The 57,671-nt window shown below is 71.9% G+C and carries 52 protein-coding genes and 1 rRNA gene (1 of these 53 running past the window's edge); 15 read left to right on the top strand and 38 right to left on the bottom strand.

The window, feature by feature from the left end; translation table 11 throughout:
• From tal to pgl, 5 genes are all read left to right on the top strand, one after another.
• Positions 1-24 carry the 3' end of a transaldolase gene (gene tal, locus AB0O28_RS17140; RefSeq protein WP_363641074.1) on the top strand. 1,080 nt of this gene lie to the left of the window's left edge, so 24 of the gene's 1,104 nt are visible here — the last part of the coding sequence; the start codon falls outside the window, past its left edge; the stop codon is at positions 22-24.
• Between the two features lie 7 nt (positions 25-31).
• Entirely contained in the window at positions 32-1,657 is a 1,626-nt protein-coding gene (locus tag AB0O28_RS17135; protein WP_363641072.1) for a glucose-6-phosphate isomerase, read from the top strand.
• 280 nt (positions 1,658-1,937) lie between these two features.
• Positions 1,938-3,458: a glucose-6-phosphate dehydrogenase gene (gene zwf, locus AB0O28_RS17130; protein ID WP_363641424.1), complete on the top strand. Its 1,521-nt coding sequence runs from the start codon at positions 1,938-1,940 to the stop codon at positions 3,456-3,458.
• A 37-nt stretch (positions 3,459-3,495) separates the two neighbouring features.
• Positions 3,496-4,419: a glucose-6-phosphate dehydrogenase assembly protein OpcA gene (locus AB0O28_RS17125; RefSeq protein WP_363641070.1), complete on the top strand. Its 924-nt coding sequence runs from the start codon at positions 3,496-3,498 to the stop codon at positions 4,417-4,419.
• The gene (pgl, locus tag AB0O28_RS17120; protein ID WP_363641068.1) at positions 4,416-5,195 is read left to right on the top strand and encodes a 6-phosphogluconolactonase; all 780 of its coding nucleotides are present in this window, start codon (positions 4,416-4,418) and stop codon (positions 5,193-5,195) included. The genes AB0O28_RS17125 and pgl overlap by 4 nt, the downstream gene beginning before the upstream one ends.
• A gap of 238 nt (positions 5,196-5,433) precedes the next feature.
• Here the strand turns inward: pgl and AB0O28_RS17115 are convergent, their stop codons facing one another.
• The 7 genes from AB0O28_RS17115 to AB0O28_RS17085 form a co-directional block, all read right to left on the bottom strand.
• Complete coding sequence (locus AB0O28_RS17115) at positions 5,434-6,372, bottom strand: hypothetical protein (protein ID WP_363641066.1); 939 nt, start codon at positions 6,370-6,372, stop codon at positions 5,434-5,436.
• 146 nt (positions 6,373-6,518) lie between these two features.
• The gene (locus tag AB0O28_RS17110) at positions 6,519-7,274 is read right to left on the bottom strand and encodes a hypothetical protein (protein ID WP_363641064.1); all 756 of its coding nucleotides are present in this window, start codon (positions 7,272-7,274) and stop codon (positions 6,519-6,521) included.
• Entirely contained in the window at positions 7,271-8,014 is a 744-nt protein-coding gene (locus tag AB0O28_RS17105) for an ABC transporter permease (protein WP_363641062.1), read from the bottom strand. Before AB0O28_RS17105 ends, AB0O28_RS17110 begins: the two co-directional genes overlap by 4 nt.
• Before the next feature lie 53 nt (positions 8,015-8,067).
• Positions 8,068-8,784, bottom strand: coding sequence for an ATP-binding cassette domain-containing protein (locus tag AB0O28_RS17100; RefSeq protein WP_363641060.1), 717 nt, complete (start codon positions 8,782-8,784; stop codon positions 8,068-8,070).
• Between the two features lie 107 nt (positions 8,785-8,891).
• Positions 8,892-9,563, bottom strand: coding sequence for a response regulator transcription factor (locus tag AB0O28_RS17095; protein ID WP_363641058.1), 672 nt, complete (start codon positions 9,561-9,563; stop codon positions 8,892-8,894).
• Positions 9,564-9,607: 44 nt separating this feature from the next.
• Positions 9,608-10,780: a histidine kinase gene (locus tag AB0O28_RS17090; RefSeq protein WP_363641056.1), complete on the bottom strand. Its 1,173-nt coding sequence runs from the start codon at positions 10,778-10,780 to the stop codon at positions 9,608-9,610.
• Between the two features lie 56 nt (positions 10,781-10,836).
• Positions 10,837-11,913, bottom strand: a complete 1,077-nt coding sequence (locus tag AB0O28_RS17085) for a GNAT family N-acetyltransferase (RefSeq protein ID WP_363641054.1) — start codon at positions 11,911-11,913, stop codon at positions 10,837-10,839.
• 197 nt (positions 11,914-12,110) lie between these two features.
• On the opposite strand from AB0O28_RS17085, the gene AB0O28_RS17080 reads away from it, so the two are divergent.
• Together AB0O28_RS17080 and AB0O28_RS17075 are read left to right on the top strand one after the other, a co-directional pair.
• Positions 12,111-13,526 (top strand): FAD-binding oxidoreductase, encoded by a 1,416-nt coding sequence (locus AB0O28_RS17080; protein ID WP_363641052.1) that lies wholly within the window; start codon positions 12,111-12,113, stop codon positions 13,524-13,526.
• A gap of 175 nt (positions 13,527-13,701) precedes the next feature.
• Positions 13,702-15,306: an amidohydrolase gene (locus AB0O28_RS17075; RefSeq protein ID WP_363641050.1), complete on the top strand. Its 1,605-nt coding sequence runs from the start codon at positions 13,702-13,704 to the stop codon at positions 15,304-15,306.
• 13 nt (positions 15,307-15,319) lie between these two features.
• Here the strand turns inward: AB0O28_RS17075 and AB0O28_RS17070 are convergent, their stop codons facing one another.
• Complete coding sequence (locus tag AB0O28_RS17070) at positions 15,320-15,511, bottom strand: hypothetical protein (protein ID WP_363641048.1); 192 nt, start codon at positions 15,509-15,511, stop codon at positions 15,320-15,322.
• Between the two features lie 58 nt (positions 15,512-15,569).
• On the bottom strand, positions 15,570-16,463 hold the full coding sequence (locus AB0O28_RS17065; RefSeq protein ID WP_363641046.1) for an MBL fold metallo-hydrolase: 894 nt from the start codon (positions 16,461-16,463) through the stop codon (positions 15,570-15,572).
• 117 nt (positions 16,464-16,580) lie between these two features.
• Between AB0O28_RS17065 and AB0O28_RS17060 the strand changes: the two genes are divergently transcribed.
• Positions 16,581-17,468, top strand: coding sequence for a LysR substrate-binding domain-containing protein (locus AB0O28_RS17060; RefSeq protein ID WP_363641044.1), 888 nt, complete (start codon positions 16,581-16,583; stop codon positions 17,466-17,468).
• A gap of 46 nt (positions 17,469-17,514) precedes the next feature.
• Here the strand turns inward: AB0O28_RS17060 and AB0O28_RS17055 are convergent, their stop codons facing one another.
• The 11 genes from AB0O28_RS17055 to uvrA form a co-directional block, all read right to left on the bottom strand.
• Positions 17,515-17,862, bottom strand: coding sequence for an RNA polymerase-binding protein RbpA (locus AB0O28_RS17055; RefSeq protein ID WP_363641042.1), 348 nt, complete (start codon positions 17,860-17,862; stop codon positions 17,515-17,517).
• A 75-nt stretch (positions 17,863-17,937) separates the two neighbouring features.
• Positions 17,938-18,168: a preprotein translocase subunit SecG gene (gene secG, locus AB0O28_RS17050; protein ID WP_363641040.1), complete on the bottom strand. Its 231-nt coding sequence runs from the start codon at positions 18,166-18,168 to the stop codon at positions 17,938-17,940.
• Between the two features lie 145 nt (positions 18,169-18,313).
• Positions 18,314-19,093 (bottom strand): triose-phosphate isomerase, encoded by a 780-nt coding sequence (tpiA, locus tag AB0O28_RS17045; protein WP_363641038.1) that lies wholly within the window; start codon positions 19,091-19,093, stop codon positions 18,314-18,316.
• Positions 19,094-20,281 (bottom strand): phosphoglycerate kinase, encoded by a 1,188-nt coding sequence (locus AB0O28_RS17040; protein ID WP_363641036.1) that lies wholly within the window; start codon positions 20,279-20,281, stop codon positions 19,094-19,096.
• Positions 20,281-21,285, bottom strand: coding sequence for a type I glyceraldehyde-3-phosphate dehydrogenase (gene gap, locus AB0O28_RS17035; RefSeq protein ID WP_363641034.1), 1,005 nt, complete (start codon positions 21,283-21,285; stop codon positions 20,281-20,283). Before gap ends, AB0O28_RS17040 begins: the two co-directional genes overlap by 1 nt.
• A gap of 215 nt (positions 21,286-21,500) precedes the next feature.
• Positions 21,501-22,481 carry a DNA-binding protein WhiA gene (whiA, locus tag AB0O28_RS17030; RefSeq protein WP_079319876.1) on the bottom strand — a complete coding sequence of 327 codons (981 nt, stop codon included), beginning with the start codon at positions 22,479-22,481 and terminating at the stop codon, positions 21,501-21,503.
• A gap of 63 nt (positions 22,482-22,544) precedes the next feature.
• A complete protein-coding gene (gene yvcK, locus AB0O28_RS17025; protein WP_363641422.1) occupies positions 22,545-23,507 on the bottom strand; it encodes a uridine diphosphate-N-acetylglucosamine-binding protein YvcK in 963 nt (320 codons plus the stop codon).
• Positions 23,508-23,936: 429 nt separating this feature from the next.
• Positions 23,937-24,806 carry an RNase adapter RapZ gene (gene rapZ / locus AB0O28_RS17020; protein ID WP_346228915.1) on the bottom strand — a complete coding sequence of 290 codons (870 nt, stop codon included), beginning with the start codon at positions 24,804-24,806 and terminating at the stop codon, positions 23,937-23,939.
• A 249-nt stretch (positions 24,807-25,055) separates the two neighbouring features.
• Complete coding sequence (uvrC, locus tag AB0O28_RS17015) at positions 25,056-27,047, bottom strand: excinuclease ABC subunit UvrC (RefSeq protein WP_363641031.1); 1,992 nt, start codon at positions 27,045-27,047, stop codon at positions 25,056-25,058.
• Positions 27,048-27,147: 100 nt separating this feature from the next.
• Positions 27,148-27,588, bottom strand: coding sequence for a Rieske (2Fe-2S) protein (locus AB0O28_RS17010; RefSeq protein WP_363641029.1), 441 nt, complete (start codon positions 27,586-27,588; stop codon positions 27,148-27,150).
• A gap of 165 nt (positions 27,589-27,753) precedes the next feature.
• Entirely contained in the window at positions 27,754-30,594 is a 2,841-nt protein-coding gene (uvrA, locus tag AB0O28_RS17005) for an excinuclease ABC subunit UvrA (RefSeq protein ID WP_363641027.1), read from the bottom strand.
• Between the two features lie 271 nt (positions 30,595-30,865).
• On the opposite strand from uvrA, the gene AB0O28_RS17000 reads away from it, so the two are divergent.
• The 4 genes from AB0O28_RS17000 (at position 30,866) to menC (ending at position 35,013) form a co-directional block, all read left to right on the top strand.
• Positions 30,866-31,675 carry a maleylpyruvate isomerase family mycothiol-dependent enzyme gene (locus AB0O28_RS17000; protein ID WP_363641025.1) on the top strand — a complete coding sequence of 270 codons (810 nt, stop codon included), beginning with the start codon at positions 30,866-30,868 and terminating at the stop codon, positions 31,673-31,675.
• A 37-nt stretch (positions 31,676-31,712) separates the two neighbouring features.
• Positions 31,713-32,357, top strand: coding sequence for an MBL fold metallo-hydrolase (locus AB0O28_RS16995; protein WP_363641023.1), 645 nt, complete (start codon positions 31,713-31,715; stop codon positions 32,355-32,357).
• A 94-nt stretch (positions 32,358-32,451) separates the two neighbouring features.
• Positions 32,452-33,858 (top strand): gluconate:H+ symporter, encoded by a 1,407-nt coding sequence (locus tag AB0O28_RS16990; RefSeq protein ID WP_363641021.1) that lies wholly within the window; start codon positions 32,452-32,454, stop codon positions 33,856-33,858.
• 54 nt (positions 33,859-33,912) lie between these two features.
• A complete protein-coding gene (gene menC / locus AB0O28_RS16985; protein ID WP_363641019.1) occupies positions 33,913-35,013 on the top strand; it encodes an o-succinylbenzoate synthase in 1,101 nt (366 codons plus the stop codon).
• A 130-nt stretch (positions 35,014-35,143) separates the two neighbouring features.
• On the opposite strand, the gene AB0O28_RS16980 is transcribed toward menC, so the two are convergent.
• From AB0O28_RS16980 to AB0O28_RS16920, 13 genes are all read right to left on the bottom strand, one after another.
• Positions 35,144-35,440: a hypothetical protein gene (locus tag AB0O28_RS16980; protein ID WP_030507339.1), complete on the bottom strand. Its 297-nt coding sequence runs from the start codon at positions 35,438-35,440 to the stop codon at positions 35,144-35,146.
• A gap of 101 nt (positions 35,441-35,541) precedes the next feature.
• Positions 35,542-36,393: a CDP-diacylglycerol--serine O-phosphatidyltransferase gene (gene pssA / locus AB0O28_RS16975; protein ID WP_363641017.1), complete on the bottom strand. Its 852-nt coding sequence runs from the start codon at positions 36,391-36,393 to the stop codon at positions 35,542-35,544.
• Positions 36,380-37,039: a phosphatidylserine decarboxylase gene (locus tag AB0O28_RS16970; RefSeq protein ID WP_363641420.1), complete on the bottom strand. Its 660-nt coding sequence runs from the start codon at positions 37,037-37,039 to the stop codon at positions 36,380-36,382. Before AB0O28_RS16970 ends, pssA begins: the two co-directional genes overlap by 14 nt.
• A gap of 139 nt (positions 37,040-37,178) precedes the next feature.
• Positions 37,179-38,195, bottom strand: a complete 1,017-nt coding sequence (locus tag AB0O28_RS16965) for a TerC family protein (protein ID WP_363641015.1) — start codon at positions 38,193-38,195, stop codon at positions 37,179-37,181.
• Positions 38,196-38,467: 272 nt separating this feature from the next.
• Positions 38,468-39,580, bottom strand: coding sequence for a glycosyltransferase family 4 protein (locus AB0O28_RS16960; protein ID WP_363641013.1), 1,113 nt, complete (start codon positions 39,578-39,580; stop codon positions 38,468-38,470).
• Positions 39,581-39,825: 245 nt separating this feature from the next.
• On the bottom strand, positions 39,826-41,496 hold the full coding sequence (locus AB0O28_RS16955; protein ID WP_363641011.1) for a lipid II flippase MurJ: 1,671 nt from the start codon (positions 41,494-41,496) through the stop codon (positions 39,826-39,828).
• A 55-nt stretch (positions 41,497-41,551) separates the two neighbouring features.
• Positions 41,552-42,517 (bottom strand): hypothetical protein, encoded by a 966-nt coding sequence (locus AB0O28_RS16950; RefSeq protein ID WP_363641009.1) that lies wholly within the window; start codon positions 42,515-42,517, stop codon positions 41,552-41,554.
• A 40-nt stretch (positions 42,518-42,557) separates the two neighbouring features.
• Positions 42,558-43,535: a copper transporter gene (locus tag AB0O28_RS16945; protein WP_363641007.1), complete on the bottom strand. Its 978-nt coding sequence runs from the start codon at positions 43,533-43,535 to the stop codon at positions 42,558-42,560.
• Positions 43,532-44,728 (bottom strand): putative cytokinetic ring protein SteA, encoded by a 1,197-nt coding sequence (gene steA, locus AB0O28_RS16940; protein WP_363641005.1) that lies wholly within the window; start codon positions 44,726-44,728, stop codon positions 43,532-43,534. Before steA ends, AB0O28_RS16945 begins: the two co-directional genes overlap by 4 nt.
• Before the next feature lie 259 nt (positions 44,729-44,987).
• Positions 44,988-46,757 carry a DNA repair protein RecN gene (gene recN, locus AB0O28_RS16935; RefSeq protein WP_363641003.1) on the bottom strand — a complete coding sequence of 590 codons (1,770 nt, stop codon included), beginning with the start codon at positions 46,755-46,757 and terminating at the stop codon, positions 44,988-44,990.
• Positions 46,758-46,939: 182 nt separating this feature from the next.
• Entirely contained in the window at positions 46,940-47,878 is a 939-nt protein-coding gene (locus AB0O28_RS16930) for an NAD kinase (protein ID WP_363641001.1), read from the bottom strand.
• 34 nt (positions 47,879-47,912) lie between these two features.
• On the bottom strand, positions 47,913-48,722 hold the full coding sequence (locus AB0O28_RS16925) for a TlyA family RNA methyltransferase (protein WP_363640999.1): 810 nt from the start codon (positions 48,720-48,722) through the stop codon (positions 47,913-47,915).
• An 85-nt stretch (positions 48,723-48,807) separates the two neighbouring features.
• Entirely contained in the window at positions 48,808-49,029 is a 222-nt protein-coding gene (locus AB0O28_RS16920; RefSeq protein WP_363640997.1) for a hypothetical protein, read from the bottom strand.
• Positions 49,030-49,526: 497 nt separating this feature from the next.
• On the opposite strand from AB0O28_RS16920, the gene AB0O28_RS16915 reads away from it, so the two are divergent.
• Complete coding sequence (locus tag AB0O28_RS16915; RefSeq protein WP_363640995.1) at positions 49,527-49,874, top strand: SCP2 sterol-binding domain-containing protein; 348 nt, start codon at positions 49,527-49,529, stop codon at positions 49,872-49,874.
• A gap of 198 nt (positions 49,875-50,072) precedes the next feature.
• On the opposite strand, the gene AB0O28_RS16910 is transcribed toward AB0O28_RS16915, so the two are convergent.
• Positions 50,073-51,077 (bottom strand): HAD-IIA family hydrolase, encoded by a 1,005-nt coding sequence (locus AB0O28_RS16910; RefSeq protein WP_363640993.1) that lies wholly within the window; start codon positions 51,075-51,077, stop codon positions 50,073-50,075.
• Between the two features lie 20 nt (positions 51,078-51,097).
• On the bottom strand, positions 51,098-51,529 hold the full coding sequence (locus tag AB0O28_RS16905) for a tetratricopeptide repeat protein (RefSeq protein ID WP_363640991.1): 432 nt from the start codon (positions 51,527-51,529) through the stop codon (positions 51,098-51,100).
• Between the two features lie 87 nt (positions 51,530-51,616).
• On the opposite strand from AB0O28_RS16905, the gene AB0O28_RS16900 reads away from it, so the two are divergent.
• Positions 51,617-52,843 carry a DUF1015 domain-containing protein gene (locus tag AB0O28_RS16900; RefSeq protein ID WP_363640989.1) on the top strand — a complete coding sequence of 409 codons (1,227 nt, stop codon included), beginning with the start codon at positions 51,617-51,619 and terminating at the stop codon, positions 52,841-52,843.
• Here the strand turns inward: AB0O28_RS16900 and AB0O28_RS16895 are convergent.
• Entirely contained in the window at positions 52,818-53,480 is a 663-nt protein-coding gene (locus AB0O28_RS16895; RefSeq protein WP_363640987.1) for a single-stranded DNA-binding protein, read from the bottom strand. The two genes, AB0O28_RS16900 and AB0O28_RS16895, sit on opposite strands and share 26 nt — an antisense overlap.
• A gap of 105 nt (positions 53,481-53,585) precedes the next feature.
• Here AB0O28_RS16895 and AB0O28_RS16890 point away from each other — a divergent pair, with 105 nt between their 5' ends.
• Positions 53,586-54,512, top strand: coding sequence for an MBL fold metallo-hydrolase (locus AB0O28_RS16890; RefSeq protein WP_363640985.1), 927 nt, complete (start codon positions 53,586-53,588; stop codon positions 54,510-54,512).
• A 95-nt stretch (positions 54,513-54,607) separates the two neighbouring features.
• Here the strand turns inward: AB0O28_RS16890 and AB0O28_RS16885 are convergent, their stop codons facing one another.
• Both AB0O28_RS16885 and rrf read right to left on the bottom strand, forming a co-directional pair.
• On the bottom strand, positions 54,608-55,699 hold the full coding sequence (locus AB0O28_RS16885) for a hypothetical protein (RefSeq protein ID WP_363640983.1): 1,092 nt from the start codon (positions 55,697-55,699) through the stop codon (positions 54,608-54,610).
• A 1,886-nt stretch (positions 55,700-57,585) separates the two neighbouring features.
• Positions 57,586-57,671 (bottom strand): 5S ribosomal RNA (gene rrf, locus AB0O28_RS16880); the annotation flags it as partial.

Here is a 57,671-nt window from a genome sequence, read left to right as displayed (position 1 = left end):
GACGGCGAACTGCGGAAGGCCTGATCTTCATATGACAATCGAGGTGACCCTCGGCGACGAGGCTGACGCCGTCACCGCGGTCAAGGACAAGCTCGTGGCCGAGGGGGTGCCCGCGGCTCTCGCCGCGGGCGACCCCGCCCTCTGGGGCCCGCAGGCGCAGCCCGAGGCCTCCATCCGGCTGGGCTGGCTCAACCTGCCGCAGACGAGCCGTGAGCTGCTGCCGCAGATCGGCACGCTGGTGGAGCGGGCCCGGGCCGCGGGCCTGGACCACGTCGTGCTCGCCGGCATGGGCGGCTCCTCCCTCGCCCCCGAGGTGATCTGCGCCACCGAGGACGCGCCGCTGACCGTCCTCGACACCACCGACCCGCACCAGGTGCGGCGGGCGCTCGCCGACCGGCTCGACCGCACGATCGTCGTGGTGGCGAGCAAGAGCGGCGGCACGGTCGAGACCGACAGCCACCGGCGCGTCTACGAGCAGGCGTTCCGCGACGCCGGCATCGACCCGGCCGAGCGGATCGTGGTCGTCACCGACCCCGGCTCCCCGCTGGAGCGCACGGCCAACGAGGCCGGATACACGGTCGTGCTCGCCGACCCGAACGTGGGCGGCCGCTACAGCGCGCTCACCGCGTTCGGCCTGGTGCCGAGCGCCCTGGCGGGCGCCGACGTGGCCAGGCTGCTCGACGACGCCGCCGCGGTGGCTCCGCTGCTGGCGCAGGACGAGGGCAATCCGGGCCTGGAGCTCGGCGCGCTGCTCGGCGCGCGGGCGCTGCAGGGGCGCGACAAGCTCATCCTGCGCGACGCGCCCTCCGACATCGTCGGCCTGCCCGACTGGATCGAGCAGCTCATCGCCGAGTCGACCGGCAAGGAGGGCAAGGGCATCCTGCCCGTCGTCGGCGCGGAGGCGGCCGAGGCCGGCGACCAGTTCCTCGTGACCATCGGCCCCGACAGCGGCACGACCGTCGACGGACCGCTCGGCGCGCAGTTCCTCGTCTGGGAGTACGCGACGGCGGTCGCGGGCCGGGTGCTCGGCATCAACCCGTTCGACCAGCCGAACGTCGCCGAGTCGAAGGAGAACACCACCCGGATCCTGCAGGAGGCCGGGGACGGCCCGCTGCCGACCGGCACTCCGATGCTCACCGACGGCCCGGTCGAGGTGTACGGCGACGTGCCCGGCGACCTCAAGAACCTGGCCGACGTCCTCACCTGGCTGCTGCGCGCGATCCCCGAGCGCGGCTACCTGGCCGTCATGGCGTACCTCGACCGCGAGGCCGCGTTCGACGCGGCGGTCGTCGGCGAGGCGTCCTTCGAGGAGATGACCGACACCTGGGCGAGCGCCGACGTCGCCACCCTGCGGGCGCTGCTCGACTACCGGACCGACCACGCGGTCACGTTCGGCTGGGGGCCGCGCTTCCTGCACTCCACCGGCCAGTACCACAAGGGCGGGCCCGAGGCGGGCGTGTTCCTGCAGATCACCGGGGCGGTGACCGACGACGTCGAGGTCCCCGGCAAGCCGTACACGCTGGGCAGGCTGCAACTCGCGCAGGCGCTGGGCGACCTGGGAGCCCTCACCTCCCGTGGCCGTCCGGCGGTCCGCCTGCACCTCACCGACCGCGTCGCCGGAGTCAGGCACCTGCTCTCCGTGGCGGAGGAGCTCTGACCATGCGATGCGTTACAGGCGAAGGGCCCGTCCGCAGGGAGGACACATGACGGAGCAACAGGAGCCGCAGGCCCCCGCCGACGACGCCCGGCAGGAGCCGGAGGCGGGCGGCGGCGCCGCGCCCGATGCGCGCAGTGGCACTGCGCCCGAGGTGCCTGGCAGCACCGCGCGGCAGGCGGCAGAGGAGCTGCCGCAACAGGTGGGGGACGACCTGACGGCCGCCGAGCGTGCGGTCCTGGCCGCCGCTCAGGCCGCCACGACCGCGACGACCGAAGTGACCATGGCTGCCAACCCGCTGCGCGACCCGCGCGACCGGCGCCTGCCGCGGGTGGCCGGGCCGTGCGTGCTCGTGCTGTTCGGCGTCACCGGCGACCTCGCCAAGCGCAAGCTGCTGCCGGCGATCTACGACCTGGGGAACCGGGGGCTGCTGCCCCCGGGCTTCTCCCTGGTCGGCTTCGCCCGCCGCGACTGGGCACACGAGGACTTCGCCCAGGTCACGTACGAGGCGGTCAAGGAGCACGCGCGGACGCCGTTCCGCGAGGAGGTCTGGAAGCAGCTCAGCGAGGGCATCCACTTCTGCCCCGGAGAGTTCGGCGACGACGGCGCCTTCGACGTGCTCGCCATGATGCTGAAGGAGATCGACGAGACCCGGGGCACCGGCGGCAACTACGCCTTCTACCTGTCGGTGCCGCCGAAGTTCTTCCCGCTCGTGATCGAGCAGCTCAAGCGGACGAACCTGGCCAAGGGCCCCGAGGGCTCCTGGCGCCGGGTCGTCATCGAGAAGCCGTTCGGGCACGACCTGAAGAGCGCGAGGGAGCTCAACGAGACCACCAGCGCGGTGTTCCCGGAGAGCTCGGTCTTCCGGATCGACCACTACCTCGGCAAGGAGACCGTCCAGAACATCCTGGCGCTCCGCTTCGCCAACACGCTCTACGAGCCGATCTGGAACCGCGGCTACGTCGACCACGTCCAGATCACGATGGCCGAGGACATCGGCATCGGCGGCCGGGCCGGCTACTACGACGGCATCGGCGCGGCCCGTGACGTGATTCAGAACCACCTGCTCCAGCTCCTCGCGCTGGTCGCGATGGAGGACCCCACCTCCTTCGACGCCGACGCGCTGCGCCGGGAGAAGGAGAAGGTGCTGCGGGCGGTCAAGCTACCGGCCGACCTGGCCACCGGCACCGCCCGCGGGCAGTACACGCGGGGCTGGCAGGGCGGCGAGCCCGTCGTCGGCTACCTGGAGGAGCAGGGCATCTCCTCCGACTCCGCCACGGAGACGTACGCCGCGGTGAAGCTGGAGGTGGCCAACCGCCGGTGGGCCGGGGTGCCGTTCTACCTGCGGACCGGAAAGCGGCTCAGCCGCCGGATGACCGAGGTGGCCGTCGTCTTCCAGCGGGCGCCGCATCTGCCGTTCAGTAAGGACGACACCGAGATCCTCGGGCACAACGCGCTGGTCATCCGCGTGCAGCCGGACGAGGGCATCACGGTGCGCTTCGGCTCCAAGGTGCCGGGCACGGCCATGGAGGTCAGGGACGTCAACATGGACTTCGCCTACGGCGAGTCGTTCATGGAGTCCTCCCCCGAGGCGTACGAGCGGCTGCTGCTCGACGTGCTCATCGGCGACCCGCCGCTGTTCCCGCACCAGCGGGAGGTGGAGCTGTCGTGGAACATCCTCGACCCGATCGAGGAGTTCTGGGCCTCCCAGGGCCAGCCCGAAGGGTACGAGTCCGGCTCCTGGGGGCCGGCCTCGGCCGACGCGATGCTGGCCAGGGACGGACGCGCCTGGAGGCGGTTGTGAGCAAGACGCATCCGGGGCGGATCGAGCGGAGAGCGGTGTGACGACCTTCAACCTGACCGAGACGACCGCGTCGAAGATCTCCTCGACGCTCACCCGCCTGCGGCACCAGATGGGCGCCCCCGCCGTCGGCATGGTGCTGACGCTCGTCGTGGTGGTGGACGAGGCGGGGCAGTACGACGCGCTGCGCGCGGCCACCGATGCGGCGCGCGAGCACCCCTCGCGCATCCTCATGGTGATCAACCGCGACCCGGCCGAGCCCAACCGGCTGGACGCGGAGATCCGCGTGGGCGAGTCGGCGCCGGGCGAGGTCGTGCTGCTGCGCCTTTACGGCGAGCTGACCGAGCACGCCGACTCCGTGATCACGCCGCTGCTGCTCACCGACACGCCGGTGGTGGTGTGGTGGCCGGGCGAATGCCCCGACGTCCCCGCCAAGAACGCGGTCGGGCACCTGGGCAGCCGGCGGATCATGGACGCCAAATCGGCCGGGGACGCGGTCGCCGCCATCTCCTCGCGGGCCGGCAGCTACGTCCCCGGTGACACGGATCTGACCTGGACCCGGCTCACGCCGTGGCGCAGCCTGCTGGCCGCCGCCTTCGACCAGCCCATGGGGAAGATCACCAGGGGTGTGGTGGAGGCCGCGGCGGGCAACCCCAGCGCGCCGCTGCTGGCCGCCTGGCTGTGCGACCGGCTGGAGGCGCCGATCGAGGTCGCCGACTCCTCCGGCCCCGGCCTGACCGGCGTACGGCTGTCGATCGAGGGCGGGGGCGAGCTGACGGTGAGCAGGAGCGACGCCAGGCTCGCCACGCTGTCGCGGCCCGGCAACCCCGACCGGCGGGTCGCCCTGGCCCGGCGGCCCACCTCGGAGCTGCTGGCCGAGGAGCTGCGCAGGCTCGACCCCGACGACATCTACGCCGCCGCGATCCGCCGCCTGGCGGAGATGAAGGGTCAGGGGGGCGGGTGAGCGACGTTCCCGGCGTCATCGTCCACCGCGACGCCGAACTGCTGGCCCAGGCCGTGGCCGCCCGCCTCATCACACGGCTGGTGGACACCCAGGCGGCCCGCGGGTCCGCGCACCTGGTGCTGACCGGCGGCAGCGTGGGCATCGCGACGCTCGCCGCCCTCGCCGGGACGGCGGCGCGCGACGCCATCGACTGGCGGGCGCTCGACATCTGGTGGGGCGACGAGCGGTTCCTGCCGACCGGCGACCCCGAGCGCAACGAGACCGGGGCCCGCCAGGCCCTGCTCGACCACGTCGACGTGGACCCGGCGCGGGTGCATCCCATGCCGGGCCCCGACTCGGGGATGACCGCCGAGGAGGCGGCCGACGCGTACGCGGTGGAGCTGGCCAAGGCGGCACGGCCGGAGGACCACGGGCCGGTGCCCTCGTTCGACGTGCTGCTGCTCGGCATGGGCCCCGACGGGCACGTGGCCTCGTTGTTCCCCGACAAGCCCGCGGTCTACGAGGAGGAGCGGCCGGTCGTGTCCGTGCACGGCTCCCCCAAGCCGCCGCCGACCCGGGTGTCGCTGACGTTCCCCGCGCTGCGGGCCGCCAGGGAGGTCTGGGTCGTCGCCGCGGGCGAGGAGAAGGCGCAGGCGGTCAGGATGGCGCTGTCCGACGCCGGGCCCTTCCAGATCCCGGCCGCCGGGGCACGCGGGCGGCAGCGCACGCTGTTCCTGCTCGACCGCGCCGCCGCGCACAAGATCCCGCCGTCTCTGGGACGGATCGCCTCCCCCTGACGGGAGATCACATCGGAACGGCCGGGCCGGGGCTCACCCCCGCCCGGCCGTTCCGATGTGAGACGTCACCACGGTGAGACGGCCTCGCCCGTGATGAGACGTCACCACGGTGAGACGGCCTCGCCCGTGGTGAGACGTCACTGCGCCGGCCGGAAGCTCCGGTCCTCGCGAAGCCCGCTCCGCTGGGCCTTCGCTGCGGTCCTCCCTCCCGCCCGCTCCGCTCCTCCCCGCCGCGCCCTCATTCCCGGCCGGAGCGGGCCTCGTCGAGGGCGGCACGGGCCTCGTCCACGCGTACACGGGCGGAACGGGCGGCCCGTTCTGCGCTCGTCTCCTCCCGGCGGGCGACCTCCAGCCGGTGTTCGGCCGAATTCAGCTTGGTCCTGGCCTTGGCGAGCTTGGCCGCGAGCGTCTCGACCTTGGCCGTGCGCCGCTCGTGCTCGCGTACGGCCTCGGCCCGTTCGGCCTCCCAGCCGGCACGGCCCCGCTCCGCCTCGGCGGCGGCTCGTTCGGCCTCGGCGAGGGCCTCCTCCAGTCTCCCGATGCGGCGTTCGCGCTCCGCTTCCAGCCGTTCCCGCTCCGCTCTGTCGCGTTCCTCCTCGGCGGCCCGGCGCTCGGCCTTCGACGGCCGGGCGGTGCCCTTGTCTCGCGCCTTCGGTGCGGGCTGCTCGCGTGCTGCCGGTTCGGGTGCGGGCCGTACGACGGGGGCGGGAGTGAAGCCGCTGTAGCTGAGGGGGCGGCTCAGCCGTCCCCGGCGCACCTGCTCGGCCGCGTCCTCGTCCACGACGGCGGCGTCGAGGGTCTGCTCGATCTCCAGCTCGGCCGTGGAGGCCAGCGGATGCCCGGCCGTCTCCGCCGCCTCGCGCACGGATCGCACGAGACGGGCGATGAGCGGGGTCCGTTCGCGTCCGGCCTCGGCCAGAGCGTCCGCGTCCTGGGCCCGCCAGGCCTCCCGCAGCCGGCGGCCGAGGTCGAGCAGCCGGCCGAGCTCCTGGCTCTGTTCCCGGGCCGTCCGGTTGACGGCCCAGGCGACGACCGTGGGCTTACGCAGGGCCTTGATCCTCTTGGCCAGCGCGGCGTCGCCGGCCGCCTTCGCCTCCTTGGCGAGCGCGTCACGGGCCGCGGTGAAGTCCTCGGGCATCATGCCGTAGAGCCGATCAGCCGCCTCGTCGAAGTCCACAGACCACCTGTACCTGAGTTTCCCGTGCCGTTCTACCGGCACCGGCGGTATCTCTCATTCCGGCACCGGACAGCCGTGCCGTGCCACATCAGGTAGCCGCGAGTCGACAGCCGCCCCGTGCTCGGCCCCGGACGGTAGGACACTTCCTAGCCGTCGCGCCGGACGGTGGCCGGCCAGGCGGCGCCGACGACCGTCACGGCCCACGCCACGACCACCGACAGCCCCACCGGCCGGGCCAGCGCGAGCTCCGGCCCCTCGGGCACGCCGAGGAAGCTCAGCGTCGCCTCGTGCGGCAGCAACCGCACCACCCCGGGGGCGAAGCCCCGCAGCAGCGGGGACACGAGGATCGGCAGGACGACCAGCACGGCCAACGGCGTGACGACCGCTCTCGCCAGCACGGCGAACCCGTACGCCACCGAGCCGAGCAACAGGTAGGCCGCCACCTTGGCGAACAGGCCACCGGCCGTCTCGCCCGCGTCACCGAGCGCGTGCCGGGCCAGATGGCCCGGCAGCACGACGGGGAGCGCCGTGGCCGCCATCACCGCCAGGATCGCCAGGAGCTTCGACAGGAAGAACCGGTTGCGGTCCGGCACCGCCAGCAGGCTCACCCGCACCTGGCCGGTCCGGTACTCCCCGCCGGCCGCGAAGACCGGCACGGCCACGAAGGCGTACACCGGGGCCGACAGCACGGTGCCGAGCCGGGCGATCGCGACCTGTCCGTCCTGGCCCGCGACGCGTACGGCGTCCGTGGCGGCCAGCAGGCCGACCAGCGTGTCGGCCGACAGGGCGAGGGCGAGCGCGATCCACGTCGCGGGCAGGGTGCAGATCTTGGTGAGTTCGGCGCGGACGAGATCGGGCACCCCGATGCCGCCCGCGACGCGGCCGGGCTCGACGGCGGTCACCGCGCGTCCCGCCGGCTGAGGGCGATCGCGGCCGCGACGGTGGCCAGCAGCGGCCAGACGACGAGGACGACCATGGCATGTCCCGGACCGGCCGACAGCCGGAGATCTTCCTCCGGGAGAAGGATCAGGTTGCGGCCCGCGCTGAGCGGGACCAGCGCGTCCAGGGCGGGAGCGAAGGCGGCCAGGATCTGGCTCATGGTCAACGCGGTCATCACCACCGTGACCAGGATGCCGGCGAGAGTGCCGCGGACGATCAGGGTGACGGCGAAGGTGACGAGGCCGCTCAGGACCGCGAAGGCGAGGAACTTCGCCCGGGCGGTCCACGCGTCCGCGCTCACCACCAGACCCGGGTCCCAGTCCCTTACGGTGACGTACGTGAACGCCGCGCTGATCGCGGCGATGACGACGGCGGCGAACAGCAGGAAGCCGCCCGCGGCGAGCGTCTTCGCCACGACCAGACGCCCCCGCCGCGGAACCGCGAGCAGGGACATCCCGAGCTGGCCGGCCCGGAACTCCTGCCCCGCCATGACCGCGGCGAGGCAGGGCAGGAACAGGCACATCTGCAGCGACGACGCGGCCATGTATTCGACGAGCATGTCGTGGGCCGGCCGGACGTCGCCCGGGAACCGTTCGATCATGCCGTCCGCGGTGATCCTGTTCACCGCCTCCGTGTCGGCGCCGACGTTCTGGGCCAGCACCAGCACGTGCAGGGCGACGACGGCGCCGGTGACGAGCCACACGGCACGGAGTGTGACGATCTTCGTGAGTTCCGCCCGGACGGCGGCCGGCCGGCTCACCATCCTCCCCGGCCTTCCCGCTCCCCGGTGAGCGCGAAGAACGCCGACTCCAGCGACCGATGTCCCGCGCTGATGTCGTCCAGCGAGCCGCACGCGACGATCCGGCCGCCGGCGATCACGATCGCGTCGTCGGCGGTGGCGGCCGTCTCCGTCATCAGGTGACTGGACAGCAGCACGGTGCGGCCGGACGCGGCGTACTCGCGCAGGAGGTTCCGCACCCATCGGATGCCGTCCGGATCCAGCCCGTTGACCGGCTCGTCCAGCACCAGGATCTCCGGATCGCCGAGCAGCGCCGCCGCGATGCCGAGCCGCTGCCTCATGCCGAGCGAGTACCCCTTCACCCGCTGTCCGGCCGCGCGGGTCAGGCCGACCAGGTCCAGCACCTCGTGCACGCGGCGGCGTGGTATGCGGTTGCTCTGCGCGATCCAGGTGAGATGGTCGACGGCCCGGCGCTCGGGCACCGGCCCCGCCCCGTCGAGCAGCGCCCCGACCGTGCGCAGCGGATGGCGCAGGTCGCGGTAGCGCCTGCCGTCGATCAGCGCGGTGCCGGCGTCCGGGTGGTCCAGGCCGAGCAGTATGCGCAGAGTCGTCGATTTGCCCGCCCCGTTGGGGCCGAGAAAGCCGGTGACCCGGCCGGGCCTGACGGTGAACCCGACGTCGTGCAGCGCCTGCTTCTTGCCGTACCTTTTGGTGATTCCCGCGACCTCTATCATCCCTGCCTCGTGTCTCGTCCGTCTCGTCCTGGGGACCCCGGATTTCCCCAGCATCGGGCGGGACGGCGGGCGGGCGCGTCACCCGGAAGTAGACAGGACACGACGGCCTAACGGGGGTCGTGCAGCAGGCCCGCCTCGTGGGCGAGCACGGCCAGGTGCGTGCGGTCCTTGACGTCGAGCTTGGCGAAGACGCGGCGCAGGTACGTGCGCACCGTCTCCAGGCTGAGGCGCAGCTCGTCCGCGATCTCCTGGTTGGACAGACCGCGGGCGACCAGCCGGATCACCTGCAGCTCCCGTTCCGACAGCACGTGCCGGGTGAACGGGTGGCGTTCGCCGGGCCGGCGCGGCCGGAACCGGTCCAGCAGCCGCAGGGTCACCTCGGGGGCGAGCATCGCGTTCCCCGCGTGCACCGTGCGGACCGCGTGCAGCAGTTCCGCCGGAGCCGCGTTCTTCAGCAGGAAGCCCGAGGCGCCGAGCGTGAGCGCCTCATGCACGTACTCGTCCAGGTCGAACGTCGTGAGCATCAGGACCCGGGTGGTCGTCTCCGCCAGGATCCGCCGTGCCGCCTCCAGACCGTCGGTGCCCGGCATCTGCACGTCCAGCAGCGCGACGGACGGTCTCAGCGCCGCGACCAGCCGGGCGGCCTCCGCGCCGTCCCCCGCCTCCCCGGCGCACCGGAAACCCGGTGTGCGCTCGAACAGCTTCCGGTACGCCCCGCGCAGCCCCGCGTCGTCGTCGGCCAGGAAGACGGAGATGGACTCGGTCCGCGACTCGCTCATGGACACCCTCCGGACCAGACTGATCGGCTCGCTCGCCGATGCTGTCACGGCCCGTCGATCTCCGCAGGCGGACCCGCGAGTCGCGCATCCCCCGGCTCGCGCCGCCGCCGCGAGATCGGTCCGAGCGGCAACCGGGCCTCCACGGCGAACCCGCCTTCGGGCCGGGCGCCCCAGGTCGCCGTTCCGCCCACCAGCATGGCCCGTTCCCGGATGCCCCGCAGTCCGACCCCCGCACCGGGAGCCCGCTTCCCGCCGCCCGCTGTCCGGGCACCGCCGTCCCGGACCCGCACCACCAGCACGTCGCCCTCCCGATGGACCCGCACGGTGCAGCGCGCGCCCGGGGCGTGCCGCACCACGTTGCTCAACGCCTCCTGCACGACGCGGAACACCACCACGCTCGTCCCCTCGTCGAGGGACGGGCCCTCGTCGATGCGGGTCTCCACGTCGATGCCGGCGGCCCGGGCCGCCCGGACGGTCTCCGCGAGCCCGTCGAGGCCGTCCGGTCCGCGCCCCGGCCCCCCGCCCGGCCCACCGTCCGGGCGGCGCAGTTGACGCACCAGCCCCTGGACGTCCTCCAGCGCCGTGCGCGCGTGCGTCTCCACCTCCGACAACGTGTCGCGCAACTCCTCCTCCCGGGTGTCCGGCAGGCTGAGGATCACCCCCGACTGCGCGAGGATCACCCCGAGCGCGTGCCCGACCACGTCATGGACGTCCCGCGCCACCTCCAGCTGCACCCGCATCCGCTCCGCCTCCCGCGCGGTCGCGATCTGCTTGCCGGTGGTGGTGCCCAGCACCCAGGCCACGCTCAGCGCGGCCACGGCGAGCGTCACCTGCCGCCCCAGCCCGAGCGCGTCCTGCTCCGGCACCGCGGTGACCAGGGCGAGACCCGCGAACACCCCGGCCAGCACCGCGACCACGACCCGCGTACGGCGTGCCCGCTCGATCGCCAGCGGGTACAGACACCAGGCCGCGGCCAGCATCGGATCCTGGCAGACTCCCAGCACGGCGCCGGCGACGGTGGCGACCCCGGCCGCCACCGTCGCCTCCAACGGCGCCCGCCGCCGCAGCACCATCGCGCCGGCCGTCACCGCGGCCAGCACCGCCCCCGTGACCGCCGACGGCCACGATCCGGCACCGGCCGTCGGCCCCGCCCAGAAAACCAGCACGACGCCGGCCGCCGCGCCGCCGTCCGCCAACGCCCGCATCGTCCCCCGCACGACAAGCACCGTAAGCGAACGACCGCGAATCGGCCACGGCTCGCGCGGTCAGGACGTCAGCTCGGGGACGCCGTCGTCAGCACGCCCACGGCGAGCCGCGCCTCCATCACACCGGGATCCTCGGTGGGAGTGAGCGTCGCACCGAGGGAGCCGAGCAGCCTGCGCATGCGCGTGTTGTCGTGCAGGAAAGTCGCCCGCACCTCGGCCAGGCCGAGGTCCCTGGCCTGGGCCAGGAGCATGCGGGCCAGCCGGGCGCCGAGCCCCCGGCCCTGCCAGCGGTCCTCCACGAGGAACGCGATCTCCGCGATGCCGGGGTCCGAGGTGAAGATCAACGAGCCGAGGGCGACGACCTGCCCGTCGTGACCGGCGACGAGCGACTGGCCGCGGGCGCGGTCGCACAGCCGCTCGAACAGGCGCGGCGGCAGGGTCGGGTTGGCGGTGAAGTAGCGGAACCTGCGCGTCTCGGGAGAGCAGCGCTCGTGCAGGTCGCGCAGTGCCTCGCGATAGAGCGACGTCAGTGGCTTGACCTGCACCTCCGCACCGTCGGCGAGCCGCACCGGCCCCTCGGCCGCGGACGGCTCGGCCGGCGGCTGCGCTAGCCTCGCCATCGCCGCGGCGCGGGCCGCCTCCGTCAGCGTGAACGGAAGCCCGGCACGTCGCAGCCGGATCGACCGGCGGGGCGCGACGGGCACCACGAGCAGGGTCGGGTCGGGCAGCTCCGCGATCTCATCGCCGTCCCCCTCGTCCTCCCCGTTCCGCGCCCGGCGGGTGGCCGCGCCGTACACCCAGCGGGCGTCGTCGGCGCGCAGCAGCTCGGCCAGGATCTCCGGCAGCCGCCAGGGAGCCGAGCGCAGCCGGGCGGCGAGCAGCAGCGCCCGCGTCGGCTCGTCGGTCAGTTCGTGCGCGGTGGCGGGCACGATCCGCACCCGCCGTCCGCCCGCGGCCTCCAGCGCCTCGCGTACGGCCTCGGGAGAGGCCGGAATGTCCGTCACGAACTCGTCGACCGTGCCGTCCGTGTCGGGCTGCACCGACAGGCCGAGGATGTTGCCGCCCTTGTCGGCCAGTGCGGTCGCCAGCGACGCCAGCCGCCCGGGCCGTTCGTCCACGGTCGTACGAATCCGGAAGAACCCCATCGGTACCCGCTCCCCTCCGTTGCGCCGGCCTTCAGCCTGCCGGAGCGCTGTTACCCCTGTGCTACACGGCGGTGAGCCACCCGTTTCCTTTCACTGTGGCGCGTTACGACTACCGTTATCCGCATGTGTCTCGCCGGATTTCCACGACATCCGTGGTCGAATGGCGGGATTGTCACGGATATAGCAGGATGTGCATCATGACCGCTCCTCTGTCCCCCGGTTTCGTCAACGGTGAGGTGTCCTTCTGGTATCGGGCGCTGGGGGTGCCGGCCCCCGGAGAGCCCCTCGGCGGCGACCTGCGGGCCGACGTGGCCGTCGTCGGCGCGGGCTACACCGGACTGTGGACCGCTTACTACCTGAAGAAGGCCGACCCGTCGCTGCGGGTCGTCGTGCTGGAGAAGGAGTTCGCCGGGTTCGGCGCGTCGGGGCGCAACGGCGGCTGGCTGACCGGCGCGCTGGCCGGATCGCCCGATCGGTATGCGAAGACCCACGGCCGGGACGCGGCGAGGCGGCTGCAGCGCGCGATGTTCGAGGCGATCGACGAGGTCATCCGCGTCGCCCGCGAGGAGGGCGTGGACGCCGACATCGTCAAGGGCGGCCTGCTCACCGTCGCCCGGGGCCCGGCGCAGGCACTGCGGCTGCGCGAGGAACTGACCGCGCAGCGCGAGTGGGGCTGGAACCGCGACGACGTCCGGCTGCTGACCACCGACGAGATGAACGACCGGCTGCGCGTGGCGGACGCCACGGGGGCCACCTGGAGCCCGCACTGCGCCAGGATCCAGCCGGCCAAGCTGGCCCGCGGCCTGGCGCGGGCCGTACGTGACCTGGGCGTCGAGATCTACGAGCGGACCCCGGTCACCGAGATCGTCCCGAGAGGGGCGGGGCAGCCCGCGGCGGCGGTCACGCCGTACGGGACCGTGCGGGCGGACCACGTGCTGCGCTGCACCGAGGGGTTCACCGCGATGATCGCCGGCCACCACCGCGACTGGCTGCCGATGAACAGCTCCATGATCGTCACCGAGCCGCTGCCGGAGAAGGTCTGGGCGGAGATCGGCTGGCAGGGCCGCGAGCTGCTCGGCGACATGGCGCACTACTACATGTACGCGCAGCGGACGGCCGACGACCGCATCGCCTTCGGCGGCCGCGGCAGGCCCTACCTGTACGGATCGAGGGTCGACGAGCGGGGGCACACGCACAGCTGGACCGTGGACGCCCTGTGGGACCTGCTGGTCGCGTTCTTCCCCGCCGTCGCCGGGTCACGGGTGGAGCACGCCTGGTCGGGCGTGCTGGGCGTGCCGCGCGACTGGTGCTCGGCCGTCCACGTGGACCACGCGACCGGCCTCGGCTGGGCGGGCGGCTACACGGGGCACGGCGTGACCACCACCAACCTCGCCGGGCGCACGCTCCGCGACCTGGTGCTGCGCCGCGACACCGACCTGATCCGGATGCCGTGGGTGGACCGGCGGGTGCGCGCCTGGGAGCCGGAGCCGCTGCGCTGGCTCGGCGTCCACTCGATGTACCGTCTCTACCGCCTGGCCGACGCCCGCGAGAACAGGGGCATGACCAGGACGTCCGTACTGGCCAGGATCGCCGACACGATCACCGGTCACTGACCCCCTCCTCCTCCGTGATCGTGCGGTTCGTCGCACGCCCCCGGCCGTCCAGGGCCGGAGGCGTGCGTGATCACGCACGATCGCACGCCGCACCGCGCCGACCTGTACGTATCGTTTCCGTGATCTTGCACTGTTCGCCGGACGCCCGTACATCACACAGAAGGACACGACACCCTTGAGCTCCACCATCTTGTTCCGCGGCGGCCGCGTCTTCGTCCCCGGCGGCTTCGCCGAGGCGGTCCTCGTCCGCGACGGCGTGATCGCCGCCGTCGGCGCCGAATCCGACCTCGTACGGCTGGCGCCCGCCGCCGAACCGGTGGACCTCGGCGGCGGCCTGCTGACACCGGGGTTCACCGACGCCCACGTCCACCCGGTGCAGGCCGGGCTCGAGCGGGCCAGATGCGACCTGGCAGAGGTGTACGGCCTCGAGGCCTACACCAGGGAAATCGCCGGCTACGCCGCGGACAACCCCGGCAAGGAGTGGATCGACGGCGGCGGCTGGGACATGTCGGCGTTCCCCGGCGGCCTTCCCCACCGCTCCCAGCTCGACTTCCTCGACCGCCCGGCGTACTTGGTGCAGCGCGATCACCACGCCGCCTGGGTCAACACGCGGGCGCTGGAGCTCGCCGGGATCACCAGGGACACCCCCGACCCCGCGGACGGCCGCATCGAGCGCGACCCGGACGGCACGCCGAGCGGGGTGCTGCACGAGGGCGCGATGGACCTCGTCGGCCTGCTCACGCCCCGCCCGACCCCGGCCGACGTCGACGCCGCCCTGATGGACGCACAGGCCCACCTGTTCTCGCTGGGCATCACCGGCTGGCAGGACGCCATCGTGGGGTCGTACGCCGGGTCGGACGACCAGCTGCCCGCCTACCTCTCGGCGGCCTCCTCCGGACGGCTGCGGGCGCGGGTCGTCGGCGCCCTGTGGTGGGACCGCACCCGCGGTGCCGAGCAGATCCCCGACCTGGTCGAGCGGCGCGCGACGGCCAAGGGCCTGGACCGGTTCCGGGCGACCTCGGTCAAGATCATGCAGGACGGCATCGCGGAGAACTTCACCGCCGCCGTCATCGAGCCCTACTGCCGCTGCGGCGGCACCGGCCTGTCGTACGTCGACCCGGCGCTGCTCGGCGAATGCGTCAAGGAGCTGGACGCCCTGGGCTTCCAGGTGCACTTCCACGCCATCGGCGAGCGGGCCGTGCGCGAGGCGCTCGACGCGCTGAGCGGCACCGACCCCTCCAACCGGCACCACATCGCCCACGTCCAGATCATCACGCCGCAGGACGTGCCGCGCTTCGCCGAGCTGGGCGTCACGGCCAACCTGCAGCCGCTCTGGGCGACCCACCACCTGCAGATGGACGAGCTGTGCATCCCCTACCTCGGTGAGGAGCGGTCGTCCTGGCAGTACCCCTTCGCCGACCTCGTACGGCACGGCACCCGCTTCGCCGGCGGCTCGGACTGGCCGGTCTCCTCGGCCAACCCCCTGGAGGCCATGCACGTGGCGGTCAACCGCACCGAGCCGGGCAGCTCGGTCCACGCGACGTACCCCACGGCGCAGACGCCCTTCCTGCCCGAGCAGAGCCTCGACCTGCGGACGATCATGACGGCCTACACCGAGGGCTCCGCCTGGATCAACCGCTCCCCCGCCGGTGTGATCGAGGAGGGCCGTCCGGCCGACCTCGTCGTCCTCGACCGCGACCCCTTCGCCCTCGACCCGAAGGACATCTGGACGACCGAGGTCGTCATGACCTTCCTCGACGGCGAACAGGTGCACGGCTGACGGAGACGGCGCCTCAGCGGTCCCCGGCGAGGGCGGAGCGGTTCCGCGGCACGGCGAACGCCACGGCGAGACAGGCCGCGGCGAGCAGCAGCGCCGAGCCGCGGAAGCCGAGCATGCCGACCGTCGTGAGGACGAGCGCCACCGAGCCGGGACGACCGTTCCGGCCGCCGTGTAGCGCGTGGATCGCCGCGACCGACACCGGCATGCCCAGGGCGAGGGGGAACCCGTCCGCGGTGCCGCCCGCTCCCCCACATCGGCGGGTGTCACGCGGGATGCTCCGCGCACAGGCAGCCGACGCCCTTCTCGATCCATTCCCGGCCGGCCCACTCAGGGTGCCGCTCGATCATGAGCGCGGTGACCTCCTCGACGATCGTCCGCTCGCTCACGGCCGAGTCCCTGCGCATCCAGGTCTCGTCACGCAGCAGTTCGAGGTAGTCGCGGACGTCGGCGAGCAGTTGCGGGCCGCCGACGTCGCCGTGGCCGGGCACCACCACCCGCGGTGACGCGTCGGCCAGCCGCCGGATCACCGCGATCCACCGGGTGCCGGACACGTCGGTGTCGTGCGGCGGGAACCACGGGAAGATGGCGAACTGCCCGGCCTCAACGAGATCACCGGTGAACATCGCCCCGGCGTCGGGGACCGTGATCACCTGGTCGCCCCTGCTGTGCGCGCGGCCCGTGGCCCGCATCCGCACCACCCGGCCGCCCAGGTCCAGGTCGTACGCGTCGTCGTAGACGACGTCCGGGGCGGCGATCTCGACACCCTCCAGCCGCCGGGCGACCGGTTCGCCGAGCCCTCTGAACATCTCGAGGTAGGCGGCGCCCTTCGTGGACAGGTCCTCGGCCTGCGCCCGGTTGAGCAGGAACGTCGCCTCCCCGGCGAACACCTGCGCCCCGAACGCGTGCTCCGGATGGAAATGCGTCGTCGTCAGGTACAGCCTGCGGCCCGCGGCGTACTCCGCCGCGAACGTGAGCACGGTCTCGGCGTTTCGCGGGCCCATTCCGGTCTCGACGACGAGCACGGAATGCGTGCCGCCGATGACGCCGATGTTGGGCACCAGCTGCACCCCGCGATTGGGGATCACCATCAGGTCGCGGGCGAGCTCACGCACCTCCTCGGTACGCACGACGGGCTCGGGCAGCAGATATTCGGACATCGCATCCATCCTCATGGAGAGCCTGACAACTGGGCCGCTCCAGTCCATTACGGGATACTCCGCCGCGTCCAACACCGGTTGCGCAGGCCGGATACCGTGCCGGTATCGTCGCCGGTGATGGACCTACGCTCGTTGCGCTATTTCGTGGCCGTCGCCGAGGAGCGCCACTTCGGGCGGGCGGCCGCGCGCCTGCACATGACCCAGCCGCCGCTGAGCCGCGCCATACGGCACCTGGAGGCCGACCTCGGCGCCCTCCTGCTCCACCGCTCGCCCACCGGCGTCACACTGACCGCCGCCGGCGCCGCGCTCTACGACGAGGCACGCGCGTTGCTGGAGCAGGCCGAGCGGGTGCGCGGCCGGGTCGCCGCCGCGGCCGGCGACGCCACCCTGACCATCGGCACTGTCGCGGACAGCGCGGAGCAGGCCGGAGCCCGCCTCGCCGCGGCCTTCCGCCGGCGTCACCCCGGGGTCCGGGTCCGCGTCCGCGAAGCCGACTTCACCGACCCGACGACGGGCCTTCGGGCCGGCCTCGTCGACGTCGCGATCACCAGGGCGCCCTTCGACGACACCGGAATAACCACCCACCCGCTGCGCACCGACCCCATGGGGGTGGTCCTGCGGGCCGACGATCCGCTGGCCCGCCGCGAGACCCTGCGGCTGAGCGATCTCGCCGACCGGCCGTGGTTCCGGCTGCCCGACGGCGTCGATCCCGTCTGGTGCGCCTACTGGAACGCCGTCACGCCCGGCGGCGAACTCAGGGACGGCCCGGTGGTGCGCACCGTTCACGAGTGCCTCCAGGCCGTTCTGTGGAACGGCACGGTCGGGCTGGCGCCGGCGGCTCACGCGCTGCCCGAGGGGCTCACATCGGTTCCGCTGGCCGACATGCCGCCCAGCCGCCTCGTCGTGGCCTGGAACAGCGACGACGTCAACCCGCTCGTCCGCTCGTTCACCCAGATCGCCGCGGCCGTGTACCGCTCCGCGACGCGGGAACCCGCGCAAACGTGAAGGCCCTTCCCGCCGGCGGCGGAAAGGGCCTTCACAGTCGTCCGGATCAGTAGATCGGGCGGGAGGAGGAGCGCAGCCGCTCCAGCGCCTCGGCGAGGATCTGCGCGCCGTCCTTGTCGCTACGACGCTCCTTCACGTATGCGAGGTGCGTCTTGTACGGCTCGTTCTTCGGCGGAGCAGGCGGGCTCGACTGGTCCTGCCCGGCCGGCAGTCCGCACCGCGGGCAGTCCCAGAGCTCGGGGACGGCCGCGTCACTGGCGAAGCTCGGGCGCGTCTCGTGCATGTTCGCGCACCAGAACGAGACCCGGACACGGGGGGCGGCCTCGCCGCGTTCGGCCTCTCCCATGGGGCCGGCGCCGACTCGGCTGCCACGGATCGCGTTGCCACTACCCACCGATGAACTCCTTGCTCGATCGCCCCGCGGACGGGGGGAGGTGAATCTCTGTCACGCGTGGCCGGAGGCCGTCCGCTACGGCTTGAGCAGCAGGCCCAGCGCGATGATGCAGACGAACCAGACGACGCCCGTGATGATGGTGAGACGGTCCAGGTTGCGCTCGACCACCGACGATCCGCCGAAGGACGACGAGAAGCCGCCGCCGAACAGGTCGGACAGGCCGCCACCCTTGCCCTTGTGAAGCAGCACGAGCAGCACCATCAAGGAGCTCGCCAGGATGAGGGCGATGGAAATTCCGAGTATCACCGTAGACCTGTCCTATATCCGGGCGTGCACGACGCGGGTGCACGGCGTCATCCACATGCGAGAGCACGATGCCATCGCGTGACGATTCAGTTGTGTCCTACGAGGGTACGACCTGTTGTCAAGTCGCACCCCCCGAACGGCTCAGCTAGCTGGAAGTCTCGCCGAATCGGCAGATCTTGGCGAATTCTCCCGCATCGAGGCTGGCCCCTCCCACGAGGGCGCCGTCGATGTCGGCCTCCGCCATGATGCCGGCGACGTTGTCCGACTTCACCGAGCCACCGTAAAGGATACGGACAACAGAGGCCACATCGTCACCGTAAAGCTCGGCGAGTCGCACCCGGATCGCGCCGCACACCTCTTGGGCGTCCTTCGGGGTGGCGACCTCGCCGGTGCCGATCGCCCAGACCGGCTCGTACGCGATCACGATGGACTTCGCCTGCTCGGCCGGGACGCCCTCGAGCGCGCCGTCGAGCTGCGCCAGCGTGTGCTCGACGTGACGGCCCTCCTGGCGCACCGGCAGCCCCTCGCCCACGCACAGGATGGGCGTCAGCGAGTGCCGGTAGGCGGCCTTGACCTTGGCGTTGCACAGGGCCTCGTCCTCGGCGTGGTACTGCCGCCGCTCCGAGTGCCCGACGAGCACATAGGTGCAGCCGAGCTTGCCGAGCATCGCCCCGGAGATCTCCCCGGTGTACGCCCCGGAGTCCTTCGCCGACAGGTCCTGCGCGCCGTAGGCGATGCGGAGCTTGTCGGCGTCCACCAGCGTCTGCACGCTACGCAGGTCGGTGAACGGCGGGATGACCGCGACGTCCGCCTTGTCGTAGTCGCGGTCGGTCAGCGTGAACGCCAGCTTCTGCACCAGATTGATGGCCTCGAGGTGGTTGAGGTTCATCTTCCAGTTGCCGGCGAACAGCGGCTTGCGGGACATCTACTCCTCCAGCGCCGCGAGTCCGGGCAGCGTCTTGCCTTCGAGGTACTCGAGGCTCGCGCCGCCACCGGTGGAAATGTGCGAGAAGCCGTCCTCGGGCAGGCCGAGCCTGCGCACGGCCGCCGCCGAGTCGCCGCCGCCGACCACGGTGAACGCCTTGGAGTCGACCAGCGCCTGGGCGACGGCACGGGTGCCGCCGGAGAACGCGTCGAACTCGAACACGCCCATCGGGCCGTTCCAGAACACGGTCTGGGCGTCGGCCAGCTTCGAGGCGAACAGCTCACGGGTGCGGGGGCCGATGTCGAGGCCCTCGCGGTCGGCCGGGATCGCGGTGGCGTCCACGACCTCGTGCGGCGCGTCGGGACCGAACTCGGTCGCGGCCAGCACGTCCAGCGGCAGCACCAGCTCGACGCCGCGGGAGGCCGCCTCCTCGAGGAAGCCCTTGACCTGGTCGATCTGGTCCTCCTGCAGCAGGGACTTGCCCACCTCGTGGCCCTGGGCCTTGAGGAAGGTGTAGGCCATGCCGCCGCCGATGAGCAGGCGGTCCACCTTGGACAGCAGGTTCGCGATCACGCCGAGCTTGTCGGAGACCTTCGCGCCGCCCAGCACGACGACGTACGGCCTGGCCGGGTCCTCGGTGAGCTTGCGCAGCACCTCGACCTCGGCGAGGACGAGGTCGCCCGCCGCGTGCGGCAGCCGCTTGGGCAGGTCGTAGACGCTGGCGTGCTTGCGGTGCACCGCGCCGAAGCCGTCGCCCACGTAGAGCTCGGCGAGGGCGGCCAGCTTGCCGGCGAACTCGCCCCTGACCGCGTCGTCCTTGGACTCCTCGCCCGGCTCGAAGCGCAGGTTCTCCAGGAGGGCGACCTGCCCGTCCCGCAGGCCCGCCACCACGCTCTGCGCGGACTCGCCGACCACGTCGGTGGCGAACGCCACGTCCTCGCCGAGCAGCTCGGCCAGCCGCCGGGAGACCGGGGCGAGCGAGTACTTCGGCGTGACCGAGCCCTTGGGGCGGCCGAGGTGGGCGGCGACGACGACCCGGGCGCCGCGCTCGACCAGCTTCTTGATGGTCGGCACCGACGCCCGGATGCGGCCGTCGTCGGTGATCGTCTCCCCGTCGAGGGGGACGTTGAGGTCGGCGCGCACGAACACGCGCCGGCCCTTCACGTCGAGCTCGTCGATTCCGATCATCAGAGCGAGGCGCCCACGTACTCGATGAGGTCCACGAGGCGGTTGGAGTAGCCCCACTCGTTGTCGTACCAGCCGACGACCTTGACCTGGTTGCCGATGACCTTGGTGAGGCCGGCGTCGAAGATGCAGGACGACGGGTCGGTGACGATGTCGCTGGAGACGATCTCGTCCTCGGTGTAGCTGAGGTAGCCCTTGAGCGCGCCCTCGGCGGCGGCCTTGATCGCGGCGTTGACCTCCTCGACGCTGGTCTCGTTGCGCACCTCGACCGTGAGGTCGGTGGCCGAGCCCGTCGGGATCGGCACGCGCAGCGCGTAGCCGTCGAGCTTGCCCTTCAGCTCCGGCAGGACCAGGCCGATGGCCTTGGCGGCGCCGGTGGAGGTCGGGACGATGTTCAGCGCGGCGGCGCGGGCGCGGCGCAGGTCCTTGTGCGGGCCGTCCTGCAGGTTCTGGTCCTGCGTGTAGGCGTGGATGGTGGTCATCAGACCCTTCTCGATACCGAAGGTGTCGTTGATGACCTTGGCCATCGGGGCCAGGCAGTTGGTGGTGCAGGAGGCGTTGGAGATGATCGTGTGAGCGGCCGGGTCGTACTTCTCGTGGTTGACGCCCATGACGATCGTCACGTCTTCGTTCTTCGCCGGAGCGGAGATGATGACCTTCTTCGCGCCGTTGTCGGCGTGCACCTTGGCCTTGGTGGCGTCGGTGAACAGACCGGTCGACTCGACGACCACGTCCACCCCGAGGTCGCCCCAGGGCAGCTTGGCGGGGTCGCGCTCGGCGAACGCCTTGATCGCCTTGCCGTCAACGGTGATCTCGTCCGCCGAGGACTTGACCTCGTACGGCAGGCGGCCCAGGATGCTGTCGTACTTCAGCAGGTGGGCCAGCGTGGCGTTGTCGGTGAGGTCGTTGACGGCGACGACCTCGATGTCCTTGCCGCTGGCCGCCACAGCGCGCCAGAAGTTGCGGCCGATACGGCCGAAGCCGTTGACGCCTACGCGGATGCTCACGGATCCGATCTCCTCGTACGTCGTGCGCCGGTGTACCGGCGCCAGGGCTGTGTTAAACCTCAATGACAGACCTTATCGGACCCAAATTGGTGTAGACCACCGGCCCGCACTTTGACGGCGTGTCAGGCCGGACGGGCCCGTGAGCGGGCCCTTTCCCGCCCGGGCGTCGCGCGGCCGCCGGAGGCGAACCGGCGGCGCGCGGCGTGCTCCGAGCGCTACTGCGCCAGCATGTCGGCGGTGAGGTTGGCTTCGGTGTTGGCGATGCCGAGGTCCTGGGCACGCTTGTCGGCCATCGCGAGCAGGCGCCGGATGCGCCCGGCGATGGCGTCCTTCGTGAGCGGCGGGTCGGCGATCTGGCCGAGCTCCTCCAGGGACGCCTGCTTGTGCTCCACCCGCAGCCGGCCCGCGATCACCAGGTGCTCGGGGGCGTCGTCGCCGAGGATCTCCAGCGCCCGCTGCACCCTCGCCCCGGCGGCGACGGCCGCCCGGGCCGACCTGCGCAGGTTCGCGTCGTCGAAGTTGGCCAGGCGGTTGGCGGTGGCCCGCACCTCGCGGCGCATCCGCCGCTCCTCCCAGGCCAGCACGCTGTCGTGCGCGCCGAGCCGGGTCAGCAACGCGCTGATCGCGTCGCCGTCGCGCACCACCACGCGGTCGACACCGCGCACCTCCCGGGCCTTGGCGTGGATCTTCAGTCGCCGCGCCGAGCCGACCAGGGCCAGCGCCGCCTCAGGGCCGGGACAGGTCACCTCCAGCGACATCGACCGGCCGGGCTCGGTCAGCGAGCCGTGCGCGAGGAACGCGCCCCGCCAGGCCGCCTCGGCGTCACAGGTGGCCCCGGAGACGACCTGCCGGGGCAGCCCGCGCACGGGGCGCCCGTGGTTGTCGATCAGGCCGGTCTGCCTGGCCAGCGCCTCGCCGTCCTTGTAGACGCGCACGACGTAGCGCGAGCCCTTGCGCAGCCCCGCGGGCGCCAGCACCAGCACCTCGGCCTTGTGCCCGAAGACCTCGCCGATGTCCTTGATCAACCTGCGGGCGGTGGCGTTGGTGTCGAGCTCGGCCTCGATCACGATGCGCCCGCCCACCAGGTGCAGCCCGCTGGCGAAGCGCAGCAGCGTGGAGACCTCCGCCTTCCGGCAACAGGGCTTGAGCACCGGAAGGCGGCTCAGCTCGTCTTTCACCACACCCGTCATGGCCATCAGCGCGTGTCCTCCCCCAAACAGACTCTGCCCGTCAGTCTCTCGCACCTGGTGAGCACGCAATCACCGCTTCTCACGGAAAATCTCATCCAGGACAGCGGCAAGACGTGGTCCGTCGTGCCGGTCGGATCCGTCAGAGGCGGCCACATCGGCCAAAACGACCCGGCCGCCCATCGCGTGCGCCGCCTTCTCCAGAGCCCTCGGATCGGCGACCACCCCGCCGTCGGCGACCACCGCGTCGACGACCAGGGCGGGGGCGTGCTCCCTGAGCACCTCCAGGTGCCGTTCCGGCGAGAAGCCGTCGGTCTCCCCCGCCTGCGGCGCGAGGTTGAGGATCACCAGCCGCCTGGCGCTCGTCTCGTGCAGCGCCCGGGCCAGTTCCGGCACTTTGAGATGGGGCAGGACGCTGGTGAACCAGGAGCCCGGCCCGAACACCACCCAGTCGGCCGCCTCGATCGCCTCGATCGCCTGCGGACAGGCGGGCGGATCGGACGGCAGCAGCGAGATGGAGCGCACCCGCCCTGGCGTCAGCGCGCAGGCGACCTGCCCGCGCACCGTCGCGATCGTCCCGTCCAGATCGACCTCCGCCTGGATGTCGAGCGGCACGGAGGCCATGGGCAGCACCCGGCCGTGCGCGCCGAGCAGCCGGCCCACCCACTCCAGGCCCACGACGGGATCACCGAGCAGTTCCCAGAGCGCGACGATGAGCAGGTTGCCGACGGCGTGACCGTGCAGTTCGCCCTCGCTCCTGAAGCGGTGCTGGACGACCTCGCTCCATGTCTTGCCCCACTCGTCGTCGCCGCACAGAGCCGCGAGCGCCATCCGCAGGTCGCCGGGCGGCAGAACCCCCAGCTCACGCCTGAGACGCCCGCTGGAGCCGCCGTCGTCCGCGACCGTCACCACGGCCGTCAGGTCGTCCGTGACGGTCCTCAGGGCCGACAGGGAGGCGTACAGGCCGTGGCCGCCGCCGAGAGCGACGACCCTGGGACCGCTCGCGGCGGCGGTTACGGAGTGCGGAGGGAGCATCGATGCGCCGACGGTGGGGGACTTGCGGGGATGATCGGGGACGGAGGGGTCCGCGGGGTCCGGGGCGGGGTCCTTCATCGTCCTCCTCGCGCTCGCCACGGGCACCGCTCTGCGGAGCCGTGGCGCTCAGGTCGTGCTGATCTGTCACGCTCACCCGGTCGCCGTGGCCGGAACCGGCCGCGCGCCTCGGCGGCCGTCGCGCGGGCCCGGACCGGCCACGGGCCGCATGCCCGCCACCGTACGCCCTGAAAGGGGCAGCCCGCCCCTCGCGTGATCCACCTGTGCGCCGGGCTCCCGCTACCCGCGTGAAGACGCGGCAATCGGGCATGGTCCGTCCCGCCGCCCCGGCGTCCTGGGTTCGCGCCGCGGGCCTGTGACGCCGCGATCAGCCCTCGCCGGGCCGACGCGGACAGGCCCGGGCGGCGACCGTCACTCGCGGCCCACGTCCCGGTGGCTGACCTGGACGTCCATGCCGCGCTCCCGCAGGCGGGCGCCGAGTTGCTCGGCCATCGCGACGCTGCGGTGCTTTCCTCCGGTGCAGCCCACGGCGAGAGTCGCGTAGCCCTTGCCCTCACGCGTGTATCCGGCGGCGACGACGCCGAGAACCTCCTCGTATCCGTCGAGGAACTCCTTGGCCCCGGGCTGGCTGAGCACGTAGTCGCGCACGGGCGCGTCGAGCCCGTTCATCGGCCGCAGCTCCGGCACCCAGTGGGGGTTGGGCAGGAACCGGCAGTCCACGACGAGGTCGGCGTCGACCGGCAGGCCGTACTTGTAGCCGAAGGACACCACGTTGACCTTGAGTCCCGGGCGGTCCTCGCCGCCGAAGAACGACACGATCTTCTTGCGCAGCTCGTGCACGTTCAGCAGGGACGTGTCGATGACGAGGTCGGCGTTGGCACGGACCTCGCGCAGGATGCCGCGCTCGCGGTCGATCCCGTCGACGAGCCGCCCGTCACCCTGGAGGGGGTGGGGACGCCGGACGTTCTCGAACCTGCGGACCAGTTCCTCGTCGCTCGCCTCGAGGAACACCACCCGGACGCCGACACCGCGCCCGTCGAGTTCCTCGATGGCCGCGTTGAGGTCGGTGGTGAAGGCGAGGCTGCGCACGTCGACCACGGCGGCGACGCGGTCGGTCGCCATGTTCACCCGGCCGGCCTCCTCGGCGAGCGAGGACAGCAGCCCCGGCGGCAGGTTGTCGATCACGTACCAGCCGAGGTCCTCCAGAGACTTCGCGGCGGTGCTGCGCCCCGCCCCCGACATTCCGGTGATCACCACGAATGCCGGCTCAGTCGTGCTCATCGCCCGCTCACCGTCCTGCCGCCCATGTCAGCCCGCCCAACGTCAGCCCCGTCCGCTTTCCGCCACCCACGCCGGGGTGGCCGACCCCCATCGGAAACCGGGCCCGTTCCCCCGCGGGAACGACTCTCTGGTGCCGGAGCATGACACCTCTTCACCTGATCGCGCCACCGCCGCGCCGGGCGACTCCCACGGCGCCCTTCCTGCTGCCCTGCCTGGGACGGAACGTGCCACGACGCCGGCGCGGACACGTCACGACCCCTGCCCCGCCGGGGACGGGCTTTCACCGCGCAGCGCCGCGACGATGGCCTCGGCGGTCGCGCGGCCGATGCCGGGGACCTCGCGGATCTCCTCGGCGCTCGCCTCCCGCAGCCGCTTCACCGAACCGAAGTGACGCAGCAGGGCCTGACGGCGTGCCGGACCGAGGCCCGGCACCTGGTCAAGCGCGCTCTCCTTGAGCGATTTCGACCTCTTCGTCCGATGGTAGGTGATAGCGAACCTGTGCGCTTCGTCGCGGACGCGTTGTAACAGGTAGAGGCCCTCGCTGCTGCGCGGCAGGATCACCGGCTGGTCGTCGCCGGGCAGCCAGACCTCCTCCAGCCGCTTGGCCAGCCCGCACACCGCGACGTCGTCGATGCCGAGCTCGTCGAGGGCGCGCTGGGCGGCCGCCGCCTGCGCCGGGCCGCCGTCCACCACGACCAGGTTGGGCGGGTAGGCGAACTTGCGGGGACGGCCCGTCTCCGGGTCGATCGGCGTCGCCGCGCCGCCGCGCCCCGCCCCCTCGTGCTCTGCCCCGTCGTAGCCCGCCCCGTCATGCCCGGCCGCGTCGTACGTCTCCGCGTCCAGCTCCCCCGTCGCCGCCCGCTCCTCCAGGTAACGCTTGAACCGCCGGCAGATGACCTCGTATATCGAGGCGACGTCGCCTTCCGTCGTCCTGATGGAGAAACGGCGGTACTCGCTCTTGCGGGCCAGCCCGTCCTCGAAGACCACCATCGAGGCCACGACGTTCTCACCCTGGATGTGCGACACGTCGTAGCACTCGATCCGCAGCGGCGCCTGATCGAGGTCGAGGGCGTCGGCGATCTCCTGCAGGGCCAGGCTGCGCGTGGTCAGGTCGCTCGCACGGCGCAGCTTGTGCTGCGCGAGCGACTCCTTGGCGTTGCGCTCAACGGTCTCCATGAGGCTCTTCTTGTCGCCGCGCTGGGGAACGCGCAGGTCGACGCGGGAACCCCGCTGCTCGCTCAGCAGCTCGATCAGCGCGGCCTCGTCCGGGGGCCGCGCCGGCACGAGGATCTCGCGGGGAATCGCCGCCTCGCCGTACATCTGGAGCAGGAACTGCTCCACCAGCTCGCCGGGAGTGGCCTCCTCGACCTTGTCGACCACCCAGCCACGCTGGCCGCGGATGCGGCCGCCGCGCACGTAGAAGACCTGGACCGCAGCCTCCAGCGGATCCTCGGCCAGGGCGATCACGTCGCAGTCGGTGTCGTCGCCGAGCACCACCGTCTGCTTCTCCAGGGCCCGCTGCAGCGCCTGGATGTCGTCGCGCAGCCGCGCGGCCCGCTCGTACTCCTCCACCGCGGCCGCCTCACGCATCTCGCGCTCCAGCCGCTTGATGAAGCGGCCGGTGTTGCCGGCCATGAAGTCGCAGAAGTCCTCGGCGAGGGCGCGATGCTCGTCCGGGGTGACCCGGCCGACGCAGGGCGCGGAGCACTTGTCGATGTATCCCAGCAGGCAGGGCCGCCCGATCTGCCCTGCCCGCTTGAAGACCCCGGCCGAGCACGTCCGCACGGGGAAGACGCGCAGCAGCAGGTCGACGGTCTCCCGGATGGCCCAGGCGTGCGAGTAGGGGCCGAAGTAGCGGGTGCCCTTCCGCTTGGCCCCGCGCATCACCTGCACCCGGGGGAAGTCCTCCCCCATCGTCACGGCCAGGTACGGGTACGACTTGTCGTCGCGGTACTTGACGTTGAACCGGGGGTCGAACTCCTTGATCCAGGAGTATTCGAGCTGGAGCGCCTCGACCTCGGTGCCGACCACCGTCCAGTCCACGGACGCCGCGGTCGTGAGCATGGTCTGCGTCCGCGGGTGCAGGCCGGCGAAGTCCGCGAAGTATGAGTTGAGCCGTTGCCGCAGGCTCTTCGCCTTGCCCACGTAGATCACCCGGCCGCCCGGGTCGCGGAAGCGATAGACGCCTGGCGACTCGGGAATCGATCCGGGCGCCGGTCGATAGGTTGCCGGATCCGCCACACCCAAAGACTACTGGGCCCTGCTGACAATCCCTGCCGACGATCCCTGCCGACGATCCGGGCCGGCGGGTCCGCCGGGACGGCGGACCCGCCGGCCCCCGTCAGGCGAGGGTGATGCTGTCGCCGCTCACTGTGATCTTCTTCTCGGCGAGCGGCTTGGTCGCCGGGCCGTTGGTCACGGAGCCGTCCTTGGCGCTGAACTTGCTGCCGTGGCAGGGGCAGACGATCTCGTTGTTCGCGACGCTGGCGACCGGGCAGCCCTGGTGGGTGCAGGTCGCGCTGAACGCCTTGAACTCGCCGGCCGCCGGCTGGGTGACGACGACGTCCTTGTCCTTGAAGACCTTGCCGCCACCTTCGGGGATGTCGGCGGTCTTCGCGATCTCACCCCCGGCCTGCGCCGCCTGACCACCCTCGGACGCACCGCCCTGGCCGGCCGACGCCGTCGTGTCGTCCCCGTCTGAGGCGCCGCACGCGCTCAGCGCCACGGCCAGCCCGGCGCCTCCGGCGCCGAAGATCACGGCCCGGCGTGTCGTATCCGTCATGCTCATCCTTCTTCCTTGTGCGGCAGCCCGGGACGTCCACGGTCCCCGGGCCTTCCCCTGCGCGACGCGTCACCCTGTGCTCTCAGATGCGGCCATCTCCCCGTGGAGGGTTCGGGGTGACGCGGTCGGAAGGAGAAGAGTAGGGAGAAATAATGAGACGAATACTCATACGCCCAAGATCTTGCGGAGGAAGGCCCCGGTGTGGCTCTCCTCGACCCTGGCGACCTCCTCGGGCGTGCCGGCGGCGATGACCCTGCCGCCCCCGGACCCGCCCTCGGGCCCCATGTCGACGATCCAGTCGGCGGTCTTGATCACGTCGAGGTTGTGCTCGATGACGATCACCGTATTGCCGGCGTCCACGAGCCGGTTGAGCACGCCGAGAAGCCGCCGGATGTCCTCGAAGTGCAGGCCGGTGGTGGGCTCGTCCAGCACGTACACGGTGCGGCCGGTCGAACGGCGCTGCAGCTCGGAGGCGAGCTTCACCCGCTGCGCCTCGCCGCCGGACAGCGTGGTCGCCGGCTGGCCAAGCCGCACGTACCCGAGACCGACGTCGTTGAGGGTCTTCAGGTGGCGGCGGATGGCGGGGATCGCGTCGAAGAACTCCAGCGCCTCCTCGATCGGCATGTCGAGGACCTCGGAGATCGTCTTGCCCTTGTAATGGACCTCCAGCGTCTCGCGGTTGTAGCGGGCGCCGTGACAGACCTCACAGGGGACGTAGACGTCCGGCAGGAAGTTCATCTCGATCTTGATGGTGCCGTCGCCGGCGCACGCTTCGCAGCGCCCGCCCTTGACGTTGAAGCTGAACCGGCCCTGCAGGTAACCGCGGACCTTCGCCTCGGTGGTGGCCGCGAACAGCTTGCGCACGTGGTCGAAGACGCCCGTGTACGTCGCCGGGTTGGACCTCGGCGTGCGGCCGATCGGCGACTGGTCGACGTGGACGACCTTGTCCACCAGGTCGGTGCCGACGACCCGGGAATGCCGGCCGGGCACGGTCTTCGCGCCGTTCAGCTCCTTGGCCAGCGCGGCGTACAGGATGTCGTTGACCAGCGTCGACTTGCCGGACCCCGAGACGCCGGTGACAGCGGTGAAGACGCCGAGCGGGAACTCGACGTCCACCCCCTTCAGGTTGTGCTCACGGGCGCCCTTCACCACGAGCTGCCGCTTCTTGTCCCGCGGGCGCCGGATCTCCGGCGCCGTGATCGCCTTGCGGCCCGACAGGTACGCCCCGGTCAGCGACTCCTCGCTGGCGAGCAGGTCCTGCACGGTGCCGGACACGACGACCTGGCCGCCGTGCTCGCCCGCGCCGGGGCCGATGTCGACCACCCAGTCGGCGGCGGCGATCGTGTCCTCGTCGTGCTCGACCACGATCAGCGTGTTGCCCATGTCGCGCAGCCGGATCAACGTCTCCAGCAGCCGCTGGTTGTCCCGCTGATGCAGTCCGATGGACGGCTCGTCCAGCACGTACAGCACGCCGACCAGGCCGGAGCCGATCTGCGTGGCCAGCCTGATCCGCTGCGCCTCGCCACCGGCGAGCGTGCCGGCGGCGCGGTCGAGCGTGAGGTAGTCGAGGCCGACGTCGAGCAGGAAGCCCAGCCGGGCGTTGATCTCCTTGACCACCCGCTCGGCGATGTGCATGTCCCGCTCCGACAGCCGCAGGCCGGTGAGGAACTTGGCGCAGTCGGCGATCGACATCCCCGAGACCTCGGCGATCGAGGCGTCACCGACGGTCACGGCCAGCGAGACCGGCTTGAGGCGGCGGCCCTTGCAGGCCGGGCAGGGCACCTCGCGCATGAAGCCCTCGAACCGCTCCCGGCTGGCGTCGCTCTCCGACTCGGCGTGCCGGCGCTGGACCCAGGGGATCACGCCCTCGAAGTCGGTGTAGTACGAGCGCTGCCTGCCGTACCGGTTGCTGTAGCGGATGTGGACCTGCTCGTCGTGGCCGTGCAGGATCGCCTTCTGTGCCTTCTTCGACAGCCGCTCCCACGGGGTGTCGAGGTCGAAGCCGAGCGCGTTGCCCAGCGCCTCCAGCAGCCGCACGAAGTAGTCACTGGTGTGGCCGTTCGCCCACGGGCTGATCGCGCCGTCGCCGAGCGTGCGCTCGGGGTCGGGCACGAGGAGGTCGGGGTCGACCTCCATGCGGGTGCCGAGGCCGGTGCACTCGGGGCAGGCGCCGAACGGCGAGTTGAACGAGAACGACCTGGGCTCCAGCTCCTCGAACGACAGGTCGTCGTAGGGGCAGTAGAGGTGCTCGGAGTAGAAGCGCTCACGGTTGGGGTCGTCGTCCGGAAGGTCGACGAAATCGAGCGTGATCGTGCCGCCGGACAGCTGCAGCGCGGTCTCCACAGAGTCGGTGAGCCTGCGCCGCGCGCTCTCCTTGACCGACAGGCGGTCGACGATCACCTCGATGTCGTGCTTCTCGTACTTCTTGAGCGTGGGCGGCTCCTCCAGCCGCACGATGGTGCCGTCGACCCGGGCCCGGGCGTAGCCCTTGGTCTGCAGCTCGCGGAACAGCTCGGCGTACTCACCCTTGCGGCCGCGGACGATCGGGGCGAGGACCTGGAACCGGGTGCCCTCCTCCAGTTCGAGCACACGGTCCACGATCTGCTGCGGCGTCTGGCGGGCGATCGGGCGGCCGCACTGCGGGCAGTGCGGCTTGCCGATGCGCGCCCACAGCAGCCGCAGGTAGTCGTAGACCTCGGTGATCGTGCCGACGGTCGAACGGGGGTTGCGGCTGGTGGACTTCTGGTCGATGGAGACGGCCGGGGACAGGCCCTCGATGAAGTCGACGTCGGGCTTGTCCATCTGGCCCAGGAACTGCCGGGCGTACGCGGACAGGGACTCCACGTACCGCCGCTGTCCCTCGGCGAAGATCGTGTCGAAGGCCAGGCTGGACTTGCCGGAGCCCGAGAGCCCGGTGAAGACGATCAGAGCGTCTCGCGGGAGATCGAGCGAGACGTCCTTCAGGTTGTGTTCGCGTGCGCCACGCACGATCAGGCGGTCAGCCACGGTGGTCCCGATAGGTCGATGAGGTGAATGGAGGTGCACGGGCAGGCTATCCAGAGCCACCGACAATTTCGGGGGGCGTCGTCCGGCGGCCGGAGGGGGCGGCCCCGCGTGCTTCGTGGGACACGCTCCGTGAACCAGGGTATGAGCTTCGTCAAACCCGTGCCTGTCTTCCGCGCGAAACCCCTGCTCATACAACCGCCGGGAGCGCCGTCCTCTTCCCCCGCGCGCCCGTGGACGGCGGCAGGGGACTCCAGGGTCCATGATTCTTTCCATGTCCGTTACCGACGAGATCGAGCGAGAGCTGGCCGAGGCGACCGAACGCCTGCTGGCGACCGCCGCCCGCCTCACCGACGAGGATCTGCGCGCGCCGTCCCTGCTGCCCGGCTGGACGAGGGGACACGTGCTCGCGCACATCGCCCGCAACGCCGACAGCTGTGTCAACCTGCTGGAGTGGGCACGCACCGGGGTGCGCACCCCGCAGTACGCCTCGGCGCGGGCCCGCGAGGCCGGAATCGAGGCGGGCGCCGCCCGCCCGGCCGCCGAACAGCTCGCCGACCTGCGCGACAGTGCCGAGCGGTTCGCGGCGGCGGCCGGGCGGATGCCCGCCGAGGCGTGGACCGCGCCGGTCTCGGGGATGACCCCGCCCGAGCACCCCGCCTGGTACGTCCCGATCCGCCGTCTCAGGGAGGTCGAGGTGCACCACGCCGACCTCGGGGCAGGCTACGGATGGGCCGACTGGCCGGAAACGTACGTGAGACGAGAGCTGTACGACACGATGCTCTGGCTCGGCGGCGAGAGCCCGGTGAGCGAGGTCGTCGCCCGCGAGCCGGGCACCGGCGAGGTCGTGCGGACCTGGACGGGACTCGGCGAGGGCCCGGTCGTGGAGGGGACGCCGCGCGAGCTGCTCGCGTGGCTCGCCGGCAGGACCGACGGCGCGGGGCTGCGGCTCCTCGGCTCGCCGCAGGCGCGCCCACGCCGCGACGCGGCCGGGGGGGTGCCGACCCCGCCGGCCTGGCCGAAGCCGTCCCCGGCGGGGCTGCCCTCCGAGCCTCCGTCGTCCTGGCCGCCCACCGCCTACTAGAGCAGTCCGCCGTCCAGTAGCAGAAAAGGAAACGATCATGACTTACACCGGAGACGTCACCAAGGGCGGGCCCGCCGACGTACGAGAGATCCCGGGGCTGACGATCTCGAAGATCGAGGTCGGCGACTTCGGCAACAACGCGTACCTGCTGCGGTGCGCCGAGACCGGCGACGGGCTGCTGGTCGACGCGGCGGCCGAGCCCGACCGGCTGCTCGAACTCATCGGCGACATGCCGATCAGCTCGATCGTGACCACTCACCGGCACCCCGACCACTGGGGGGCCCTGGAGGACGTCGCCCGGGCCACCGGCGCGCAGACCGTCGCCCACCCTCTCGACGCCCCCGAGCTGCCGGTGACGGTGACCAGGGAGGTCGAGCACGGCGACCGGGTCACGGTCGGCGTGGTGACGCTGGACGTCATCCACCTGCGCGGCCACACGCCCGGTTCGATCGCGCTGCTCTACCAGGACCGCCACCTGTTCACCGGCGACTCCCTGTTCCCCGGCGGCGTCGGCAACACGCAGAAGGACCCGGCGCGGTTCGAGCAGCTGTTCACGGACGTGGTCGAGCGGATCTTCGACCGCCTGCCGGACGAGACATGGGTCTACCCCGGCCACGGCAGGGACACCACCCTCGGCGCCGAGCGGCCGCACCTGCCCGAGTGGAAGGCCCGCGGCTGGTGACGCATACCCGGCCGGGCGCTTGATCCGGTCCGCGTGATTCAGGGGGCTCCTGCGGGGCAGCGGCTACCGCACGAACCGTCGGAGGAGCCCCCAGATGACCCCCCTCGTGACCCCCCTCGCGAGCGCGGCCGCGTGGAGCGGCCACGACACCCGCCTCATCGTGGCCGCCCTGGCCGGCATCGCGGTCATCGTGCTGCTGATCACGAAGCTGCGGGCCCACCCGTTCCTCGCCCTCGCGCTCGGCTCGGGGGTGCTCGGCCTGGTGGCCGGCATGGCCCCGGAGAAGCTGATCGACAGCTTCTCCGGCGGGCTCGGCTCGACCGTGGCCGGCGTCGGCGTGCTCATCGCCCTCGGGGCGATGCTGGGCAAGCTGCTGGCCGACTCGGGCGGCGCCGAGGAGATCGTCGACGGCATCCTGCGCCGCAGCGGCGACCGGGCGCTGCCGTGGGCGATGACGCTGATCGCGGTGCTCATCGGTCTGCCGATGTTCTTCGAGATCGGGCTGGTCCTGCTGATGCCCGTCATCCTGCTGGTGGCCCGGCGCAGCGGCCGCCCGCTGCTGCTGATCGCGGTCCCCGCCCTGGCGGGCCTGTCCGTCCTGCACGGCCTGGTGCCCCCGCATCCCGGGCCCTTGGTCGCGATCGACACGCTCAAGGCCGACCTCGGGCTCACGCTCGGGCTCGGCCTGCTGGTGGCGATCCCGACGGTGATCGTGTCCGGCCCGCTGTTCGCCAGGTTCGCCGCCCGATGGGTGCGGCCGGCGCCGCCCGATCGGCTCGAACGCGAGCAGGTCCAGGAGCCCGGGGACACGGCGCCGGAGGACGCGGACCGCCCCCGGCCGGGCTTCGGCGTCACGGTGGCCACGATCCTGCTGCCGGTCGTGCTCATGCTGGGCCGGGCCGTCGCGGAGATCGTCCTGCCGGAGGACCACGCGGTGCGCACCGTGTTCGACGTCCTCGGCACTCCCCTCGTGGCCCTGCTGATCGGGGTGCTCGTGGCGATGTTCACGCTGGGCCGCGCCGCGGGCTTCGGCCGGGCCCGGATCTCCTCGGCGATCGCCGGCTCACTGCCGCCGATCGCCGGGATCCTGCTCATCGTCGGCGCGGGCGGAGGATTCAAGGAGACCCTGGTCGACTCGGGTGTCGGCAAGGTCATCGGCGAGGCCGCGCAGGGCGCGAACGTGCCCGTGCTCGTGCTCGGCTGGCTGATCGCCGTCGGGATCCGGCTGGCCACCGGTTCCGCCACGGTCGCCACGATCTCCGCCGCCGGGATCGCCGCGCCACTGGCCGCCGGCCAGTCCCCCGCGCACGTCGCCCTGCTCGTGCTCGCCATCGGCGCCGGGTCGCTGTTCTTCTCCCACGTGAACGATGCCGGGTTCTGGCTGGTCAAGGAGTATCTCGGGATGTCGGTCGGCGAGACGATCAGAAGCTGGTCGATCATGGAGACGGTCATCTCCGTGGTGTCGTTCTGCTGCGTGCTCCTGCTCGGACTGGTGGTCTGAAACGTCCGTATAGTGAACGGCGCACACCGTCCCTTCCCTGGAGCCGGGCACCTCATGGAGATCACTGGAATCGAACTGCGCCGGATCGCGATGCCGCTCGTCGCGCCGTTCCGGACGTCGTTCGGCACCGAGACCGCACGCGATGTCCTGCTGGTGCGGGTGGTGACGCCGGAGGCCGAAGGCTGGGGCGAGTGCGTCGCCATGTCCGAGCCGTTGTACTCCTCCGAGTACGTGGACGCGGCGGCCGACGTGCTGCGGCGTTTCCTGATTCCCGCGCTCCCCCGCAGGCTGGATCCCCAGGCCGTCGGCCCCGCCCTCGCGCCGTTCAAGGGCCACCGGATGGCCAAGGCGGCGCTGGAGACCGCGGTGCTCGACGCGTCGCTCCGGATCACCGGCGAGTCCTTCGCCCGATACCTCGGCGCCACCCGCGACCGCGTCCCCTGCGGTGTCTCGGTCGGGATCTCGGGCTCGGTGGACGAACTGCTCGACACCGTCGGCGCGTACGTCGCGGAGGGATACGTACGGGTCAAGCTGAAGATCGGACCGGGGTGGGACGTGACGCCGGTCCGCGCGGTCCGTGAGCGGTTCGGGGAGGACCTGCTGCTCCAGGTGGACGCCAACGCGGCGTACACGCTCGCGGACGCCCGGCACCTGGCCAGGCTCGACGACTTCGATCTCCTGCTGATCGAGCAGCCGCTGGCCGACGACGACCTCGTGCAGCACGCCCGGCTCGCCCGGTCGATCCGCACGCCGATCTGCCTCGACGAGTCCGTCGAATCGGCAGCCCACGCGGCGGCGGCGATCAGCCTCGGCGCCTGCTCTGTGATCAACATCAAGCCGGGGCGGGTGGGCGGGTACCTGGAGGCCCGGCGCATCCACGACCTGTGCCGCGCCCACGGCGTCGCGGTGTGGTGCGGCGGCATGCTGGAGACCGGCATCGGCCGGGCGGCCAACCTCGCGCTGGCCGCGCTGCCCGGCTTCACGCTCCCGGGCGACACCTCCGCCTCCCGGCGCTACTTCCACACCGACGTGACCCCGCCGTTCGAGCTGGACGGCGGGCACCTCGACGTGCCGGACGGCCCGGGGCTGGGCGTGGATCCCCTCCCGGACGTCCTGGACAAGGTCACCACGGCGACGGAGTGGATCCGCCTCTGACGGGGAGCGGACCGGCCGGGCTCCGCCGAGAGCCCGGTCAGGCGTCGCCAAGGGCAGGGTGCGACCCGTCAGGCGTCGCCAAGGGCAGGGTGCGACCCGTCAGGCGTCGCCAAGGGCAGGGTGCGACCCGTCAGGCGTCGCCAAGGGCAGGGTGCGGCCGGGGCTCGCCGGTGGTGAAGACCTTGACGATGCGGTCGGCCGCGAGAGCGGGCTCCTCCGCGCTCTCCACCACGTCGCCCCAGGACCAGCGGTAGAACCAGCCGTCCGACATCGCGACGCAGTCCACGGTCTCGGTGAACAGCGCCGCGTCCGGGTCCCGGACCTTCAGCGACGGCGGGTCGGGGCGCAGGGACGCCTCCAGCCCCCGCAGCTCGAGCTCACGAGCCAGCTTGCCGAGAAAGTACGTCCGGGTGTGCTCACGAGGCATGGCGACCAGGGCTCCATTGGACTAGGCGTTATCTCCACGTGATTGGCCCGGGCCCAAGGTGGCGGGCCCCAGCCGACCGGGGCCCTGTCCGTGCGACGACGTCAGCCCGCGTTCTCCGAGCGTCGTTCCCTGCGCTGCTGCTGTTTGAACATGAGAACGCGAAGTGGAATGGCGGACACGATCGCGATCTGCATCGTGGCGCCCACCTTGATCAGCTGGTCGCCGCCGGCGAGACCGGCCGCCCAGATCGTCAGGCACGCCACGTTGATCAGCATCCAGCCCAGCACGACGGCGGCCAGGTTGCCCTTCGGCTTGGGATACTCGATGCGGCTGACCATGAGCCAGGCCACCGCGAAGATGGCGGCCATGGTGATGTAGTTCGGCTGGAAGAGCAGCACGATCGACACCACGGTCATCGCGCCCATCGGGATCGGCAGGCCCATGAAGTCGCCGCTCTTGGTCTTCACGCAGGCGAAGCGGGCCAGCCGTACGACGCCGGCGAGCAGGACGGACCCGGCCGCGCACAGCACCAGCCACAGGGGGACCTTGCCGGAGAATCCGGCCCAGATCATGACCATGAAGGCCGGCGCGAAGCCGAAGCTGATCACATCGGCGAGGTTGTCCAGCTCCGCGCCCATGGCGGACGCGCGGAACTTCCTCGCCACCAGGCCGTCGAAAAGGTCGCAGGTCGCTCCGATGAGCAGCAGCACGACGGCGGTTCCGAAGAAGCGCGGATCGGGGACGAACTTGACGTCGTTCTGCAGGTTGCTGATCGCCGACCAGGCGAGCACGCAGACGGCGAGAAAGCCGCTGAGGGCGTTTCCGAGGGACAGAGAGTCGGCGGCCGACAGGCGGAAGGCCTTGCCGACGGGCCCGCGTGGCTCCTCGGGCGCGTCCTCCACCGGCCAGGCGGCTTCGGCCCCGAAATCAGACCCGAGATCAGACGTGGTCAAGGCGCGTCACCCCCGCGACGGTCCGGGTGCCGACGGTGACCGCCGGCACGATGCCCTCGGGCAGATAGACGTCCACCCGGGAGCCGAAACGAATCAGCCCGACCCGCTCGCCCTGGACGACCTTCGCGCCCGCGAACAGGTACGGCACGATGCGGCGCGCGACGGCGCCGGCGATCTGCACCATCTCGATGTCCCCGAGCGCGGTGTCGAAATGCCAGACGACACGCTCGTTTTTGTCGCTGTCCTTGTTGAACGCGGGCACGAAGCCGCCGGGCACGTGCTCGACCGCGGTGACCGTGCCGGCCGCGGGAGCCCGGTTGACGTGGACGTTCAGCGGGCTCATGAAGATCGCGACCCGGGTGCGGCCGTCCGGCCACGGGTCGATGCTCTGCACGACGCCGTCGGCGGGCGAGATGAGCCTGCCCTCGCCCGGCACGCGCTCGGGATCGCGGAAGAACCACAGCATCCCGCCGGTGAGGGCGGCGAGCGGCGCCGCGGCCAGCGCCCAACGGGGCGACCTGCTGGTGAGGACGGCGGTGACGGCCGCCGCCGCGGCGGTCGGAGCCAGCCACGGGGACACCCCGCGTGCGAGCCTGACTCTGCCCCGGGCACTTCCCGCGAGCCCGGATTCAGGGCCGCGGGGCAACGATTCGTTGGACACAGATGACCTTTGTACTCTTCTGGCGACTATGGACCGGCATGCGAGCTAACGATCGATATTACCGATCCGGCAGTCAATGTGTGGCACAACGAGAACAAGCAAACAGGGTGAGTGCCCGTTTTCGCTAGCCCTGCGGGGCTTCCGCCTGAGACGCCTCCGTCTGGGAGGCTTCCGCCGAAGAAGTAACAATCTTGTCGTCGCGGCGAGCCTTGATGAGACTGGCTACGGTGGTCACGGCCATGGTCACGCCGATGACCGCCAGGGACACCCAGATGGGGATCTGAGGAGCCCAGGAGACCTCGTTCTCGTGGAGTGCTTCGAGAATCAGCTTAACCCCGATGAATCCGAGGATGAACGCCAATCCGTAGCTGATGTAGACCAGCCGCTGCAGCAGACCGCCGAGCAGGAAGTAGAGCTGACGCAGTCCCATCAGGGCGAACGCGTTCGCGGAGAACACGATGAAGGCCGCCTTCGTGAGGCCGAAGATGGCCGGAATCGAATCGAGGGCGAACAGCAGATCCGTGGTGCCGATGGCGATCATCACGATCAGCATGGGCGTCACCATGCGCTTGCCGTCCACCCGCACGGTCACCCGTGAGCCGACGTAGTCGGGAGTGGTCGGGAAGACCCGCCGGGCCCAGCGCAGGAGGATGTTCTCGTTGAACTCCTCGTCATCCTTGTTGTGGTCCCGGATCAGCGTGTACGCCGTGTAGATGAGGAAGACCCCGAACGCGTACAGCAGCCAGCCGAAGCGGCTCAGCGCGGCGGCTCCGACGGCGATGAAGATCCCGCGCATGACGAGCGCCAGGACGATGCCGACCAGCAGGACTTTGTGCTGGTAGATCCTGGGCACCCCGAAGCGGGTCATGATGATGTAGAAGACGAACAGGTTGTCGACGCTGAGGCTGTATTCCGTCAGATAGCCCGCGAAGAACTCGCCACCTGTCCCTGGACCGGCCCAGACTGTTAACCCGATGCCGAACAGCACGGCCAGGCAGACGTAGAAACCCACCCAGATGCCGGCCTGCCGCATCGAAAACTCGCGTGGTTCACCCCGATCGACGATCCACAGGTCGATGGCGACCACGACAAGGAGACCCACGATGACCAGGGCCCACAACCACAGCGGTGCATGTACCACGACTACCTCCGGCGCGCGCTGAACACACTGCCGGAGGTCTCTCCCGCCCGTACACGGCGGACCGACGGCCCCGGGTGCTGACACCGTGATGACGGAACCGCCGCGAAGGGATACTCCCCCCCAACCCGTCCAGTATATGGATCAGACTTAGCCTCGCCTAATCCTTGCCGGAATGGCCGCGTTCGCCGGCGGAGACACGCGGTCGCTAGCCGCGCCGACGGTCTTGTGTCACCGGCGCGAGAGGGTGATCGCACCGTCCGGCCACCCCGTCGCTACGACGCGAGCCCGTACGCCGCGAGCGCCGCCCGCAGGGCCGCGTCCTCGTCGGGGAGCTCGCGGCCACGCCGTTCGGACGCCTGCGCCAGGCGGGCGGCCAGAGCGGGATCGCCGAGCAGGCGGCCGATCTCCCGGCTCAACGCACCCGGGTCCTGCGGCGGCACCAGCAGGGCCGCCTCACCCACCATCGCGGGAATGCCGCCCACCCGGGTCGCGATGACGGGCCTGCCCGCCCGCAGCGCCTCCTGGACGCTCAGCGGCTGCCCTTCCCACCTGCTGGGCACGATCACCGCCGTCGCGACCTGCAGCAGGTCGGCGGGCTCCGCCCAGCCGTACAGGACCACCGGCAGTTCCTCGGCGTCGACCCGGGCCTGAAGCTCCTCGCGCAACGGCCCGTCGCCCGCGATCACGAAGACCGGGTCCCCCTTGTACGGCCCGGCCGCCGCGTCGAGCAGCGTCTCCAGGCCCTTCTGCTGGGCCAGCCGGGCGACCGTGAGCAGGATCGGCCGTTCCTCCACCTCCTGCTGTGTCCGCGCCGCGCCGGACAGCCGGGCGTGAATGCCGGCCCGCACGTCCTCGGCCGAGCGGGCGGGTTCGGCGAGCGGCGGCGCCGGCACCACCGCGAGGTCGACTCCCCGGGCGCCCCTGGCCCGCATGCGTTCCGCGACGTCCGGCGAGATCGCCAGAACACGGTCCGCACGCCGGGCGACGATCCGCTCCAGCACCCGGTAGACCACGCCGATGGCGCCGCCCGCCGTGACCGCGTTGTGCAGGGTGACCACGAGGCGCGGCCACCCCCGCGACCCGGTGAGGGCGAGCGCGGCCAGCGCGCCGGCTCTCAGGCCGTGGGCGTGGACGACGTCCGCGCCGCGGGCGAGCCCGCGCAGGCGCAGAGCGGTCCGCAGGTCGTGCACGGGGTGAGGCCGGTCGGCGATCTCGACCTCGGCGAAGTCCGCGCCCGTGCCGGTGAACCCGAAGGTCTCCTCGGTGCTGCCCGGACCCGCGACCAGCACGCGATGCCCCCGCGTGACCAGCCCGCCCGCGAGCATCCGCACGTGCCGGGCCACCCCTCCGACGCTCGACCCCAGCACCAGCACGATCCGGCTCATGCCACCTCCTCGCCTCCGGCTCGCAGCGGCATTCGCCAGACACTGTGCTTACCGATTCGCTCGCTACGCTCGCTCATGCCACCTCCCCGCCTCCGGCTCGCAGCGGCATTCGCCAGACACTGTGCTTACCGATTCGCTCGCTACGCTCGCTCATGCCACCTCCCCGCCTCCGGCTCGCGGTTCGGTCGTGCCGGAGGCGCGCGATTCAGCACCTCGCCAGACACCGTACCTATCGACTCGCTCGCTCATACCGTCTCCTCGGCCGGTGGGTCCGCCGGGCTCGCGCCCCTCCCGCGTCTCACTCCGGACAGGGCGGCGGCCAGATCCGCCCGGTCCACGAGTGCGGCGACGAGGATTCCCACGGCCACGGCGGTCAGACCGGCCAGAGCGGCCGTCAGGAGGCCGCCCCACGGGCCCTCGCCCGCCAGGGGAAGCCGGGCGGCCGCCGCGCCCGCGAGGAAGCCCGCGCCCCCGCCCAGCAGGGCGGCCAGACCGGCCCGCGCAACGCCGTCGGCGGCCCGCGCCCCTCGCGCCCGCACGACCGAGGCCAGCAGCAGCCCGGCCCCCACCGTCATGCCCGCCGCCTGGCCGAGTGCGAGCCCGCCGAGGCCCCAGCCCTCCGGCAGCACGAGGACGAACGCCACCTGGGCCACGGCCACGACCAGCCACCCGGCGATCTGTCCCCGGGCCGCCGCCCTGCCCTGTCCCGCGGCGTACAGCACCCGGCTGAGGTGGGCCACCAGGCCATACCCGATGAGCCCGGGCGCGAACAGCGCGATCCCCCGGGCGAACTCCGCCGCCGCGATCTCGGTGTCGGCCTGGGCGAGGAAAACGTGCGCGACCGGGCCAGCCACCGCGGCCAGCGCGCCGGCCGCCAGACCGCAGACCAGCACGACCGCGCGCGTCGTGCGCGCCGCCAGCGCCGCGAAGCCCTCACCTTCGGCCCCGCCCTCGCCCTCGGTCCGCGCCCGCGCGGCGAGCGCGGGGAACGCGCTGGTCGCGATGGGCACCGCGAGCACGGCATACGGCACCTGGTAGATCGCCCAGGCGTAGTTGTACGCGGGCAGCGCGCCCCCGCCGACGCGGTTGGCGATGGGGATCAGGATCGCCGCGGCGGCCTGCTGGGCGACCAGCGCGCTCAGCCCGGCCAGGGCGAGCCGCCGCACCTCTACGGCGACACCCTCGGGAAAGCGGAGTGTGGGCCGCCATCGCAGGCCGAGCCGCCATGTGGGCCCGACCACGGTGACGACCAGGGCCAGCACGCCGAGCGTCGTTCCCGCCGACAGCGCGATCTCGGCCGGTGCGGGCACTGTGGCGGGGTCCTTGTGTCCGCCGCTGAGCGGCCCGAAGGCCAGGTAGGCGATGATGACCACCACGCTCGACACCAGCGGCGCCAGCGCCGGCCCCGAGAACCGGCGATGGGCCTGCAGCACGCCGTAGAGCACCACGGCCATGCCGTACAACGGGATCTGCGGCGCGAACACGACCAGCATGCGCGCCGCCACGCCGGCGACCTGGCCGACGTCGCATTCCCCGACCCCGAAGACGACGAGCAGCCGCGCCAGCGGCCCCGCGACCAGCGCGGTCAGCGCCGCGAGCGGCACCAGCAGCACGACCACCCAGGTCAGCAGCGCGGAGGCGATCCTGCCGACCTCCGCACGCGCCCCGCCGTCCGCTCGGGCGGCGGCGCCGGCGAGCACCGGGACGACCATCCCGGCGAGCGCGCCGCCCACCACGACCTCGAAGACGATGTTCGGCACGTTGTTGGCCGTGTAGTAGGCGGTGGCCAGGCAGTTCGTGCCGACCGTGCGCGCGAACGCCAGTTGCTTCGCGAAACCGGTCACCCGCGCCAGAACCGTGATGACCCCGATCAGGACCGCCGCCCCGGCGATCCCCGCCCCGAGCCGTCTAAGCATGCCGCTTACCCATGCCGGTGCCGTACGCCTCCGCGGACGGCCCTGGTCGTCCAGGTCACCCGCGCGACCCCGACGTGCCGGGGGTGGCCTGCGGAGCGCGGCGGCCGAGCATGTCCAGCCGGTTGAGCACCGGGTTGCCGGCGATGACCTTGGTGAAGCTGACCTTCTCCGAGGCGGCGGTGAGAGCGGCGACGGCACCGAGGGCGGCGATCCGGCCGGACCTGCCCAGCCGGGCCGTGGCCGCCAGGCCGAGCAGCGCGCCGAGCGCGTTCGCCCCGGCGTCGCCGAGCATCGCCCGCTCGCCCAGGTCCTCGGGCAGCAGCGCCGCCGCCGCGCCCAGCGGAACGGCGGTCAACGCGGCGGCCCGGCGGGAGCGCGGGCCGTACGGCGCGGCGATCGAGGCGACCAGCAGGGGAACCCCGGCGAGCAGCCCCACCTTGATCGCGCGGCCGGGCCGCAGGTCGAACAGGTTGGCGAGATTGGCGCTGCCGGCGATCAACGCGCCGTCGACGAGCGTGTCGAGGGACCGCGTCACCGCGCTGCCGCCCCGGCCGTCGCCGGGGGCGAGCGCCGCCGCGGCGAGCCCGGTCGCGCCGATGCCGAGGATCTTGACCGCTCCGCTGGTCACCTCACCGCGCGCGAGCGCGGCCAGGTGGCCCTTGAACCCCTTGGAGGAGGTCGTGCCGAACAGGTCGTCGTACGCGCCGAGGACGCCGCTGCCCGCGCCGGCGAGCACGGCGGCCGCGCGGGCGCGCATGGGGAGGCCGGGGGCCAGGGCGGAGGCGGCGACGGCTCCGGCCGCGAACGCCGGGCCCTCCAGCAGGGTGACCGGCTCGCCCCGGTGGTTGACCCGGGTCCAGTACTCGTCGGCGGTCTTCTCGTCGCCGATCGGCGGGCGGCGCCGGAACGCGGCGAAGGCGGCGCGTGCGGCGGCGGCGCCGAGTGCGGCGCCGACGGCGGCACCGGCAGCGACACTGAGCGCCGCGGCGGCGCGGGTGCCGGCCTGGGGACGTCTGGCCACGGCTGTTGCCCTTCCTACGTTGGTGGTGCCGGCCGGTGGCTCAGCCCCGGCTCGCCACCGGGGTGGGGGTCTGGCTGGGCATGGTCAGCGTGGGCTCGAACGCCGTCGCGCCGCTGCCGATGCCGTACGCACCCGAACGGCCGGCCAGTTGCTCCCGCAGAGCGTAGACCACCACGACACGGCCCGCGGCGAAATCGACGGTGTCGACCGTCGAGACCGCCGACGCCACTCCGCCGGTGTCGTGCAGCGCCCCGATGACCCCGCCGTTCGCGGAGGCGGTGACGGTGCCGGCCAGGACGGTGCCGAGGGCACCGCTGTCGAGACCGGCCGCCACCGAGACGATCGCGTCCGTCTGCCGGGCGGCGTCCTCTCCCTCGTACGGCTGGGCCGGCGCGAGCACGATGGCCATCGTCGCGCGCTGCTCGGGATCGTCGTTCAGGGTCAGGAAGTCGCCCTCCTGGAACGCCTCCAGCACGCCGGCGGCCGCGGGGTTGACCCGGCCCGCCTGCGCGCGGTCGTTGGTCACGATCGCGCCGGCGAGCATCGCCGCGGCCTTGTCGTACGGCGTGGCCCCGTCGGGGAACGTGGTGCCGGCCGCGGCGAGGTTGGTGGCCAGCCCGTCCACCACGCTCGCCTGCTCGGCGTCGGTGAACTTCTCGGTCAGGCTGACCCTGCCGCTGTAGGTGGCGCCCGCGCTCGTGACGAGCTTCTCGATCGGGTCGCGCAGGGCGGCCGGCGCGCCGGGAGCCTCGACGAGCACGACGCGCTCCCCCGCGAGCTGGCCGCGCACGAGCTCGGGCAGGTGGGTCGTGACGAGCGAGTTGCCGCCCTCCTCGCGCGTCCGCAGCTCCGAGAGCTGCGTCAGGTACTTCTCGTTGGCCTGTCGCAGAGAGGCGGTCGTCTCCTCGGCCGACTTCATGAGCGTGGGCTCGAGCACGGTGCTGCCCAGCACGATGCCGACCGTGAGCGCGAGGAAGATCGCCACGATCGAGACGAGGTGATAACGGAAATCGATCACGAGAAGAGTCCGACCAGCCAGAAGATGAAGCCGTTCCAGGCCACGCGCAGGCCGTTCAGCCACACCTGGCCGATCGGCGATACCGAAAGCACCACACCGATCGTGATCATTGTGGTGGCTACGAGCAACAGGAGGGACGACGTGGAGATCCGGCTGCGGTAGAGCCGGCTCACCCCCTTGGCGTCCACGAGCTTGCTTCCCACCCGCAGGCGGGTGAGGAATGTGCTCGCCGCGCCCGACCTGCCCTTGTCCAGGAACTCGTCGAGCGTCCAGTGGGTGCCGACCGCGACGATCAGCGTGGCGCCCTTGTCGTCGGCCAGGAGCATCGCGATGTCCTCGCTCGTCCCGGTCGCGGGGAACACGACCGCCTCCTGTCCGAGATCGCGCACCCGCTCGAGTCCCGGCGCCCGGCCGTCGCGGTAGGCGTGGACGACCAGTTCGGCGCCGCAGCGCAGGGCCTTCTCCGAGACGGAGTCGAAGTCGCCCACGATGATGTCGGGCACATATCCGGCCTCGAGCAGCGCGTCCGCCCCGCCGTCCACGCCGATCAGCACCGGGCGGTACTCCCGGATGTACGGCCGCAGCGTGGCGATGTCCTCCTTGTAGTGGTAACCCCGCACCACGATCAGGGCGTGGCGGTTCTCCAGGGAGGTTCGGATGTCGGGCACGCCGACTCCGTCGATCAGCAGGTCGCGCTCGCGCCGGACGTACTCCATCGTGTTGGCCGCGAAGGCCTCGATCTGGACGGCCAGGCCCGCACGGGCCTCGGTCATCGCCGCCTCGACGCTCTCGGCCGTCTGCGGCTGCCCCTTGCCGACCAGTTCCTCGCCGAGGTGGACCATGCCCTCGTGGACACGGATCACGTCACCGTCGGCGATCCGCTCGAACAGTTCCGGCGACGCGTTGTCGATCAGGGGAATGCCCGCGTCGATCAGGATCTGGGGCCCGAGGTTGGGGTAACGGCCGCTGATGCTCGCGGCGACGTTGATCACGGCCGCCACACCGCACGCGACGAGAGCCTCCCCGCTGACCCGGTCGATGTCGACGTGATCGATAATCGCTATTTCCCCAGGCTTGAGGCGCTTGGTCAGCCTCTTGGTCCGCCTGTCGATTCTCGCCACTGCCGTCACCCCGGGAAGGCCCTCGACCTTCCTGCGGCGGAGGCCCGGAACATTCAAGCTCGGGACCTTCATCATGACCATCCTGCCAGAGGCGGCGACCGCCACGCTTCCACACCCCACGGCTCGTCTGTTTTGCCATACAAGTCAGGGATGTTGCCGAGGTGCGCCGACCGGGGGCAGCCGGGCCAACGCACACCTTCCGCGACGCCGTCCGCCCCCGTTTCCTCAGCCCCCTCGTTCCGGGGTTTGACTGCTTCCCTGCGCGCCTTGATCCAAACGTCACCCCCGCGCGCCTCGCCGAGTGTACGCGCAGGCAGGACCGGCGTGGTCCTCAGCCTGCGGCGCGGCGGCCGGGGCGCTTGGCCGCTCCCGAGGACGCCTTCTCCCAGGCGGCCTTGTCGGCGGCGGCGATGGACAGCAGTTCGGCGGCGTGCGCCCGGCCGAGTTCGGAGTCCTCCAGGCCGGCGAGCATGCGCGACAGCTCCCGCTCGCGGCCCTCCCGGTCGAGTGTCACGACGCCGCTGCGGACCACCCTGCCGTCGCTCGCCTTCTCGACCACGAGGTGCTGGTCGGCGAAGGCCGCCACCTGCGGCAGGTGAGTCACCACGATGACCTGCGCCGTCCTGGCGAGCTTGGCCAGCCGCCTGCCGATCTCCACGGCCGCCTTGCCGCCCACGCCCGCGTCGACCTCGTCGAACACGAAGGTCGGAACGGGGTCGGCGCCGGCGAAGACCACCTCGATGGCGAGCATCACCCGGCTCAGCTCACCGCCCGAGGCGCCCTTGGTCAGCGGCAGCGGCGGAGCACCGGGATGGGAGGCCAGCCGGAGCTCGACCTCGTCCACGCCGTGCGGACCGAAGCCGTCGCTGGCGGTGATCGCCACACTCACCCGGGCGTGCGGCATGGCGAGCGCGGTCAGCTCCTCGGTCACCACCCGGCCGAACCGCTCGGCCGCGGCGGTGCGGATGGCCGTCAGCTCAGCGGCCAGCTCGCCGAGCCGCTCGGTGAGCTCGCCGTGCTCCCGCGTCAGCTCTTGGATGCGCTCGTCATCGCCTTCGAGCTCCGTCAGCCGCTCGGCGGCCCGCTGCGCCCAGGCGAGCACCGCCGTGACGTCCTCGCCGTACTTGCGCATGAGTCCGTTCAGCGCCGCCCTGCGCTCCTGCACAGCGGCGAGCCGCGCCGGATCGGCCTCGACCGACTCGGCGTACGCGGCCAGCTCGGTCGCCACGTCGGAGACCAGGTAACCGGCTTCCGCCAGGCGGTCGGCGAGCCCGGCGAGCGCGGGATCGAAGTCGCGGACGGACTCCACGGACGCCTTCGCGTGACCGAGCAGCGACACGGCGTCCTGCACGTCCTGCGCGCTCGACATCGGATCGCCGAGCAGCGCGGCGTGCGCGGTCGTGGCGGCGGTCCGCAACGCGTCGGCGTGGGAGAGCCGCTCGGCCTCCTCCTTCAGCTCGGCGTCCTCCCCCGGTCTGGGCTCGACCTTCTCGATCTCCTCCAGGCCGAACCGCAGCACGTCGGCCTCCTGCGCCCGCTCCCTGGCCTTGACGGTCAGCTCGTGGAGCAGCTCCCCCACCTGCCTGTGCCGCTTGTAGGCCTGTTCGTAGGCCCGCAGGGGTTTCACCAGCTCGTCGCCGGCGTAACGGTCGAGCGCCGCGCGCTGCCTGCCGGGTTGCAGCAGTCGCTGCTGGTCCATCTGCCCGTGCACGGCCACGAGGTCGTCGGCGATGTACGTCAACGTGCCCACCGGCACGGCACGGCCGCCCAGCCAGGCGCGGGAGCGGCCCTCCGCGGAGACCGACCGGGAGATGATGAGCTGCCCGTCTTCGACCTCGCCGCCGACGTCGGCGACCTGCTGGGCCACGCGGCCCCCCGGCTCGATCACGAGCGTGCCCTCGATCGTCGCCTTGTCGGCACCCGGCCGGACCCTGGCCGGGTCGGCACGTCCCCCGAACAGCAGGCCGAGACCGGTCACGACCATCGTCTTGCCGGCCCCCGTCTCACCCGTGACGACGGTGAATCCCGGCGACAGCTCCAGTACGGCCTCGTCGATCACGCCGAGCCCCTGGATGCGGACCTCCTCGACCCGTGGCCGCACTGGTCCCTCCCGTTTTGCCGACCGAACTCGCCAGAGATCCTACGCGTAACTCGTCAAGATTTTCGAGGACAGCGTGTCCGGACCACGACCCGAACGAGAATCTGTGGACACGAAAGCCCTGCTCACCCGGCATATCACCATCAACCGCCGCAACCTGCTGTGGACGGCGGCGCCGCCCGCGGTCACCCGGAGCGTACGCGACCCCGCCAGCCCTGCACGGGCAGTCCGAACTTCGCGACCAGGCGATCGGTGAAGGGCGCCCCGGTCGTCTCCACGCCGAGCAGCCGGGCCAGCCGTACCGGCACCTCGCCCCTGCGCACCTCCACGCGGGCGCCGGGCGGGATGTCGAAGCGGCGGCGTCCGTCGCACCACAGCACACCGGCGCTGGTGTCGGGCAGGATCTCCAGCGCCAGCGTGGACTTCGGCGACACCACCATCGGCCGGGCGAACAGGGCGTGGGCGCTGTTGGGCACCAGGAGCAGCGCCTCCACCTCGGGCCAGACGACGGGGCCTCCGGCCGAGAACGCGTACGCCGTCGATCCGGTGGGGGTCGCGCAGATCACGCCGTCGCACCCCCAGCGCGACAGCGGGCGGCCGTCGATCTCCGCGACAACCTCCAGCATGCGGTCCTTCTTCTCGACCGACGCCTCGTTGAGCGCCCAGGTCCGCGCGAGAACCGAGCCGTTGAGACGCACGGCGACCTCTAGCGTCATGCGTTCCTCGACCTCGTAGCGGCCCTCGGCCACCAGGTCCACCACGGACGCCAGGTCCTCCACCTCCGCCTCGGCGAGGAAGCCCACATGCCCCAGATTGACGCCGAGCAGCGGCACCGCGGCCGGGCGGGCCAGCTCGGCCGCGCGCAGCAGCGTGCCGTCGCCGCCCAGGACGATGATGAGCTCGGCCTCCTCCAGCGCCGCCCCGTTCTCCGGGACCACCTCGACATGGGCGCAGCCGAGCTCCTCGGCCTCCTCGTCGAGCACCCGGACGTTGATGCCCGCCCCGATCAGCCGTTCCATGACCAGGCGGGCGCTGCGCACGGCCGCCTCCCGGCCCGTGTGCGCCGTCACCAGGACGGTTCTCTTGGCGTCCGCCCGGTCTCCCGCCACGCCACCCGTGCTCATCGCGCTCATCGTCTCCACGCCTCGCCGCCCGCGCTCACCGGGGTCCCTCCGCGACCGCCGTGTCGACGGCCGCGTCCACGTCGGGCACGGGGTCGTGTCCCGGCCCCTTCCCGAGCCACAGAACGTATTCCACGTTCCCCGACGGCCCCGGCAAGGGACTCGCCGTCACGCCCTTCACCGTCAGGCCCAGCGAGCCCGCCGCCGTCGCGACGTCCCGCACCGCCTGCGCCCGCAGAGCCGGGTCGCGTACGACGCCTCCCGCGCCCACGCGCTCCTTGCCGACCTCGAACTGCGGCTTGACCAGCATCGCGAACTCCGCGACCCCGGCCGCGCAGCGCACCAGTGCCGGGAGGACGAGCCGGAGGGAGATGAAGGACAGGTCCCCGACGATCAGCGTCGGCGGTTCGCCCACCATCTCCGGGGTCAGGTCGCGGACGTTGACCCGCTCCATCACCGTGACCCGCTCGTCCGTGCGCAGCGACCAGGCGAGCTGGCCGTACCCCACGTCGACCGCGAGCACGTGGGCGGCGCCGTGCCTGAGCAGCACGTCGGTGAAGCCGCCGGTCGAGGCACCCGCGTCGAGGCACCGGCGTCCCTCGACGCGGAGCCCCTCGAACGCGCGCAACGCCCCCAGCAGCTTGTGGGCGCCCCTGGACACGTAGTCGGGGCCCTCCGCCGTCTCCGCGACCACGATGGGGGCGGCCGTGTCCACCTGCGTGGCCGCCTTGCCCGCCACGCGGCCTCCGACACTGACCCGGCCCGCCTCGATGAGCTGGGCCGCCTGCTCCCTGGACCGGGCGAGCCCGCGGCGTACGAGCTCGCTGTCCAGCCGGACGCGCTTCACCGGGCCCGCCCCGCCACGACGTCCGGCGGCGTCCGGACCGGCGTGCCCGGCCGGCTCGTGGCGTCCGCGGCCACTCCGGTGAGGCTCACTGATCGCTCTCCCGGCCGCCGGGGGCTTCGGGCCGCCGCCCGCCGGCATCCTCCACGGACGCGAGCACCGCTTCGAGGCCGGCGAGGACCTGCTCGAAAACGCCCACGTGCTCGGACACCGGCGTGTGAGCCAGCCGTCCGAGAGACGACAACGCGGCCTGCACGCCATCGGCGCCCTGGGCGAGATGATCCCCGGTCGCGATACCGCTGTCCGTCATGGTCCCTTCCTGCTCCGATCATCCGCCCCGCCGCGCCGCTCCCTGCCAGTGCGCCGCTTTCTCCTCGCCGCGCCGGCCTCTGCCGCTGCCTCGCGCTCGGGTGCGCAGGCCTCGGGATGGAGGCCCGGACGGCACGGGGCCACACGGCGGCGGTTTCACCCGCACCGGCCGCTGCGGCGCCGGTCGCCTCGACGCTATCGGACCCCACCGACGATCGTGCGCCATCCGGGCCGTCCGGAGGTTGCCCCCGCCGGGCGTTCCGTCGGGTGATCTCGCCTTTGGTGGACGCGAGAGCGCCGCACAGTCCCTTTGATTGGGAAATCTACCGCTTACGCACCAGCGGACTCGTGCCGTTGCCGTTCCATGACTCAACGCGGATTGCGCGCAGGCCCCCCGTGGAAAGCTACTGTCGGTAGGTAGAGGGCAATCACATCGTCGATCGGTGATCCGTGCGCGGTTCACGAGGAGACACGGTCCGCGAGGAGAGAGGCAGGCACATGGCGACCGTCGAGGAATGCCGGGCGGCGCTGGACAAACTCGTCGAGCACTTCGACGAGATAAGCGAGGAGGACCGTGCCAAGCACGTGGTCGAACGCCGGCTGGCCTGCCGGATCTCCGACCTCGGCCTGACCTTCTACGGCCGCATCCATCGGGGCGGGCTCGACCCCTTCAAGGAGGTGCCCCCGGAGGACGGCCGGCCGGCCGAGGTCAAGCTGACGCTCAAGAGCGAGGACCTGATCTCGATGGTGAACGGCGAGCTCGACATGGGCCGCGCCCTGCTGGGCGGCCGAGTCAAGATCGACGCGAGCCTGGGTGATTTGCTGCGTCTTCGGAAGCTCCTCTGACCGCTGCCGCCCAGGCGCGGGTCCTCCCGGTCACTCCGCCCCCGGGCTCCCACCGGTCCTGCCCGCCGCTCCCGCTCGGACCCCACGGGTCCTTCCGGCCGCTCCCGCTCGGAACCCGCGGGTCCTCCCGGCCGCTCCCGCTCAGACCTCGTCGAGCGGGAGCGCGGAGTGGACGGCGGCCGCCGGCCCTCACGCCGGTCAGCGGCTGAGCGCCGCCACGGCGGCCTTCACCGCGTCCTCGTCCGCTTGGCCGTCCCCCGCCGCCTCCCAGGTTGCGGCGCATGCCGCGCGAAGCCCCTCGACGTGGTCGCCATCCCCGCTGAGCACGAGCGTCCCGTCCTGCCATCCGGCCGTCCAGCCGCCGCAGGTCCAGCCGCCCTGGCCACGCCGTACGGGGACCACGGGCGCGTGCAGACCGGACAGGTCGGCGGCGATGTGGGTGGGACGGTGGTGGGGCGCGGCGGTGAGCACGTCGAGAGGACCGGCGACGCCGGTCAGCACGAGCAGGCTGTCGACACCGGCCCGCGTCGCGCCCTCGATGTCGGTGTCGAGTCGGTCGCCGACGATCAGGGGCCGCTCCGCGTGCGTACGAATCATCGACTCGCGGTGCAGCGGCGGCTCCGGCTTGCCCGCGACCACGGGCTCGACACCGGTCGCGGTGGCGATCACGCGGCTCATCGACCCGTTCCCCGGCTGCTCGCCCCTGCCCGTCGGCATCGTCGTGTCGCCGTTGGCCGCGACGAACCACGCTCCCTGACGCACGGCGAGCGCCCCCTCGGACAGCAGCCCGTAGGACAGGTTGTCGGCGATGCCCTGCACCACGGCGGCGGGAGCGTCCAAGGCCGTCGTGACGGGGCGCAGGCCGTGCTCGCGCAGGGCCATGCGCAGGCCCATGCCGCCCACCACCAGGACGGCCGAGCCCGGCGGCACGTGCTCGGCGACCAGCCGGGCCGCCGCCTGGGCGGACGTCACGACGTCCTCCGGGGCGGCGGGGATGCCCAGATGACCGAGGTGCTGGGCGATCGCCCCCGGAGTGCGCGACGCGTTGTTCGTGACGAACGCGAGACGCACGCCCAGGTCCCGGGCCTTCACCAGTGCCTCGGCGGCGCCGGGGACCGCGCGTCTGCCCAGATAGACGACGCCGTCGAGGTCGAGCAGCAACGTGTCGTAGGCGTTCACGAGCACGCCGGTGGTCTTTGGCATGCCGAAAGTATGGCCTACGATCACGCCTGCCTCGCCCGCAGCGTGGCCCGGACCTGCTTCAGCGCGGACACGTAGTGCCGGAGGTCGGGGCGCATCGCGACCGCCACCGCGAGGGGCTCCTGCGCCGCCTCGATGTCTCCGCTGCGCCACAGCGACAGGCCGAGGCCGAAGTAGGCGTAGTCCTCGGCGGGGTTGGCGTCGACGATCCAGCGGAAGCTGCCCGCGGCTTCGTCGTACCGCTTGGCGTTGAACTGGGCCCGGGCGAGGCCCTCGCGGATGCTGCGCGAGTCGGGCTCGGCCCGCGCGGCGTGCTCCAGGATGGCCGCCGCCGCGGCCGGGCTGCCCTCTTCGAGAAGTTTCATGCCGCGCTTGAACCACTCGTAGACGCCGCCGGAAGGCGTACCGCCCGGATCATTGGAAGAAGCAGAGGCCTCGTTTCGTCCTTCGATCATGGGGTAAGCCCTCCTGCACTCCGATTTCACAAGCAACCGGGCACCGCAGCGTCGGGGAGTCCGGGCACTTATGGCAACATGCCCGGTATGGAGAGTTCTGAACGGGCGGGACTGGTGCTACGTCCGTTCCACGGCGTCCGTTACGCGGTGGACGATCTGGCCGCTGTCACCTCCCCGCCGTACGATCTCATCTCCCCTGACGAATCGCGGGAACTGCTCAGTCGTCATCCGAACAACGTGGTGCGCCTGATCCTTCCCGGGGTGAGCCACTACGGTGAGGCGAGCGCCGCGCTGAGCGAGTGGCTCGCCGCCGGAGTGCTGACGGTCGACTCCCTGCCCGGCCTGTACGTGTACGAGCAGAGCGGGGTCGGTTTCCTGCAGCGGGGCCTGATAGGAGGCGTGGGGGTCGGGTCGACCTCGATCCTTCCGCATGAGAACGTGCTGCCGGAGCCCGTCGCCGACCGGCTCGCCCTGATGCGGGCCACGCAGGCCAACTTCGAGCCGATCTTCCTGTTGTACGAGGGCGGCGGCACCGCCTCCCGGCTCGTCGACGACGTGGCGACCCAGCGCTTTCCCCTTATGGACGTCCGGACCCGTGAGGGCGTCCACCATCGGCTCTGGGCGGTGACCGATCCCCACGAGATCGACGCGGTCGCGGAGGACCTGTGTGAGCGTCAGGCGCTGATCGCCGACGGTCACCATCGCTACGCCACGTATGAGGCGCTGCAGAAGGACCACATCGGGCCCGGCCCGTGGGACTACGGTCTGGCGTATCTGGTCGACTCCACGGTCTATCCGCCCGATCTCAAGGCCATCCACCGCGTCATTCCGGGGCTGCCCCTGCAGGAGGCCGCCACCCGGGCCAAGGGCGCCTGGCAGGTGCACGAGTTCGCCTTGGTCGAGGACGCCCTCGCGGGGCTCGCCACCGCGACCGGCCCGGCCTTCGTGATCGCCGGCCAGGGGCCCGCCCATCTGCTGACGGATCCGGATCCGCTGCAGGTCGAGCACGCGATGTCGGCTGGACAGTCCCCGCGGTGGCGGATGCTCGACACCGCGATCCTCACCACGTTCCTCCTGCCCAAGGTGTGGGGGATCACCGACAGCGAGCAGTCGGTGATGGTCGTCCACCACGACCCTCTCGCCGCCGTCGAGAGGGCGCGCAGGCTCGGCGGGACGGCGGTGCTGCTGAATCCGCTGTCGACGGAAGACGTCCTCACGGTCGCGGCGCAGGGCGAGCGGGTGCCGCGCAAGTCGACCTCGTTCGGGCCCAAGCCTCGGACGGGCCTGGTCATGCGAATCTTCGCCACTGACTGACCCGCTCGCCGAGATGCTCGGCCGGGACGGCGTCGTGCTGATCGCCGGACGACGCCGAGGGAGAGCCGACAGCCTCATCGCCGGAAGGGGTCGGCGGAAGGCCCGCGGGGTGTATGTCACCAGTGGAGGACGTCGCGAGGCCGCCGGGATCCGCGGCCTCGGAGTCGTCAGCGGGCTGAGACATACCAACGGTCTCAGCCGCGGTGGCGGCCCCGGTGGTCTCAGCCCCGGAAGCCGCCCCGGTGGTCTCACTACTCTCGGTCTCATCGGTTCCGGCGGCCGCGGTGTCGTCATCGGCGCCGGGTCGCCGCCTTTTCCGCCTCCTGCGGGGCGCGGCCGGTTCGATGCGCCGTGCCGTACGCACCTCGATCTCGTAGCGGCTGCCGCCGCGCCACCAGCGGCGGCGCAGCGCGCCCTCCACCTCGACAAGATCATCGAGCTGCCAGCCGGTGAGCATGTCACGCACGCCGTCGTCGAACGTCGCGCACTCGATCGCGTCGGACCGCTGGTGGCCCGGGCGACCCCCCGGCCTGCGGACCGCGAGACGCCACTGCGTCAGCGGAGCTCCGCTCGGCAGTTCCCGGTGCACCGGCTCCATGGACAACCGCCCCACCAGAACCACCTCGTTGCGGTGCATGTGATCTCCTTTCCGCCTCGTGAGATCACTGTGCGTGACCGGGTTGGGGCGAGGAGGTTCTGAATGCCATTCTGTGAATATCGGTTCTAGTTTCAGGAGTGGCCTGTGGACAACGTGACCCCACTCGGCGGAGACGTCTACGAGATCGACACGCGCATGGCGGGTTATTCCGGGATCACCGCGGGCTACCTGATTCTCGGCGACCGCCCCTGTCTCGTCGAGACGGGCACCTCGACCTCGGCTCCCGTGGTGAGGGACGCCTTGTCATCCCTCGGGGTGGGACCGGACGATCTGGCGACCGTCGTGGTCACCCATATCCATCTGGATCACGCCGGCGGCGTGGGGGACATCGCCGGCTACTACCCGTCCGCGGAGATCGTCGTCCACGAGAAGGGCGCCCGGCATCTCGCCGATCCGTCCCGGCTCATGGCGAGCGCCAAGATGGTCTGGGGCGACAAGCTCGACGTACTGTTCGGCACTCTGGCGCCCACCGACGCGGCCCGCATCAGGGCTCTGGGCGACACCGGGACGATCGATCTGGGCAACGGCCGCACCCTGGCGAGTCACTACTCTCCCGGGCACGCCAAACACCACGTGGGGCTGCTCGACTCGCACACCGGTGACCTGTACGTGGGCGACGCGGCCGGTGTCTACCTGCCCGAGACCGGGGACCTGCGGCCCGCCACCCCACCGCCGGACTTCGACCTCGACGTCGCGCTCGGTTCGATAGCGCTGTTCACGGCTCTGAAGCCGCAGCGGTTGCTGTTCAGCCACTACGGACCGGTGGACGACGTGTCCCCGATCCTCGAACGGTCGGCCGAGGAGCTCCGGATCTGGGTGGACCTCACCAAACAGGCCAGGGCCGAGGGCCTCGACCTCGACCACGCGGTCGCGATGGTGCGCGAGCGGACGCGGGAGCGGTACGCCGCGCTGCGCGCCGGTGACGCCACCGCCGAGCAGTTCGAGCTGCTGAGCGGTGCGCCCTCGAACGTCGCGGGGATCATGCACTGGCTTGACCTCATCCCACGTTGACTTCCCCGAAATCCGGATTCCTGAGGCATCCCCGGAAGCGCGGCTTTCTGCAGAAAGGCAGACGGGCGCCGCCGGAGCGGCGCCCGTAGGGGACGTCAGGGCTGACGCCTCGCCCGATCCTCGGAGTTCTCCGGGTCGTCGAGCACGTCGCCGAAGTGCGGTTCGATGAAGGCGGGGCCATAGGACGGCCCGCTCTCCTTCGCCGGAGGCTGCTCCGCCTCATCGGTGCCACGCGTCCGCTCTCCGGCCGGCGCCGGCGCGGAGGAGACGCCCGGTGCGGACGCCTCACCGCCCGGGGACGTCGCCACGCCGGTGTCGTCACCCGAAGGGGCGCCGCCCACCGGATCGCCGGTCAGATCGTCCTCGTCCTCGTCTTCCTCGGGAAGGTCGTCGGAGAGGTCGTCGTTCCGGGTGCCGCCGGGAAGGCCCTCCTGGTCCTCCTCGTTCTCGACCGCCTCGCGGACGCCCTCGCCGCCGGGTTCCCGCTCGTCTTCCTCCTCGTCGTCGAGAAGGTCGTCCTGGAGGTCGTCCTGGAGGTCACCGTCCTCGGCCCCGGACTCGTCGTCGCTCTCTTCCAGGTCCTCGATGAGACCACCGGTCAGCTCGGCGTAGCGTTCGGCCGCGTCGGTCTCGCCGTCCTCGTCGAACGCCATGGCGCGGGCGAACCAATCGGTCGCCGCTTCTTCGTGGCCCGCCTCGGCCAGGGCGTCCGCGTATGCGAAGGCCAGACGTGCCGACCACGGCTTCGGCTGGGGGTCGCGCAGTTCGGGAACCCGTTGCAGAGTGATCACGGCCGCGTCGTGCTGGCCGAGGTCGCGGCGGGCCCCGGACTCCACGATGGCCAGCTCGATCCTGCCCGCGCGATCCAGCCGTTCGGCCTCGCGGGACCGGACGAGGTCGAGCGCCCGCTCGGGCCGCCCGAGCCCGCGCTCGCAGTCCGCCATGACCGGCAGATACTCGTCCGAGCCGGTGATGCGCCTGGCGGCACGAAGATCGCCCAGGGCCTCGGCGTACTGACCCGCATGGTAGGCCGCGATGCCCGTCGCCTCACGGACCACACCGATCCTGCCCGCGAAGCGGCGGGCCACCTTGGCGTGCTCGTACGCCTTGTCCGGCTCCTCCGCGCTCAGCGCACGGGCGGCCGCCACGAGATGGCCGGCCACGAGGTCCGCCAGGTCGTTCGGCAACGAGCGAAGCTCCGCACGCGCCTCCCGGTTCAGTTCGTCCGGCGTGATGTCGGGATCCAGCGGAGGAATCTCCTCCCGCGTCCTCGGCTCGCCCGGCTTGCCGTAACGGGTGCGGCTGCCGCCCCGCTCGTCCCGGCTGAAGGGACGCGCCGCACCACGGTCGCCGCCGAACGGCCTGGACTCGTCACGGTCCCTGCCGAAGGAGCGGTCACCGCGGTCACTGCCGAACTGGCGCCGCGGGCGGTCGCCGGAGCCCGGCCCACGTCCACGGAACGTCCTGGCTCCCTCGCGGTCACCGCCGGAACGTCTGTCGTCACGGTCCCGGAAGGACCCAGCGGGCCTGTCCTCCGGCGTGCGGCGCGGCCTGTCGCGGAAGGAATCGCGGTCACGGTGCCGGTCGCCACCGCCCGTGTCCTGCTGCCGGTCGGTGTAGGGGCGCCTCGGCCTGTCCTCGCCACTCCTGCCATCGCGGTCACGGTACCGGTCGCCACCGCCCGTGTCCTGCTGCCGGTCGGTGTAGGGGCGCCTCGGCCTGTCCTCGCCACTCCTGCCATCGCGGTCACCGAACGACCGTCGCGGCCGCTGCTCGCCTCCGAAAGCTCGATCGGTGCCCCGGTCGCCGCCTCGGTCGCCATAAGGGCGCCGCGGGCGGTCCTGGCGCTCGTAGCCACCGCCCCTGTTGTCGCGGCCGTAGCCGCGCTCCTGGTCCGGGCGGCGCGGCGGGCGACCGCCGTCACGGTCGTCGCGCTCGTGCCGAGGCGTGAACGAGCGGCCTTCCCGGCTCTCCCGGCCCTCACTTCCGCCGCTGTCCCGGGAGCCGTAGCGTCCGCCGAAACCGCCGCCCTGGCGCTGCGGGCGATCCCCGTAGCCGCCGCCTTCCCGCCGGTCCGTGCGGCGCTCCCCGTACGGCCGACTGCCGCGGTCGTCGGAGCGGAACGACCGGCCGCCTCGTTCCTCCCGATCCCTGGAGCCCTGTCCGCCCCGGAAGTCGTCGCGGTCCGCGTACGACCGGCGCGGCCGATCGGTCCGCGAGGCGTCCCTGTCCTGATAGGTGCGTTCCCGACGTCCCTCGAAGCCGCCGGTTCCGCGCGGCCGGTCACCGCCGCGCTCGAAGTTCCGCCCCCCATCGCGGTCGCGGTACCCGCCGCGGTCGTCGGTACGCCCGCCCGCGCGGTCTCCGGCACCGAACGGACGACGGCCGCGGTCATCCCGGTCACGGTAACCGCCACGCGTGTCGCGATCTCCGTAGGAGCGACTCGCACTGTCGTCGCGATCACGCGAACTGAACCGTCCTCCGGACGGCCCGCCCTGGTCGCGGTAGCCTCGTCTGTCGGACTGGAACGGGCGCTCACCGCGCTCACCGCGCTCGCCGCGGTCGCTCCGGAAGCCTTCTCGCCGCCCTCCATAACGACCGCCAAAGCCGCCGCTTCCTCCGTTACCGCGGAATTCTCCGGCGCGCTCGGCCCGGTTCCTGCTCTCTTCGCGGTTGTCTTCGCCACGGCCCGCGCCGTCGCGCCCGTCTTCTCTGTTCACTTCTATCCTCTGTTGCTTGCTCACCGCGTCCGGTTCGCCGGCCGCAGGGCTTCGTCTTCCCGATGTCCTTGATTGCTGGGGATACGCCCCATACCCGATGAGTTCCAGGGAAGACATGTTGTCGTGCCACAGGGCCGCTGAGATCGCGCCCGCCGCAGCCTTCGCTTCTCGTCCGATGCGACGAAGGCCACCCGTGGTGGGGTGGCCCAGCACTGCCAGCCTAGCGCGCCGTTACCACCGCCCGGGCCTCGATGAGAGCTTTCGCACCTCTCGACGCGAGTGCCATCTGGCGATGGCACAACCCGTAAACGCAGAAAGGGCCATCCCACACGGGATGGCCCTTCCAAAAAATTGTCCGGCGGCGTCCTACTCTCCCACACCGTCCCCGGTGCAGTACCATCGGCGCTGACAGGCTTAACTTCCGGGTTCGGAATGTAAC

Source organism: Microbispora sp. NPDC088329, assembly GCF_040685655.1.
Classification (GTDB): Bacteria; Actinomycetota; Actinomycetes; order Streptosporangiales; family Streptosporangiaceae; genus Microbispora.
Note: the sequence above shows the minus strand (reverse complement) of the source record. Positions and strands in the feature narration are given on the sequence as shown.

Bases quoted from the DNA above. Each gene is read 5' to 3' on its own strand.
- AB0O28_RS17135 (WP_363641072.1), top strand. From the start codon at position 32: ATGACAATCGAGGTGACCCTCGGCGACGAGGCTGACGCCGTCACCGCG.
- zwf (WP_363641424.1), top strand. From the start codon at position 1,938: ATGGCTGCCAACCCGCTGCGCGACCCGCGCGACCGGCGCCTGCCGCGG.
- AB0O28_RS17100 (WP_363641060.1), bottom strand. From the start codon at position 8,784: ATGATAGAGGTCGCGGGAATCACCAAAAGGTACGGCAAGAAGCAGGCG.
- AB0O28_RS17095 (WP_363641058.1), bottom strand. From the start codon at position 9,563: ATGAGCGAGTCGCGGACCGAGTCCATCTCCGTCTTCCTGGCCGACGAC.
- AB0O28_RS17085 (WP_363641054.1), bottom strand. From the start codon at position 11,913: ATGGGGTTCTTCCGGATTCGTACGACCGTGGACGAACGGCCCGGGCGG.
- AB0O28_RS17080 (WP_363641052.1), top strand. From the start codon at position 12,111: ATGACCGCTCCTCTGTCCCCCGGTTTCGTCAACGGTGAGGTGTCCTTC.
- AB0O28_RS17070 (WP_363641048.1), bottom strand. From the start codon at position 15,511: ATGCCGGTGTCGGTCGCGGCGATCCACGCGCTACACGGCGGCCGGAAC.
- AB0O28_RS17065 (WP_363641046.1), bottom strand. From the start codon at position 16,463: ATGTCCGAATATCTGCTGCCCGAGCCCGTCGTGCGTACCGAGGAGGTG.
- AB0O28_RS17060 (WP_363641044.1), top strand. From the start codon at position 16,581: ATGGACCTACGCTCGTTGCGCTATTTCGTGGCCGTCGCCGAGGAGCGC.
- tpiA (WP_363641038.1), bottom strand. From the start codon at position 19,093: ATGTCCCGCAAGCCGCTGTTCGCCGGCAACTGGAAGATGAACCTCAAC.
- AB0O28_RS17040 (WP_363641036.1), bottom strand. From the start codon at position 20,281: ATGATCGGAATCGACGAGCTCGACGTGAAGGGCCGGCGCGTGTTCGTG.
- whiA (WP_079319876.1), bottom strand. From the start codon at position 22,481: ATGGCCATGACGGGTGTGGTGAAAGACGAGCTGAGCCGCCTTCCGGTG.
- yvcK (WP_363641422.1), bottom strand. From the start codon at position 23,507: ATGCTCCCTCCGCACTCCGTAACCGCCGCCGCGAGCGGTCCCAGGGTC.
- rapZ (WP_346228915.1), bottom strand. From the start codon at position 24,806: ATGAGCACGACTGAGCCGGCATTCGTGGTGATCACCGGAATGTCGGGG.
- AB0O28_RS17010 (WP_363641029.1), bottom strand. From the start codon at position 27,588: ATGACGGATACGACACGCCGGGCCGTGATCTTCGGCGCCGGAGGCGCC.
- AB0O28_RS17000 (WP_363641025.1), top strand. From the start codon at position 30,866: ATGTCCGTTACCGACGAGATCGAGCGAGAGCTGGCCGAGGCGACCGAA.
- AB0O28_RS16995 (WP_363641023.1), top strand. From the start codon at position 31,713: ATGACTTACACCGGAGACGTCACCAAGGGCGGGCCCGCCGACGTACGA.
- AB0O28_RS16990 (WP_363641021.1), top strand. From the start codon at position 32,452: ATGACCCCCCTCGTGACCCCCCTCGCGAGCGCGGCCGCGTGGAGCGGC.
- menC (WP_363641019.1), top strand. From the start codon at position 33,913: ATGGAGATCACTGGAATCGAACTGCGCCGGATCGCGATGCCGCTCGTC.
- AB0O28_RS16980 (WP_030507339.1), bottom strand. From the start codon at position 35,440: ATGCCTCGTGAGCACACCCGGACGTACTTTCTCGGCAAGCTGGCTCGT.
- AB0O28_RS16960 (WP_363641013.1), bottom strand. From the start codon at position 39,580: ATGAGCCGGATCGTGCTGGTGCTGGGGTCGAGCGTCGGAGGGGTGGCC.
- AB0O28_RS16955 (WP_363641011.1), bottom strand. From the start codon at position 41,496: ATGCTTAGACGGCTCGGGGCGGGGATCGCCGGGGCGGCGGTCCTGATC.
- steA (WP_363641005.1), bottom strand. From the start codon at position 44,728: ATGAAGGTCCCGAGCTTGAATGTTCCGGGCCTCCGCCGCAGGAAGGTC.
- AB0O28_RS16930 (WP_363641001.1), bottom strand. From the start codon at position 47,878: ATGAGCACGGGTGGCGTGGCGGGAGACCGGGCGGACGCCAAGAGAACC.
- AB0O28_RS16920 (WP_363640997.1), bottom strand. From the start codon at position 49,029: ATGACGGACAGCGGTATCGCGACCGGGGATCATCTCGCCCAGGGCGCC.
- AB0O28_RS16915 (WP_363640995.1), top strand. From the start codon at position 49,527: ATGGCGACCGTCGAGGAATGCCGGGCGGCGCTGGACAAACTCGTCGAG.
- AB0O28_RS16910 (WP_363640993.1), bottom strand. From the start codon at position 51,077: ATGCCAAAGACCACCGGCGTGCTCGTGAACGCCTACGACACGTTGCTG.
- AB0O28_RS16905 (WP_363640991.1), bottom strand. From the start codon at position 51,529: ATGATCGAAGGACGAAACGAGGCCTCTGCTTCTTCCAATGATCCGGGC.
- AB0O28_RS16900 (WP_363640989.1), top strand. From the start codon at position 51,617: ATGGAGAGTTCTGAACGGGCGGGACTGGTGCTACGTCCGTTCCACGGC.
- AB0O28_RS16895 (WP_363640987.1), bottom strand. From the start codon at position 53,480: ATGCACCGCAACGAGGTGGTTCTGGTGGGGCGGTTGTCCATGGAGCCG.